This is a genomic window from Arthrobacter humicola (genome assembly GCF_039531445.1).
Lineage (GTDB): Bacteria > Actinomycetota > Actinomycetes > Actinomycetales > Micrococcaceae > Arthrobacter > Arthrobacter humicola.
Map to the genome: position 1 here is coordinate 127,008 of NZ_BAAAQB010000012.1, position 56,072 is coordinate 183,079.

General features: G+C 67.8%; 50 protein-coding genes and 1 pseudogene (1 of these 51 only partly in view). 18 read left to right on the plus strand and 33 right to left on the minus strand.

Translation table 11 applies throughout. The annotated features are described in order from the left end of the window. From ABD243_RS05030 to ABD243_RS05070, 9 genes and pseudogenes are all read right to left on the minus strand, one after another. Window positions 1-183, minus strand: a pseudogene (locus ABD243_RS05030) (sugar phosphate isomerase/epimerase); the annotation flags it as partial. A 1-nt stretch (window position 184) separates the two neighbouring features. Next, window positions 185-1,378: a Gfo/Idh/MocA family protein gene (locus tag ABD243_RS05035; protein WP_344362745.1), complete on the minus strand. Its 1,194-nt coding sequence runs from the start codon at window positions 1,376-1,378 to the stop codon at window positions 185-187. A 9-nt stretch (window positions 1,379-1,387) separates the two neighbouring features. Then, window positions 1,388-2,506 carry a Gfo/Idh/MocA family protein gene (locus tag ABD243_RS05040; protein ID WP_344362748.1) on the minus strand — a complete coding sequence of 373 codons (1,119 nt, stop codon included), beginning with the start codon at window positions 2,504-2,506 and terminating at the stop codon, window positions 1,388-1,390. Beyond that, window positions 2,503-3,258 carry a sugar phosphate isomerase/epimerase family protein gene (locus ABD243_RS05045; protein ID WP_344362750.1) on the minus strand — a complete coding sequence of 252 codons (756 nt, stop codon included), beginning with the start codon at window positions 3,256-3,258 and terminating at the stop codon, window positions 2,503-2,505. The genes ABD243_RS05040 and ABD243_RS05045 overlap by 4 nt, the downstream gene beginning before the upstream one ends. An 87-nt stretch (window positions 3,259-3,345) precedes the next feature. Further along, window positions 3,346-4,239 carry a carbohydrate ABC transporter permease gene (locus ABD243_RS05050; RefSeq protein WP_344362753.1) on the minus strand — a complete coding sequence of 298 codons (894 nt, stop codon included), beginning with the start codon at window positions 4,237-4,239 and terminating at the stop codon, window positions 3,346-3,348. Continuing rightward, window positions 4,239-5,207: a carbohydrate ABC transporter permease gene (locus tag ABD243_RS05055; RefSeq protein WP_344362755.1), complete on the minus strand. Its 969-nt coding sequence runs from the start codon at window positions 5,205-5,207 to the stop codon at window positions 4,239-4,241. The genes ABD243_RS05050 and ABD243_RS05055 overlap by 1 nt, the downstream gene beginning before the upstream one ends. Before the next feature lie 11 nt (window positions 5,208-5,218). After that, window positions 5,219-6,541 (minus strand): ABC transporter substrate-binding protein, encoded by a 1,323-nt coding sequence (locus tag ABD243_RS05060; protein ID WP_344362759.1) that lies wholly within the window; start codon window positions 6,539-6,541, stop codon window positions 5,219-5,221. A 114-nt stretch (window positions 6,542-6,655) separates the two neighbouring features. Continuing rightward, the gene (locus ABD243_RS05065; protein WP_344362762.1) at window positions 6,656-7,474 is read right to left on the minus strand and encodes a hypothetical protein; all 819 of its coding nucleotides are present in this window, start codon (window positions 7,472-7,474) and stop codon (window positions 6,656-6,658) included. Then, on the minus strand, window positions 7,471-8,559 hold the full coding sequence (locus tag ABD243_RS05070) for a Gfo/Idh/MocA family protein (protein WP_344362765.1): 1,089 nt from the start codon (window positions 8,557-8,559) through the stop codon (window positions 7,471-7,473). Before ABD243_RS05070 ends, ABD243_RS05065 begins: the two co-directional genes overlap by 4 nt. A 181-nt stretch (window positions 8,560-8,740) precedes the next feature. Here ABD243_RS05070 and ABD243_RS05075 point away from each other — a divergent pair, with 181 nt between their 5' ends. Together ABD243_RS05075 and ABD243_RS05080 are read left to right on the plus strand one after the other, a co-directional pair. Next, the gene (locus ABD243_RS05075) at window positions 8,741-9,952 is read left to right on the plus strand and encodes an ROK family transcriptional regulator (protein WP_344362768.1); all 1,212 of its coding nucleotides are present in this window, start codon (window positions 8,741-8,743) and stop codon (window positions 9,950-9,952) included. 152 nt (window positions 9,953-10,104) lie between these two features. Beyond that, complete coding sequence (locus tag ABD243_RS05080) at window positions 10,105-11,295, plus strand: MFS transporter (RefSeq protein ID WP_344362772.1); 1,191 nt, start codon at window positions 10,105-10,107, stop codon at window positions 11,293-11,295. Between the two features lie 252 nt (window positions 11,296-11,547). Here the strand turns inward: ABD243_RS05080 and aceB are convergent, their stop codons facing one another. Then, the gene (gene aceB, locus ABD243_RS05085; protein WP_344362774.1) at window positions 11,548-13,209 is read right to left on the minus strand and encodes a malate synthase A; all 1,662 of its coding nucleotides are present in this window, start codon (window positions 13,207-13,209) and stop codon (window positions 11,548-11,550) included. Window positions 13,210-13,458: 249 nt separating this feature from the next. Then, complete coding sequence (gene aceA, locus ABD243_RS05090) at window positions 13,459-14,790, minus strand: isocitrate lyase (protein WP_344362776.1); 1,332 nt, start codon at window positions 14,788-14,790, stop codon at window positions 13,459-13,461. A 170-nt stretch (window positions 14,791-14,960) separates the two neighbouring features. Between aceA and ABD243_RS05095 the strand changes: the two genes are divergently transcribed. The 3 genes from ABD243_RS05095 (at window position 14,961) to ABD243_RS05105 (ending at window position 19,671) form a co-directional block, all read left to right on the plus strand. Then, window positions 14,961-16,442: a helix-turn-helix domain-containing protein gene (locus tag ABD243_RS05095; protein WP_344362778.1), complete on the plus strand. Its 1,482-nt coding sequence runs from the start codon at window positions 14,961-14,963 to the stop codon at window positions 16,440-16,442. Between the two features lie 200 nt (window positions 16,443-16,642). Then, window positions 16,643-18,391 (plus strand): pyruvate dehydrogenase, encoded by a 1,749-nt coding sequence (locus tag ABD243_RS05100; RefSeq protein ID WP_344362781.1) that lies wholly within the window; start codon window positions 16,643-16,645, stop codon window positions 18,389-18,391. 116 nt (window positions 18,392-18,507) lie between these two features. After that, entirely contained in the window at window positions 18,508-19,671 is a 1,164-nt protein-coding gene (locus ABD243_RS05105; RefSeq protein WP_344362784.1) for a serpin family protein, read from the plus strand. 199 nt (window positions 19,672-19,870) lie between these two features. Here ABD243_RS05105 and ABD243_RS05110 read toward each other — a convergent pair whose 3' ends face one another. The 3 genes from ABD243_RS05110 to ABD243_RS05120 form a co-directional block, all read right to left on the minus strand. Then, window positions 19,871-20,743, minus strand: coding sequence for a hydroxymethylpyrimidine/phosphomethylpyrimidine kinase (locus ABD243_RS05110; protein WP_344362786.1), 873 nt, complete (start codon window positions 20,741-20,743; stop codon window positions 19,871-19,873). 142 nt (window positions 20,744-20,885) lie between these two features. Next, on the minus strand, window positions 20,886-21,668 hold the full coding sequence (locus ABD243_RS05115) for an ABC transporter permease (RefSeq protein WP_344362789.1): 783 nt from the start codon (window positions 21,666-21,668) through the stop codon (window positions 20,886-20,888). Continuing rightward, entirely contained in the window at window positions 21,668-22,480 is an 813-nt protein-coding gene (locus ABD243_RS05120) for an ABC transporter ATP-binding protein (RefSeq protein WP_344362791.1), read from the minus strand. The genes ABD243_RS05115 and ABD243_RS05120 overlap by 1 nt, the downstream gene beginning before the upstream one ends. A 282-nt stretch (window positions 22,481-22,762) precedes the next feature. On the opposite strand from ABD243_RS05120, the gene ABD243_RS05125 reads away from it, so the two are divergent. Next, complete coding sequence (locus ABD243_RS05125; protein WP_116767113.1) at window positions 22,763-23,458, plus strand: queuosine precursor transporter; 696 nt, start codon at window positions 22,763-22,765, stop codon at window positions 23,456-23,458. A gap of 122 nt (window positions 23,459-23,580) precedes the next feature. Here ABD243_RS05125 and ABD243_RS05130 read toward each other — a convergent pair whose 3' ends face one another. Together ABD243_RS05130 and ABD243_RS05135 are read right to left on the minus strand one after the other, a co-directional pair. Next, window positions 23,581-24,522, minus strand: a complete 942-nt coding sequence (locus ABD243_RS05130; RefSeq protein WP_344362795.1) for a type IV toxin-antitoxin system AbiEi family antitoxin domain-containing protein — start codon at window positions 24,520-24,522, stop codon at window positions 23,581-23,583. Between the two features lie 112 nt (window positions 24,523-24,634). After that, window positions 24,635-25,648, minus strand: a complete 1,014-nt coding sequence (locus ABD243_RS05135) for a LacI family DNA-binding transcriptional regulator (protein ID WP_116767111.1) — start codon at window positions 25,646-25,648, stop codon at window positions 24,635-24,637. Window positions 25,649-25,800: 152 nt separating this feature from the next. Here ABD243_RS05135 and ABD243_RS05140 point away from each other — a divergent pair, with 152 nt between their 5' ends. From ABD243_RS05140 to ABD243_RS05150, 3 genes are all read left to right on the plus strand, one after another. After that, on the plus strand, window positions 25,801-26,979 hold the full coding sequence (locus ABD243_RS05140) for a Gfo/Idh/MocA family protein (protein ID WP_344362799.1): 1,179 nt from the start codon (window positions 25,801-25,803) through the stop codon (window positions 26,977-26,979). Next, window positions 26,976-27,995 (plus strand): sugar phosphate isomerase/epimerase family protein, encoded by a 1,020-nt coding sequence (locus tag ABD243_RS05145; protein WP_344362802.1) that lies wholly within the window; start codon window positions 26,976-26,978, stop codon window positions 27,993-27,995. The genes ABD243_RS05140 and ABD243_RS05145 overlap by 4 nt, the downstream gene beginning before the upstream one ends. Window positions 27,996-28,120: 125 nt before the next feature. After that, complete coding sequence (locus ABD243_RS05150; protein ID WP_344363123.1) at window positions 28,121-28,315, plus strand: Gfo/Idh/MocA family oxidoreductase; 195 nt, start codon at window positions 28,121-28,123, stop codon at window positions 28,313-28,315. Window positions 28,316-28,454: 139 nt separating this feature from the next. Here ABD243_RS05150 and tgt read toward each other — a convergent pair whose 3' ends face one another. From tgt to ABD243_RS05175, 5 genes are all read right to left on the minus strand, one after another. Next, window positions 28,455-29,753 (minus strand): tRNA guanosine(34) transglycosylase Tgt, encoded by a 1,299-nt coding sequence (gene tgt / locus ABD243_RS05155; RefSeq protein ID WP_344362805.1) that lies wholly within the window; start codon window positions 29,751-29,753, stop codon window positions 28,455-28,457. A 33-nt stretch (window positions 29,754-29,786) separates the two neighbouring features. Next, entirely contained in the window at window positions 29,787-30,512 is a 726-nt protein-coding gene (locus tag ABD243_RS05160) for an SRPBCC family protein (RefSeq protein WP_116767107.1), read from the minus strand. Between the two features lie 110 nt (window positions 30,513-30,622). Beyond that, window positions 30,623-31,726, minus strand: a complete 1,104-nt coding sequence (locus ABD243_RS05165) for a DUF6707 family protein (protein ID WP_344362808.1) — start codon at window positions 31,724-31,726, stop codon at window positions 30,623-30,625. 121 nt (window positions 31,727-31,847) lie between these two features. Further along, the gene (locus ABD243_RS05170) at window positions 31,848-32,387 is read right to left on the minus strand and encodes an NUDIX hydrolase family protein (protein ID WP_091255041.1); all 540 of its coding nucleotides are present in this window, start codon (window positions 32,385-32,387) and stop codon (window positions 31,848-31,850) included. A gap of 121 nt (window positions 32,388-32,508) precedes the next feature. Beyond that, the gene (locus ABD243_RS05175; RefSeq protein WP_344362812.1) at window positions 32,509-33,291 is read right to left on the minus strand and encodes a VOC family protein; all 783 of its coding nucleotides are present in this window, start codon (window positions 33,289-33,291) and stop codon (window positions 32,509-32,511) included. A 94-nt stretch (window positions 33,292-33,385) separates the two neighbouring features. Between ABD243_RS05175 and ABD243_RS05180 the strand changes: the two genes are divergently transcribed. Both ABD243_RS05180 and ABD243_RS05185 read left to right on the plus strand, forming a co-directional pair. Further along, window positions 33,386-33,985, plus strand: coding sequence for a YdeI/OmpD-associated family protein (locus ABD243_RS05180; RefSeq protein ID WP_344362815.1), 600 nt, complete (start codon window positions 33,386-33,388; stop codon window positions 33,983-33,985). A 119-nt stretch (window positions 33,986-34,104) separates the two neighbouring features. After that, complete coding sequence (locus ABD243_RS05185; RefSeq protein WP_344362817.1) at window positions 34,105-34,947, plus strand: phosphatase PAP2 family protein; 843 nt, start codon at window positions 34,105-34,107, stop codon at window positions 34,945-34,947. Here ABD243_RS05185 and ABD243_RS05190 read toward each other — a convergent pair. From ABD243_RS05190 to ABD243_RS05210, 5 genes are all read right to left on the minus strand, one after another. Beyond that, window positions 34,900-36,858, minus strand: a complete 1,959-nt coding sequence (locus ABD243_RS05190; protein WP_344362820.1) for a glycogen debranching N-terminal domain-containing protein — start codon at window positions 36,856-36,858, stop codon at window positions 34,900-34,902. The two genes, ABD243_RS05185 and ABD243_RS05190, sit on opposite strands and share 48 nt — an antisense overlap. A gap of 40 nt (window positions 36,859-36,898) precedes the next feature. Next, window positions 36,899-38,035: an ABC transporter ATP-binding protein gene (locus ABD243_RS05195; protein ID WP_202615851.1), complete on the minus strand. Its 1,137-nt coding sequence runs from the start codon at window positions 38,033-38,035 to the stop codon at window positions 36,899-36,901. A gap of 50 nt (window positions 38,036-38,085) precedes the next feature. Continuing rightward, on the minus strand, window positions 38,086-39,585 hold the full coding sequence (locus ABD243_RS05200) for an ABC transporter permease (protein ID WP_116767101.1): 1,500 nt from the start codon (window positions 39,583-39,585) through the stop codon (window positions 38,086-38,088). Between the two features lie 110 nt (window positions 39,586-39,695). Next, the gene (locus tag ABD243_RS05205) at window positions 39,696-40,751 is read right to left on the minus strand and encodes an iron ABC transporter substrate-binding protein (RefSeq protein ID WP_344362827.1); all 1,056 of its coding nucleotides are present in this window, start codon (window positions 40,749-40,751) and stop codon (window positions 39,696-39,698) included. 192 nt (window positions 40,752-40,943) lie between these two features. Beyond that, on the minus strand, window positions 40,944-42,131 hold the full coding sequence (locus ABD243_RS05210) for a glycoside hydrolase family 76 protein (protein WP_344362830.1): 1,188 nt from the start codon (window positions 42,129-42,131) through the stop codon (window positions 40,944-40,946). A 252-nt stretch (window positions 42,132-42,383) separates the two neighbouring features. On the opposite strand from ABD243_RS05210, the gene ABD243_RS05215 reads away from it, so the two are divergent. Continuing rightward, window positions 42,384-43,208, plus strand: a complete 825-nt coding sequence (locus ABD243_RS05215; protein ID WP_344362833.1) for an SDR family NAD(P)-dependent oxidoreductase — start codon at window positions 42,384-42,386, stop codon at window positions 43,206-43,208. Further along, the gene (locus ABD243_RS05220; protein ID WP_344362838.1) at window positions 43,205-44,440 is read left to right on the plus strand and encodes an acyl-CoA dehydrogenase family protein; all 1,236 of its coding nucleotides are present in this window, start codon (window positions 43,205-43,207) and stop codon (window positions 44,438-44,440) included. The genes ABD243_RS05215 and ABD243_RS05220 overlap by 4 nt, the downstream gene beginning before the upstream one ends. Before the next feature lie 8 nt (window positions 44,441-44,448). On the opposite strand, the gene ABD243_RS05225 is transcribed toward ABD243_RS05220, so the two are convergent. From ABD243_RS05225 to ABD243_RS05240, 4 genes are all read right to left on the minus strand, one after another. Beyond that, complete coding sequence (locus ABD243_RS05225) at window positions 44,449-45,279, minus strand: DUF1684 domain-containing protein (protein ID WP_344362842.1); 831 nt, start codon at window positions 45,277-45,279, stop codon at window positions 44,449-44,451. Window positions 45,280-45,405: 126 nt separating this feature from the next. Next, window positions 45,406-46,026 carry a TetR/AcrR family transcriptional regulator gene (locus ABD243_RS05230; protein WP_116767095.1) on the minus strand — a complete coding sequence of 207 codons (621 nt, stop codon included), beginning with the start codon at window positions 46,024-46,026 and terminating at the stop codon, window positions 45,406-45,408. An 82-nt stretch (window positions 46,027-46,108) separates the two neighbouring features. Continuing rightward, window positions 46,109-46,702, minus strand: a complete 594-nt coding sequence (locus tag ABD243_RS05235; protein ID WP_344362844.1) for a TetR/AcrR family transcriptional regulator — start codon at window positions 46,700-46,702, stop codon at window positions 46,109-46,111. Continuing rightward, the gene (locus tag ABD243_RS05240) at window positions 46,699-47,715 is read right to left on the minus strand and encodes an aldo/keto reductase (RefSeq protein WP_116767093.1); all 1,017 of its coding nucleotides are present in this window, start codon (window positions 47,713-47,715) and stop codon (window positions 46,699-46,701) included. The genes ABD243_RS05235 and ABD243_RS05240 overlap by 4 nt, the downstream gene beginning before the upstream one ends. Window positions 47,716-47,880: 165 nt before the next feature. Between ABD243_RS05240 and ABD243_RS05245 the strand changes: the two genes are divergently transcribed. The 3 genes from ABD243_RS05245 to ABD243_RS05255 all read left to right on the plus strand — a co-directional run bounded on the left by ABD243_RS05245 (window position 47,881) and on the right by ABD243_RS05255 (window position 51,887). Next, on the plus strand, window positions 47,881-48,561 hold the full coding sequence (locus ABD243_RS05245) for an NADPH-dependent F420 reductase (RefSeq protein ID WP_344362849.1): 681 nt from the start codon (window positions 47,881-47,883) through the stop codon (window positions 48,559-48,561). Between the two features lie 141 nt (window positions 48,562-48,702). After that, window positions 48,703-51,516, plus strand: coding sequence for a phosphoenolpyruvate carboxylase (ppc, locus tag ABD243_RS05250; protein ID WP_344362851.1), 2,814 nt, complete (start codon window positions 48,703-48,705; stop codon window positions 51,514-51,516). 65 nt (window positions 51,517-51,581) lie between these two features. Further along, window positions 51,582-51,887, plus strand: a complete 306-nt coding sequence (locus tag ABD243_RS05255) for a hypothetical protein (RefSeq protein WP_116767090.1) — start codon at window positions 51,582-51,584, stop codon at window positions 51,885-51,887. Between the two features lie 13 nt (window positions 51,888-51,900). Here the strand turns inward: ABD243_RS05255 and ABD243_RS05260 are convergent, their stop codons facing one another. Both ABD243_RS05260 and ABD243_RS05265 read right to left on the minus strand, forming a co-directional pair. After that, entirely contained in the window at window positions 51,901-52,536 is a 636-nt protein-coding gene (locus ABD243_RS05260; RefSeq protein WP_344362854.1) for a DedA family protein, read from the minus strand. Between the two features lie 28 nt (window positions 52,537-52,564). Next, the gene (locus tag ABD243_RS05265; RefSeq protein ID WP_344363125.1) at window positions 52,565-53,563 is read right to left on the minus strand and encodes an RluA family pseudouridine synthase; all 999 of its coding nucleotides are present in this window, start codon (window positions 53,561-53,563) and stop codon (window positions 52,565-52,567) included. A gap of 255 nt (window positions 53,564-53,818) precedes the next feature. Between ABD243_RS05265 and ABD243_RS05270 the strand changes: the two genes are divergently transcribed. Further along, window positions 53,819-54,505 (plus strand): helix-turn-helix domain-containing protein, encoded by a 687-nt coding sequence (locus ABD243_RS05270; RefSeq protein ID WP_344362856.1) that lies wholly within the window; start codon window positions 53,819-53,821, stop codon window positions 54,503-54,505. Beyond that, a complete protein-coding gene (locus tag ABD243_RS05275) occupies window positions 54,498-55,190 on the plus strand; it encodes an SRPBCC family protein (RefSeq protein WP_344362859.1) in 693 nt (230 codons plus the stop codon). Before ABD243_RS05270 ends, ABD243_RS05275 begins: the two co-directional genes overlap by 8 nt. Window positions 55,191-55,473: 283 nt before the next feature. On the opposite strand, the gene ABD243_RS05280 is transcribed toward ABD243_RS05275, so the two are convergent. Further along, a protein-coding gene (locus tag ABD243_RS05280) for an aminotransferase-like domain-containing protein (RefSeq protein ID WP_344362861.1) crosses the window boundary here: on the minus strand, window positions 55,474-56,072 show its final stretch. It continues 1,003 nt past the right edge of the window; 599 of the gene's 1,602 nt are visible here — the last part of the coding sequence; the start codon falls outside the window, past its right edge — the gene reads right to left on this strand; the stop codon is at window positions 55,474-55,476.

The following is a 56,072-nucleotide window of genomic DNA, read 5'->3' on the forward strand; positions in this document are numbered from 1 at the left end:
CTTTTCCAGGACGGCGAGTTTGGATTCGACGTAGCCGGGCTCGTCCCAGCGCCAGGCGTCCAGGTGGTCGCCGGAGACGGCGATTTCCAGGCCGTCGTAGCCCCAGCCGGAGGCCAGGCGGGCGACTTCCTCGAAGGGGAGATCGGCCCACTGGCCGGTGAACAGGGTGTACGGGCGGGGCATGTCAGGCTCTTTCGGTAGCGGGCTGGGTGGTCGGTGCGGACGGGGCGAGCTGGATGAGCGAACTCTTGGCCGCGGCGCTTTCTTCCACGGCGGCGAGGATCCGCTGGACGTTCAGGCCGTCCTCGAACGACGGCGACGGCGTGGTTCCGGTGCCCACCGCCACGAGGAAGTCGCGGATTTCGTGCGTGAACGTGTGTTCCCAGCCGAGCACGTGGCCCTGCGGCCACCACGCGTCCGCGTACGGGTGCTCGGGCTCGTTGACCAGGATGCGGCGGAAGCCCTGTTCCCTCACGGGCAGGGTGGCGTCGAGGAAGCCGAGCTCGTTGAGGTCCTCGAGATCGAACAGCAGGGCTCCCTTGTCGCCGTAGATCTCCAGCTTGAGCGAGTTCTTCTGGCCGGTGGCCACCCGGGAGACCTCCACGGAGGCGATGGCCCCGGAGGCGAGGGTCAGCGTGGCCCAGGCGGCGTCGTCGACTGTCACGTCCTCCAGCCCGGTGGCGCCGGGGCGCTGCGGGGTGAAAGTGTGCAGCCGGCCGGAGACCTCGGTGACCTGGCCGCCGAGGAGGAACAGCACCTGGTCGATCGCGTGGCTGGCGATGTCGCCCAGCGCGCCGGACCCTGCGGTGTCCTTGTTCAGCCGCCAGGTCATGGGCGAGTCCGGGTCCACGAGCCAGTCTTGCAGGTACGCGGCACGGACGTGCCGGATGGTGCCGAGCCGGCCCTCCGCGATCAGCTCCTTTGCGAGGGCCAGGGCGGGGACCCGGCGGTAGTTGAATCCGATCATGGACTGCACGCCCCGGGTCCGGGCGGCCCGGGCGGCCTCCGCCATGGCCTCGGCCTCGGCCAGGGTGTTGGCCAGCGGCTTTTCGACCAGGACGTGCTTGCCGGCGGCCAGGGCGGCGATGGCGATTTCCGCGTGCATCCAGCCCGGGGCGCAGATATCGACAATCTGAATGTCATCACGGGCGATCACCTCGCGCCAGTCGGTGGAGGACTCGGCCCAGCCGTATTTCGCGGCGGCCTCCGCCACCCCGGCGGGGTCGCGTCCGACCAGGACGCGACGTTCGAAGGCCGGGACGTCGAAGTAGCTGGCAACATTCCGCCAGGCATTCGAGTGGGCCTTGCCCATGAACGCGTACCCGATCATGGCCACTCCCAAGGGGGACGATCCGGGGGTAGTTTCGTGGGAGTTCATTACTGGTTCCTAGAGTGTGGAAGCGGTGGGGTCCCAGTCCTCGGGGAGGGCTGCGGAGGCGGGGGCGGAGCTTTCCACGTCGACGAACGCGCCGGAATCGATCGACTCGGAGATCGAGACCATGGTGTCCAGGACGTGGTAGGCAAGGTTGCCGGTGGCGCGGTGCGGGACGCCGGCGCGGATGGAGCGTGCCATGTCCAGCACGCCCATGCCGCGGCCCTGGCTGGGGCCGGTCGCCGGGATAACAGTCCACTCCTCGTCGCCGGCGCGCCAGAGCCTGACGTCCCCGTCGAAGTAGTTCGGATCCGGCAGCGAGATGGTGGCCTCGGTCCCGGTGATCTCCACAAAGCCCATCCGCAGCCGGGGTGACTCGAACGAAAAGACGCTGTGGGAGGACGCGCCGGACTCGAACTGGGCCATCGCGGAGACGTGGGTGGGGACCTCGACCGTGAATTCCTCGCCGGCCTTGGGCCCGGAGCCGATCATCCGGACTTCCTTGGCCTTGGACCCGGTGGCGGCCACGCGGCGCACGGACCCGAACGTCTGGACCAGAGCCGTGAGGTAGTACGGGCCCATGTCGAACAGGGGGCCGGCGCCGTACTGGAACAAGAAGGCCGGGTTGGGGTGCCAGGATTCCGGGCCGGGGGTCTGGAACGTGGTCATGGCGGTCAGCGGGGTGCCGATGTCGCCGCGTTCGATCAGCCGCCGCGCGGTCTGCAGCCCGGCCCCCAGGAACGTGTCCGGGGCGCAGCCCAGCCGCAGCCCCGCGGCGTCGGCGGCCTTCAGCAGGCCCAGGCCCGATTCGCGGTCCAGCGAGAACGGCTTTTCCGTCCAGACGTGTTTGCCGGCGTTGACGGCGGCCGTCGCCACCTCCACGTGCGCTGCCGGGATGGTCAGGTTCACGATGATCTCGACGTCGGGGTGGTTCAGGGCCGCATCCACGCCGCCCCACTCCGGGATGCCGTATTCCTTGGCGCGCGCCTCGGCGGCTTCTTCGAAGAGGTCGGCGATCACGTGGACCTTGAGGTCGGGGAAGACGGTCAGGTTGTCCAGGTACTGCTTGCTGATGTTTCCGGCGCCGATGACGGCGACGCCCACCGGGCCGCGTCCGGTTGCTGCGGTGCTCATGCGTTCACGCCCTTGGCGCTGGCGGAACCGCTCTGCAGGTAGCCCAGGGACTGGGCGATGCCGTCGAAGATGTCGCCGGAGTAATCGTCAAACTCCACGACGCCGACCTCAAGGGACTGCGCCGCCTCGATGACATCCCACACGGGAATTTTGCCCTGACCGGCGGGCTGCTGGGCCTTGGTATCGGTGGAGACGGGGCCGTCCTTGATATGGATGAACTTCACCCGGTCGCCGAGGCGCTCAAGGAGGGCAACCGGGTCCTGGCCGCCGACGGCGGCCCAGTAGGTGTCCACCTCTAGGACAAGTTCCGGGTCCAGGAGTCCTTCGAAGTACTCCAGGGCGGTCTGGCCCTCGATGCTGGACTCCAGCTCCCAGGCGTGGTTGTGGTAGCCGACCCGGATGCCGTACCCGGCACCCTTCTTGGCGGCGGCATTGAGTTTCGCGGCGGTGGCCCGGATGTCCTCGGCGGACTGCCAGTGCTCGGCCGGGAGGTAGGGATCGATGACCGTGCTGATGCCCAGTTCCTTGGCCGCGGCGAAGATCTCGTCCTGGTCCTGGCTCAGCAGCGGGGCGTGGCCGGACGGGGCGGTCAGGCCGTTCGCCTTCAGAGCTGCGCCAAGCTCGGCGGCCGTGGCGACGAAGTTGTAGGGCTCCACCTGGGTGAAGCCGAGCTCGGCAACCTTCTTGATGGTGCCGGGCAGGTCTTCCTGCAGGGCGTTGCGGAGGGTGTACAGCTGGATTGAGTAGGACATTGCGTTCCTTTGCGGGGAGTCGGTTGTTCTCAAGTAGGGGAGCGGCCCTGCGGCTAGCCGGCCGACGTCGGGGGTGGAGCCAGGTGTCTAGCGGCCGGCGAGGGATCCGCCGATGCCGCCGACGCTGAAGTATTTGTTCAGGGTGGCGAAGACGATGATGGGCGGGAGCATCATGATTAGGGCCAGGGCCATGACCCCGGACCAGTCGGTGTTGTTCTGCTGGAAGAACGACTGCACGCCCATGGGCAGGGTGAAGATTTCGTTGGAGCGCAGGAACACGATGGCCACGAGGTAGTCGTTCCAGGCAAGCAGGAAGGCGAAGATCGCCGTGGAGAGCACGCCCGGGAGGGAGTTGCGCAGCACCACCTTGCTGAAGCTGCCAAAGACGGAGCAGCCGTCGATCCAGGATGCCTCTTCCAGGCTGATGGGGATGGAGTCGAAGTAGGCGGCCATCATCCAGGTGGCCACGGTCATGGTGGAGCCGACGTAGATGATGGTTATCCCCATCAGGTTGTCGACGAGGCCCATGCCGGCGAAGAGGATGAACAGCGGCACCACGGAGGTGATGATGGGCAGGGACTGCATGACGAACAGGAGCAGGGAGTAACCGGAGACGGCCTTGGACCGGCCGCGGGAGAGGACATAGCCTGCCGGGGCGGCGACGGCCACCGAGACGGTCACCGTGCTGAGCGTGGTGATGAGGCTGTTTTGAAGCCAGGTCGCGGCGAGGGTTTTCGAGAAGACGTCGGTGATGTTCTCGAAGGTCAGGCCGGTGGCGGTGCTGTTCGGTCCGGGCGTGAAAGCGAGGAGGACGGTCACCATGATCGGGATGAGCACTATCGCGGTGATGGCCAGGATGGCGGTGAAGCGCCACCAGCGGCCGCGCAGGCCGGCTTCGGAAAGGGTGCGGCGGGGTTGGCCGGTGTCGGCGACGCCGAGGGCGGGGCCGGATTCGGGGTGGGCGTGGAGGACTGCGCTCATTATTCGACGCTCGACTTTCGGATCTGGCGGTACAGGATGACCGACACCACCACGAGGGTGATGGTCATGAGGAAGGCGATCGCGACGCCCGGTCCGGTCTGGAAGTCCTGGAAGACGGTGCGGTAGGCCAGCACCACGAGGGAGGTGGTGGCGTCCACGGGTCCGCCGCCGGTGAGCAGGTAGATGGTGGGGAAGTCGTTGACGCAGAAGATCGTCATGAGGATCCAGCTGATGTAGGTGGACCGTGCGATCAGCGGCAGGGTGATGCCGGAGAACTGCTGCCAGCGGCTCGCGCCGTCCATGCTGGCGGCCTCGTAGACGGTGGTGTCCACGGAGGCCAGGGCCGCCGAGGTCATCATCATCATGAAGGGGAAGCTGACCCAGACCTTGAAGATGCAAACGGTAATGGCCGCGAGCGTCGGGTCGGCGAGGAAGAGCGGCGTGCCCAGTCCGAGGTTCCGGCAAATGCTCGGGATGAGGCTGTCCGGAGTGCCGACCAGCCAGTTCCAGGCAGTGGAGGACACCACAATCGGCACCACCCACGGCAGCAGGAGCAGGACTTTGAAGGTCCCCCCAGCGGGGATTTTGGTGCGCAGCAGCAGGGCCAGGCCCAGGCCCAGGAGCCAGGACCCGAAGACGCCCACGATCGTGAAGATCAGCGTGAAGCGGGCGGCTTTCCAGAATGCCTCGGACGACAGGACCGTGGCGAAGTTATCCAGGCCGACGAACTCGCCGGTGTCCAGGAGGGAGCCGTTGTGCGTGGCCTGGATGCCGGCGTAGATGAGGGGGTAGCCGTGGATCAGGATCAGCAGGACGACCGAGGGCAGCAGGAGCCAGAAGAACGTCTTGCGGGTCTGCGAACTGAGTTTGCTCTTGCGGTTGACAGATTTGGCGGGCTTGCCCGGCCCGCCGGGGGCAACGCCCCGGCGGGCCCGGCTCAGGCCGGTCTGGGCTGTGGTCAATGCCATTGGAGCGCCGCTTACTTCTTCAGAACCGATTGCAGCCCGGACTGGAACGTCTGCAGCGCGGACTTCGCATCGGTCTTGCCGGTCAGGATGGTCTGGGTGAACTGGTTGAGGGCCTGGCCGCCGTCGAGGACGGCAAGATTGGCATTGAGTGTTGTGCCTTGGGCGGCGAACGTCTTGGCGATCGGCACGTACTCCTTGACGATCTTGACGTTGTTGGGATCGGACGTGAACTCGGGAAGCTCGGTGATGGACTTGAAGACCGGCAGCGCGTTCATGAGCTTCTGCTGCCAGAGCTGCTTGAGCTGGCCCAGGTAGGCGACCAGGAAGGCCTCGGACGACGCCTGTGAGGGGGTGTTGGTGTACATCATGATGTTGTTCGGGAAGACCAGGGCGGCCTTGTCCCCGTGCGGGCCGGCCATGGGGCTGGCGACCACAAGGTCGCCAGATGTGTCACCGACACGCTCGGGAACTCCCAGCGTCAACATGCCGAACGCGGCCTTCTTGTTCTTCCACTGGGCGTTGAGGTTGTCCGAGGTGTAGCTGACCGCGGCGGGGTCGATGATGCCGTTGGAGACCAGCTCCAGCAGGAATTCGACGGCCTCGACGTTGCGGTCGTTCATAACATCGAGCTCACCGGAGGGGGTGAACACGCCGCCGCCGTTGTTGAGCATCATCATGATCATCAGGTGGTTGCCGATGTTGTTGCCGGCGCCGGAGCCCGTGGCAAAGCCGACGGCGCCCATGCTCTTGAACTTCTTGCCAGCCTCAAGCAGGGATGCCCAGTCGGTGGGAACCGCGACGCCGGCCTGGTCGAACAGCGACTTGCGGTACCAGAGCGGACGGATGTCCAGCTGCCACGGAACGGCAACATAGCCCTTGTCCGTCTTGAACGGCTCCAGCACGCCCGGCAGGAAGTCATCGAACTGGCCGTTCTTCTTCAGTTCATCCACCACCTTGTCCGCGTAGGCAATCTGGCCCTGCTGCTCGAACTGGAAGGCCTGGAAGCCGCCGCCGGTGGACACTGCCGGTCCGGTCTTGGAAGCGATGGCCGAGGAGAACGTCTGGTAGAAGTTCGCCCACTGGATGGTCTGGTAGCTGGCCTTGAGGTTGCCCGAGGCCGGCGCATAGCCCTCTGCGATCTTCTTGGCGGCGTCGTTGTACGCGGGGGTGGCCCACGGCATATCCCAGAACTTGATGACGCCGCTGCCGCCTGACTGGGAGGCGGAGCCGCCGCCGCACGCCGCGAGGAGCGGTGCGCTCGCCGCGGCTGCGGCGAAGCCCAGGAATCCCCGGCGGGAGAATGCGGTGGAGGTTACAGAGGACTTGATCGTCACGATGATTTCCTTTCGTGACCGGCATGCTGTGGTGCGGCCGGTCTTCTCGACAGTGAGTTGATGCGGAAGGTATTGCGGGCTGTGCAGTTAGAGCAGCTAGAGCGGTTGGAGCAGTTATTGCGGTGAGTCGTGGAGCTGCCCGACAAGTGCGGTCAGGGCGGCGAACCGTTCCAGATCGGCCTCCGGGGCGCCGGAGTCGATGGCGGCGCGGAGCCGCCTCCAGCTGTGCCGGTGGGCCGATTCGTAGATGGTGGGGAAGGCGGCGGCCCCGGCGGAGGTGACCGAGCGGACCTCCGCGGGCCAGCCTGCGGAGGCATCGGGGAGGGTGATGTCCGCCCGTCCTGAGGAGGTCAGGACGGACACGGTGGCCGTCGCGGGCAGCGAGGACGTGGTGATTCCCTGCAGGGCCGCCGGCGCCCCGCCGGGGAGGCTGCCGATCACGGTGTAGCCGTTGGCGTTGCGCTGGATGACCCGCAGCCCTTCCAGCTCGACGCCGCAGGCCAGGACCGCGCCAAGGTGCCGCGTGAGCAGGGCTGCCGGGTCGGTTCCGGGGGTGCCCCACGCCACGGAGTCCAGCAGCACGGCGTCGGCCACGGCGTCGGCGATGGCGTTCCGGACCGCGGCCTGGGACTCCGCGAGGACCGGGTTTCCGGCCCACGCCTGGTCGAGCACCACCGCGGCGCCCGCCTCCGCAGCTGCCTCGGCCAGCGTGGCGGGGTCTTCCGCCACGGGATCAACGACGACGACGCCGCGGACACCGCTGCGGACCGCCGCGGTGGCGCTGGCGGTCCAACCCGGGACACCGGCGACAGCGACGACGTCGGCCCGGCCGTCCGCCGGGGCGAAGGAAACAGGCAGGGAAGCGACCACGGCGCCGACGGCACCGGCTTGTTCGGCCTCGGGGCCGGCCTGGACGAGAAGCGGGGTTGTCATGCGCTTGCCTCCTCATAGGCGGCGGCGCCGGCATCGACGCAGGCAGCGGCGGCGTCGGCGATCGCGAGGGCGAATTCCAGATCGTGGATCAGAGTCTCCGGGCGGGGGGCCGTTCCGGTGCCTCGGGCGATTTCAGCGAGTTTGCGCCATTCGCCCTCGTAGCCGTTGTGGCCGAAGGGGCCCAGGACGGTGGTGCTGGCAGCGGTGCGGATCCGGGCGGTCGCCGACCCCGCGTGAACGTAGGACGGGGTGAAGTCGATGGACAGCGAGGCGTCGTTGCCGATGGCCTCGAAGGTCCAAGACGGTTCCCAGGTGCCGTTCATCGCGGCGCGGAGTTCGATTGTCACGTCGCCCGCCCGCAGGGAGATGACATAGCCGAACGGCATGACGGTCTGGGCATGCAGGACCTCGACGGCCCGGAAGTCCGGGGCGAACCTGCGGACCAGGGGGAGGTCGTGGATGGCCAGACCCATGACGCCGCCGGTCAGCATGGCTTTCACCGCAGCGGTGTCGGGGGCCGCGTTTGCCGCGGGCGCCGGGGGAGTGCGGCCCACGATCTCGGTGGCAAAGTCCTCGAAGCGGGGGTTGGGCGGCAGGACGATCGACGACCGGACGGTGTGGACCTGTTCCGGCAGGTTACCCCACGCGGCTTCGGCAGCCAGCCAGCCGGGGTCGAAGGTGTGCATGGCGCCGACGACGATCGGCACACCGGTTTCGGCTGACACGGCGGCGATGGCCGCGGCTTCCTCGCCGTTCATGGCGAAGGGCTTTTCGCACAGGACGGCTTTCTTGCCGGCGCGGCAGGCGGCGATCACCTGGACGGCGTGGAACTGGTGCGGGCTGCAGATCGCGACGATCTCGACCGCGGGGTCGGCCAGCAGTTCTTCCATGCTGGTGCTGAAGCGTGCCCCCACCCGTGCGGCCACGGATTCGGCCACCGCCGGATCGACGTCCATGATGTGGCGGACCTCCAGGATGCCGCGCAGCCTGGCGAGGGAGGGAAGGTGGATCGCCTGGGTGACGGGACCCGCCCCCAGAATCCCCACTCCCAGCGGCGCCGGCGCTGCATGTTCTTGGCTCGACAAGTTCGTTCATACCCCTTCGTAGTCCCGGAAGCGTCCAGCGGCAGGCAGGCTGCCGGGCCGGTGATCTGGCTCACACCCAAAGTTAGACATACTTTTGACGAGCGTCAAGCAAAAGTTGAAAACTTCGTTTCAATCTTTGTGAAGAGTGACATACAGAAGAACTTCGTGCTATCACTTACTCATGAGTACGCCCACCGGCACCGAACCCGCAGCCACCGAGGCCGGCGGCAGCCTGTCCCGCGCCGGCGACCTCTTCCAGCTCCTGCGCGACGGCAAGGCCCGGACCCGCGCGGAACTGGCCCTGACCACCGGGCTTGCCCGCTCCACCGTCGCCTCCCGCATCGACGCGCTGATGGTCTCGGGCCTCGTCGGCCCGGCAGGGGAGGCGAGCTCCAGCGGCGGCAGGCCGCCGTCGCGCTTTGCCTTCAACCCGGCCGCCCGCGTAGTCCTGGCTGTAGATGTCGGGGCCACGCACGTGATCATCGCCGTGACGGATCTCAACGGAAAAGTGCTCGCCGAGCGCCGGCTGGCGCAGGACGTCGCCGACGGCCCGGTGGTTGTCCTGGACCGCGTGATCGAGGAAGGGCTGAAGCTGCTCGGCGAGGCGGGGCGGAGTACCTCGGACCTGGCCGGCGCCGGGATCGGGCTCCCCGGGCCCGTGGAACACGCCTCCGGCATGCCGGTAAAGCCGCCGATCATGCCCGGCTGGGACGGGTTCGACGTCGTCCGTCACGTCCAGCGGTCCCTCCCGGTGCCGGTCCTGGTGGACAACGACGTGAACATCATGGCCCTGGGCGAGCGCACGGCGCACTGGCCCCAGGACGAAAACTTCCTCTTCATCAAGGTGGCCACCGGCATCGGCGCGGGCATCATCAGCAACGGTGAACTCCAGCGCGGGGCCAACGGCACAGCCGGAGACCTCGGGCACGTGCGGGTTCCGCGCGGCGACGACGTGCTGTGCCGCTGCGGGAATTACGGCTGCCTCGAAGCCCTGGCGTCCGGCCCCGCCGTCGCCAAGGCGCTCACCCAGCAGGGACTTCCGGCGCACGACGGCGGCGACGTCCTGCGCCTCGTCGCTGAAGGGAACCTCCAAGCAATCCAGGCGCTGCGGCAGGCCGGCAGGGACCTCGGGGATGTCCTCTCCACGGTGGTCAACCTGCTAAACCCCTCGGTGATCGTGATCGGCGGAAGCCTCGGCCAGGCCGGGGAGCACCTCATGGCAGGGGTCCGCGAGGTGGTCTACCGGCGCTCGCTGCCGCTGGCCACGACGCACCTGAGGATTGGCCTGTCCAAAGCCGGCGACCAGGCCGCCATCCTCGGCGCCAGCCAGATGGTCACGCAGCACGTGCTCTCGCCCGCCGTCATTGAGGCGACCCTGCAGGCCACGGGCTAGAAACGGCGTCCCCGGAAGCCGTCGCCCCGGATGCGTGGTCGCCGGTGGCCGTGTCCCGGGTGGCGTCATATTCCGCGGGTGCGGGAGTGGCCCGTGATAGCAATGGGACTGATGAAACCATATTTGTGCCCGCTTGCCGGGCGACCCACCTTATGAGCGACCTCGCCAAGGCACCGCGCGGCTGGCTCCTCATGCTCGCGATCGGGCTCATCGCGCTGAACATGCGCGGCCCCCTGGTGGCCGTGGCCCCGGTGGTCGCGCAGATGCAGCACGATCTCGGGTTCACTCCGGTGGAACTGGGATTCCTCACCGGGATCCCGGTCCTGTGCTTTGCCTTGGCCGCCCCGCTGGCATCGCTGGCCGGGCGTAAGCTGGGTCCCGAGTTCGCCATCACGCTGACCCTGCTGGGCGTGCTCCTGGGCGTCGTGGTCCGCTCGGCGGGAGGCGGCGCCGTCGTGATGCTGGGCACCGTGATCCTGGGCGTTTCCATCACGATCGGCAACATCGTGGTGCCGCTGATCATCCGTCGGGACTTCACTCCGGCCCGGCAGGGCGCGGCGATGGGCACCTACACGGCGGCGCTCAATATCGGCTCGTTCCTTACATCGATGGTGTCCGCGCCGCTGGCCGAGCTGCTGGGCTGGCGTCCCGCGATTGCCGCGAGCGGACTGTTCGCGCTGGCGGCCCTCGCGGTCTGGGTGATCGCCGTCGGCCGGCGGGCGGCCTTCGTTCCTGCTGCCGTTCCCGCGTCCGACCCCGGGCGGCCGGCCGGCAAACTCACATCGCGGTGGATCACGGCAGCCCTGACCGTCGGGTTCGCCGGGCAGGCGTTCTCCTACTACGGTGTGACCGCCTGGCTGCCCAGCCTGCTGGTGGACGAACTTGGCATGACGCCGTCGGCCGCCGGAGCGGCGTCCTCGCTTTTCCAGATCTTTGCCATTGTGGGCGGCCTCGGCGTTCCGCTGGCGGCCCGGTTCGCCAGCACGACGGCGGTGGGCCTCACCCTGGGCCTGCTGTGGCTCACGGTTCCTGTGGGCCTGCTGCTCGCGCCCGAACTGTGGTGGCTGTGGTGTTCCCTCGGCGGTGTCGCCCAGGGCGGCGGCATCACGCTGATCTTCCTCGCCATCATCCGGCTGGCCCGGGACCAGGCGTCGGCGGCCCGGATGTCCGCCGTCGTCCAGGGGACCGGGTATTCCTTCGGCGCCGTGGCGCCGACCCTTCTGGGCTACGTCCACGGTGTCTCCGGCGCCTGGACCGGTCCGCTGCTGCTGATCCTGTGCTCCGTGACCGCGTTCATCCTGGGCACGGCGTTGTCCCTGCGCCGGGTGCCGAAGCCGCACTAGGTTCCTCCCGCCCCCGCTCATTTCGGGCCGCGCTTGTGGACGCCTGTGCGCCGAGAAATGCCCGCCCCGGCCGCCTTCCCGCCCACAAGGTTTGTGCCGGGAACACAGTGAGGGCCCATGTTTTATCGAAAACATGGGCCCTCACTGTCAGTTCGACGCCGTTGTCGGGCTGTGTTCCGTTGCTGGGCTGCCACCCGGATTTCGGGCTGCCTGTTGCGAAGGGCGGGCAGTCCAGCTGACGGAATTCTGGGGTTACGCCGGGATGAGGGCGGCCTTCTCGCTGAGCTCCGCGCCGTCGCGCGCTTCATACAGGAAGCGGTCGTACGCCGGCAGCGTCAGGAAGGCCGGGAACTCGTTGCTGAGCGTGACCTCCTCGAAGATGTCCCGCGCGTCGGCGAACCGGTCCCCTTCGAAGCGTTCCAGCTTGGCGAATTCCTCATCCAGCATGTCCTCCACCCACTCGCGGGTCACGACGTCGCCGTGGTCGGTGATGGCGCGGGAGAAGATCCACTGCCAGAGCTGTGAGCGGGAGATCTCCGCGGTGGCGGCGTCCTCCATCAGGTTGTGGATGGCCACGGCGCCGTTGCCGCGCAGCCAGGACTCGATGTAGCGGATGCCGACTTCGATGTTGTTCCGGATGCCCTGTTCGGTGATGGTTCCGGTGGTCGAGGAGATGTCCAGGAGGGCGCGGTCGTCCGGGGTGACGTCTTCCCGGAGGCGTTCCAGTTGGTTCGGGCGGTCGCCGAGCACGCCGTCGAACACCTCGCGGCAGACCGGAACCAGGTCCGGGTGCGCCACCCAGGAGCCGTCGAAGCCGTCGCCGGCCTCGCGGGTCTTGTCGGCGCGGACCTTTTCGAAGGCGATCGCGTTGGCTGCGGCGTCCTTGCGGTTGGGGACGGCAGCGGCCATGCCGCCGATCGCCATGGCGCCGCGCTTGTGGCAGGCCCGGACGAGCTGTTCGGTGTAGGCGCGCATGAACGGCTGGGTCATGGTGACCTGGCCGCGGTCCGGGAGCACGAAGCGCGGTCCGCGGGTGCGGAAGTTCTTGATCAGGGAGAAGATGTAGTCCCAGCGGCCGGCGTTCAGGCCTGCGGCGTGGTCGCGCAGTTCGTAGAGGATTTCCTCCATCTCGAACGCGGCGGTGATGGTCTCGATCAGCACGGTGGCGCGGATGGTGCCCTGCGGGATGCCCAGCAGGTCCTGGGCCAGGATGAAGATGTCGTTCCACAGCCGGGCCTCGAGGTGGTTCTCGATCTTGGGCAGGTAGAAGTACGGTCCCTTGCCCTGGGCGATCAGGCGGCGGGCGTTGTGGAAGAAGTACAGGCCGAAGTCCACGATTCCGCCGGCGATCGGGGTGCCGTCGATGAGCATGTGCTTTTCCGGCAGGTGCCAGCCGCGGGGGCGGACCACGATCGTGGGCAGTTCCCCGGCCGGGCGCAGCTTGTATTCCTTGCCCTCGGGGGAGGTGAAGTCGATCCGGCGCTCCAGGGCGTCCGTGAGGTTCAGCTGGCCCTGGATCACGTTGCGCCAGGACGGGGTGGAGGAGTCCTCCATGTCCGCGAGCCACACCTTGGCGCCGGAGTTCAGCGCGTTGATGGTCATCTTCTTGTCCACCGGCCCGGTGATTTCCACGCGGCGGTCCTCCAGACCCGGGGCCGGGGGAGCGACGCGCCAGTTAGGGTCGTTGCGCACGGACTCGGTCTCGCGCAGGAACCGCGGGTCGTGGCCCTTGGAGATCTGCTGACGGCGTTCACGCCGTGCCTCCAATAGCTCCTGCCGGCGTCCGGCCGTGGCCTTGTGCAGCTTGGCCACAAACGCCAGCGCATCCGGTGTGAGGACCTCGCTCTGCCGGCAAATTGGCTGCGCGGTCAGCGTGATCCCGTTAATAGTGAAGTTGTCAGTGAAGCTGTTCATTTCAATCTCTCCTCGGAGAAGCAAATGTTCGACGGCGGGGTGCGGTTTGGGGCCGAAAAAGGCAATCCTCCGCGTGCTATTCCCCATCCCCGCCGTGGGCCTCGCAGGGCTCGGCCGGGCGGGGACAGGGCCCCTTATACGCACGCTTCCGGATCACCTTTCCCGGCCCCCGAGGGCTTGGGCACCCTGGGTGCCGGCCGCCGTCGTGCCTTCAGATGAGCGGAATCAACAGCTCACCTTGGGCGGGGATTAGTGGAACTGGCCCTCTTCTGTGGATCCCACGAGAGCCAAGGTGGATGCGTTCGGGTTGAGCGCGGTGGCGATGTCGTCGAAGTAGCCGGTGCCGACTTCGCGCTGGTGCTTGGTTGCGGTGTAGCCGCGGGACTCGGAGGCGAATTCCTTCTCCTGCAGCTCGACGTAGGCGCTCATGCCTTCCCGGGCGTAGCCGTGGGCGAGGTCGAACATCGAGTAGTTCAGGGCGTGGAAGCCGGCCAGGGTGATGAACTGGAAGGTGAAGCCCATGGCGCCGAGTTCACGCTGGAACTTCGCGATCGTGGCGTCGTCGAGGTGCTTGCGCCAGTTGAACGACGGCGAGCAGTTGTAGGAGAGCATCTGGTCCGGGAACTCGGCCTTGACGGACTCGGCGAACTTGCGGGCCAGCTCCAGGTCCGGGGTGCCCGTTTCCATCCAGATGAGGTCGGAGTACGGGGCGTATGCCTTGGCGCGGGCGATGCAGGGTTCGATCCCGTTGCGGACCTTGTAGAAGCCCTCCGGGGTGCGGACCGGCTGTCCGCCTTCGCGGAGGATGAATTCCTGGTCGCGCTCGTCGACGTCGGAGGTGATCAGGGTGGCTGCCTCCGCGTCGGTCCGGGCGATGATGACCGACGGCGTGCCGGCGACGTCGGCGGCGAGGCGGGCGGCGTTCAGCGTGCGGACGTGCTGCTGGGTGGGGATCAGGACCTTGCCGCCGAGGTGGCCGCACTTCTTTTCCGAGGCGAGCTGATCTTCCCAGTGCACGCCCGCGGCGCCGGCCTGGATCATGGACTTCATGAGCTCGTAGGCGTTCAGCGGGCCGCCGAAGCCGGCCTCGGCGTCGGCCACGATCGGGACCATCCAGTCCTCGACGGTCTGGATGCCCTCGGAGAACTCGATCTGGTCTGCGCGGAGCAGGGCGTTGTTGATGCGGCGGACCACGGTGGGGACCGAGTTGGCGGGGTAGAGCGACTGGTCCGGGTAGGTGTGGCCGGAGTTGTTGGCGTCGGCGGCGACCTGCCAGCCGGAGAGGTAGATGGCGCGGAGCCCGGCCTTGACCTGCTGCACGGCCTGGTTGCCGGTCAGGGCGCCCAGGGCGTTGGTGTACTTGCCGGTGCTGTGCTCCTCGGTGAGCTGCTTCCACAGTTTCTCGGAACCGCGGCGGGCCAGCGTGTGTTCTTCGGAGACGCGGCCGCGGAGGCGGACGACGTCGGAAGCCTTGAAGTCACGGGTCACACCTTCCCAACGCGGGTTGGCGGCCCACTCGAGCTCCAGTGCGGCGGCCTGCTGCTCGGGCGTCTGCTGGGTGGGCTCAAATGTTGCAGTCATCTTTGTCTCCTTGATGGGGTCCGGGACCGGCCAGTCTGCGACTCTGCAGATCCTGGCCGGTTGTTTCCGGATAGTGAATCTTTCCGTGAGATCTACTTTTCTTCACTTTCCAAGGGGTTTCTAGACCAAAGCTATGGAAAGAAATGCACTTCTTCGCATATCCTCAATAAATGCACCCCGCCAGCTGGAACCGCCCCGCCTCCGCCGTCTCGCCTGCCGTCCCGGAAGTGGACGTCATCAGCATGGGCCGCCGTGTCCGTCATCTGCGCAAGGCTGCCGGACTCACGCTCGATGACCTGAGCGCCGCCGTCGGGACCGCCCCCAGCCAGCTGAGCCTGATCGAAAACGGCAAGCGCGAGCCCAAGCTTGGCCTGCTTCAGCAGCTCGCGGGGGCCCTCGGGGTCAGCATCGATGAACTGCTCGGGGCCGAGCCGCCGAACCGCCGCGCGGCGCTGGAGATCGAGCTGGAACGCTACCAGCGCAGCCCCATCTACGAGTCCCTCAACCTGCCGAAAATCCGTATCAGCTCGCGGCTTCCGATGGACGTGCTGGAGTCCATGGTGGGCCTGCAGCACGAGCTCGAGCGGCGGCTCAACGAGCAGGTGGCGACACCGGAGGAGGCTCGCCGCGCCAACGGTGAACTGCGGGCCATGATGCGGGAACGGAACAACTACTTCCCGGAGTATGAGGCCGAGGCGCAGAAGGTCCTGGCCTCGGTGGGCCACACGAGCGGACCCCTCTCCCACCACGTCATTGCGGACATCGCCGGGCACCTCGGTTTCAGCCTCCACCACGTGGGCGATTTGCCGCATTCCACCCGCTCGGTGACGGATCTTAAGAACCGCAGAATTTACCTCACGCAGAACGCACGGAGCGACCACGACCCCCGGTCGGTGCTGTTGCAGGCCCTGGGCCACTACGTCCTGGGCCACCAGACGCCGTCGAACTACGGGGACTTCCTCATGCAGCGCGTGGCCACGAACTACTTCGCCGCCGCGCTCCTGCTCCCGGAACAGGCCACGGTGGACTTCCTGCAGCGGGCCAAGCAGGCCAAGGAAATCGCCGTCGAGGACATCCGGGATGCTTTCGCCGTGTCCTATGAGACGGCCGCGCACCGGTTCACCAACCTCGCCACGCAGCATCTGGACCTCCGCACGCACTTCCAGAAGACCCACAAGAGCGGCATCATCTACAAGGCCTACGAGAACGACGGCGTGACGTTCCCGCAGGACCACACCGGCGCCATCGAGGGCCAGCCGTCCTGCAAGAACTGGACCTCCCGGGTGGTGTTCGACGTCCCGGACAAGTTCAGCGCGTACAACCAATACACCGACACCCCGGCCGGGACCTTCTGGTGCACGGCCCGGACCGAACGCTCCGCCAACGGGGAGTTCTCGCTCTCCGTGGGTGTCCCGTATGCGCATGTGAAGTGGTTCCGCGGCCGCGACACCACGGAGCGGTCCAAATCCACCTGCCCGGACGAAGGCTGCTGCCGCCGCCCGCCGGCATCGCTGACCGCCGAATGGGCCGGCAACGCCTGGCCCTCGGCCCGGGCCCACTCCCACCTGCTGGCCGCCATGCCGCCGGGCGCCTTTCCCGGCGTGGACGAGACCGAGGTCTACTCCTTCCTGCAGGCGCACTCCGGAAGCTGATCCTCCCCTCACGTCCTGCGGGTTTCTCCGGGACCCTGCCGTCCCGCCCGTTTACTGCCGTCGCTCCCGCATTTTCTGCGGTTCAGTGCGTCGCTCCCGCACATCAGGCGAGGGCGCGTCGCCTTGGGCGTGGCTGACGGCAGGGCGGACTATATTGGCCTGTGACAGCTCATCGACCCACCTCGCGGGAGCGTGCACCCATGGCCAAGGAACTTGCCACCCAGCTCATCGAACAACTCCAGGCTGCCGGCGTGCAGCGGATCTACGGGATCGTGGGGGACAGCCTCAACCCGCTCGTCGACGCCGTCCGCAAGACCGGCGGCTCGCAGCAGGGCGGCATCGACTGGATCCATGTCCGGCATGAGGAAGCAGCCGCCTTCGCCGCGGCGGCGGAGGCCCAGCTGACCGGCCGGCTCGCGGTCTGCGCCGGCTCCTGCGGGCCCGGCAACCTGCACCTGATCAACGGGCTGTACGACGCCAACCGTTCCGGGGCGCCGGTGTTGGCCATTGCCTCGCACATCCCGAGCAAGCAGATCGGCAGCAGTTTCTTCCAGGAAACCCACCCGGACCGGCTCTTCAACGAATGCTCGGTCTATTCCGAACTGATCAGCACCGCGGAGCAGGCGCCCCGGGTCATGCACGGCGCCATCCAGCACGCCGTCGGGCTCCGGGGCGTCGCCGTCGTGACCCTTCCCGGCGACATCGCCGGCCTCGAAGCAACCGCTCCGACCCCGGCCCCGGCCGCATTCCGGCCGGCGACGCTGACCCCGGACGCCGCCAGCGTTCAAGAGCTGGCAGACGCCATCAACGCGGCGGATAAGATAGCCATCTTTGCCGGGGCCGGCGTCGAGGGCGCGCACGATGAGGTGGTGGCGCTCGCCGGACTGATCGCGGCGCCGATCGGCCATTCGCTCCGCGGCAAGGACTTCATGCAGTACGACAACGCGTATGACATCGGCATGACGGGGCTGCTGGGCTACGGCGCTGCGGCCGAAGGCATCGAGGACGCGGATCTGCTGATCCTGCTGGGCACCGACTTCCCGTATGACCAGTTCCTGCCGGCAACCCGGACGGCGCAGGTGGACCGGGCCGCCCACAAACTGGGCCGGCGGACCGACGTCGACGTCGCCGTGCATGGCGACGTCCTCCCCACGCTCGCGGCTTTGATGCCTTTGATCAAGGCCAAGAAGAGCCGGCGCTTCCTCGATGCGATGCTCAAGAAGCACGACCGTCTCATGAACAAGGCCGTGGGCGCATACACCCGGAACGTGGGCAAGAAACAGCCTATCCACCCGGAATATGCGGCCTCGCTGCTGGACCAGGTGGCGGCAGAGGACGCGATCTTCACGGCGGATACGGGCATGTGCAATGTTTGGACCGCGCGGTACATCAACCCGCTGGGCACCCGCCGGCTGATCGGCTCGTACCTGCACGGCTCCATGGCCAACGCGCTGCCGCACGCGATCGGCGCTCAGCTGGCCTACCCCGGCCGGCAGGTGGTCTCGGTCTCGGGGGACGGCGGCCTGTCCATGCTGCTGGGTGAGCTCATCACGGTCGCCGCGCACCGGCTTCCGGTCAACGTCGTGGTCTTCAACAATTCCACCCTCGGCATGGTGAAACTCGAAATGCTGGTGGACGGGCTCCCTGACTTCGGCGTGGACGTCCCCGACGCCAACTACGCCGACGTCGCCCGGGCCCTGGGGTTCCATGCCGTGCGTGTCACGGACCCGTCCCGCATCGAGGCCGCGTACCGGGAAGCGTTTGCCCATCCCGGCCCGTCGCTCGTGGAGCTCATCACGGACCCCAAGGCGCTGTCCCTCCCGCCGAAGATCAAGGGCGCGCAGGTCCTGGGTTTCGCCACGGCCATGTCCAAGGTGGTCCTCAACCGGGGCGCCGGCGAGGCCGTCAGCATGGCCCGGAGCAACCTGCGCAACATCCCGCGGCGCTGAGACCCTCCGGGTTCGCCGGAAACTCTCCAGCTCGCGGGAAGTTTCCGGCGATCTGGAGAGATTCAGGCGAACCGGGCACTAACGATACGACGGGAGTGGCAATGAAAAATCACCGCATGGCTGGAATCGGGCCAGCGCGGAGCGCCGGGGCGCTCGCCGCATACTCGCCCCCGCCACCGGCGCTGTTGACGGCCGACGGCGTTGAGCGGGTTGCGGTGGACCGCGCCGCGTACGCTGCCGAATTTCGGGCATTCCGGGCATCCGCCCTGACATTGGGAGCGGCTCTCCTGGCCGACGGTGGTGAAGGGGCCGAAGGAAACGTGGTGTCGTCCCCGGGCAGCCTGCTGATAGCGCTCGCGATGCTGCGGGCAGGGGCCTCCGGGGAGACCGCCGTCGAAATGGACAAGGTCCTGGGACTCCCGGCCGGCACCCGGGATGAGGCAATGAACGCCCTGCTCGGGTTCCTGGCGGCGTACGACGGCGATCCTGGCTCGGTGGACGAAAAGGACCCGCCACGGAAGCCGGTCATGCACGCGGCCAATGGCCTGTTTGCGGACACGGGCGTGCCAACCGGAAAGAACTACTTGGCAACCCTTGCCAAGCACTATGGCACCGGCGTGTACCCGGTGGACTTCCAAGATGAGGCCGCCACCAAGCCTGCAATCGATGCCTGGGTGAACAAGAACACCGGCGGCCGGATCAAGAAAGCGCCTGCGGAGTACGATCGCGACTGCACTTTCAGCCTCCTCAACGCCTTGTACTTCGCCGCGGCGTGGCGGTCGCCTTTCGACCCTAACGACACCCAGGACAGCCCCTTCACCAAGTCCGGTGGCGAGGAAATCAGCGTCCCGACGATGCACAACATGCTGGAGTTGGCCTATGCAGAGGGTGCCCGCTGGCGAGTCGTGGACCTGCCGTACGCAAAAGGTTTTGTCATGCGGCTGGTGCTGCCTGGTCCCGGCGAAGGGCCGGAGACCCTCACGGCCGCCACCCTAGCGGAGATTGCGGCGGCACTGGACACGGCCCCCGAGGTCCTCGTGCTGATCTCCCTGCCCAGGTGGGACCACAAGAGCAGCTTCGACCTTCGGAAAGTGCTGGGTTCCTTGGGGCTGGACACAACCCTCACCACCACCAAAGACTTCGACTCCATCCAGAGCAGACTCACTATCACCAAGGCCGCGCAGGCTGCCAGCATCACTGCCGCGGAGAAGGGGACGGTGGCCGCGGCGGTGACCCGAATTGACGGCATGGTGACCGGATTGCCGCCGGAGCCGGAATAAACCATCGACTTCGACCGGCCGTTCCACTACCAGATCGTGCACGTCGAATCCGGCCTGCCCCTGTTCATGGGAACTGTGGCCGACCCCCGCTGACGGGCGGCTGGCCGGGCTCCACGTCGCCGGAAGCTCTCGAGTTCGCCGCCAACTTCCGGCGAACTGGAGAGTCTCCGGCGAACTCGGCACACGGGCCGGAAAGGCTCTAGCGCGGGCCGCACTGCCAGAGGGCGTCGAACGGGGCGCCCGAGGCCACCCGGTTCCGGATCCCCGCGGTCACAAACGCCTTGGCCGTCCGGGCGGCCTCCAGCGGGGTCGCGCCTTTCGCGAGTTCGGCCGTCACCGCGGCGGCCAGCGAGCATCCGGCACCGGACACGGCCACGTCGCCCACCTTCGGGGTGGACAGGACTTCCAGGGTTTCGCCGTCGTAGTAGACGTCGACGGCGTCGGGGCCTTCCAGCCGCACGCCGCCCTTGGCGAGAACCGCGGCGCCGCTGAGCTCGTGGATGCGGACGGCGGCGGCCGTGAGGGATTCGACGTCGGTGATCTCCAGCCCGGAGAGCGACTCGGCCTCGAAGTGGTTCGGCGTGACGAAGGTGGCCAGCGGCAGGACCTGTGCCTTGAGGGCCTGATCGGTGTCGAGGGCGTGCCCCGGCTCCTGGCCCTTGCAGATCAGCACCGGATCCAGCACCACGTTGGCGAACTGCCCGTCGGACAGTGCCGCAGCCACGGTCGCAATTGTCGCGGGGCTGCCCAGCATGCCGATTTTCACGGTATCCAATACGGTCGGTGCGCCGGACGCGGCACCGTAGGCCGCCGTCGTCGCCTCCAATTGGTCCGCAATGACCTGCTGGTCTACCGGGACGAAGCGGTGGTTCCAGTTGTCCTTAGGGTCGAAGGACACGATGCAGGTCAGGTTCGCGATGCCGAAGACGCCGAGTTCCTGGAACGTCTTCAGATCAGCCTGCGCGCCGGCGCCGCCGGTCGCTTCGGAGCCTGCGATGGTCAGCGCGAGGGCGGGGGAGACTGTGGTTTCGGTAGCAGCCAGGGAAGCGGAGTCGAATGCGGTAGAAGTCATGGTCCAATCCTGCCATTGGGCTAAATCCGACCGCATTGTGCTCTTGAACAAGTATTCCGTGAACAGTATGAACAAAACCTGAGTGTCCCGGATCACGCGGACCACGGTGGCGGACGGTGCGCTGAGCCCCGCCGTCGTCAGGTTACTGCGCGTTGTCTGCGAACCGCAGCTGCAGGATCGTGGCGGCGACGCCTGCCACGAATGTCGCGGCAAGCACCGCGTAGCTGCCTGCCGGGAGCGAGTCGATAGGGTCGGCCACCATGCCGATCAGCAGTGGGACTATCGAGTAGGGGAACCACTCCGCCCAGCCGGTCTTGCCGAACAAATTGCCGAGGGCCAGCATCACGAGCGAGAAGGCGATGGGCGCCACCTCGCCACGGCTCAACACCGCGATCCAGGCGACCACTGGTGCGAGCAGGAACGAAATCGCCGGGGCGAGCAGCACGTGTGCGATTCCGGTCGCGGCCAGCTCCGCCGAGAACCCCGGCAGGCCCATCGCCAGTCCGATCGCCAACGCCTCGACGAGGACGACGGCGACGATTGCCATCCACCACGCCGCCGCGACCAGCAGCTTGGCGACGACGAACCAGTGACGGCCCACCGGCAGCGCGAGCATGTTCTTGGCGGTGGCGTCGCTGTACTCGCGGCCAAACAGGTAAGCGACGATGAACGCCAGCAGCAGCATCCCGCCGACGCCGAAGATCAGCGTGAGCATGTAGAGGTATGCGGGCCATGTCGCCTCGATCCCGGCAAGGCTCGCTTTGGTGCCCAGAAGCCCCAGCTCGGCCGCACGCCCCGGTTCGCGGACGATCCACATGAAAAGCGCTACGCTCGGCGGCATCATCGCGAGCACCGCCAGGGTGGCCCACGTTGCCTTGGAACGATGGAGCTTGACGAATTCGGTGGCGAGAACCTGACCGAACATCAGGCATCCCCGCTCTTCGGGTTCTCGTCCGTGCGCGCCAGGAAGTAGCGCTCCAGATCCAGTGTGAGCAGTGCCTGCTCGCGTTCTTCGGACGTGTAGGCGTCGGTCGCGAAGGCGCGTGCCTTCGCGGCGAATTCGTCGCGTGATGACTCCTCGATGAGGCGGCCCTCGTGGACGATGCCGATGCGGTCCGCCAGGTGGGCGACCTCGGCGAGGATGTGGCTCGACATGAAGACAGTGACGCCGCGCTCGTCGGCGAGTGAGCGAAGCAGCTCGCGGATCTCGACGATGCCGGCTGGATCGAGCCCGTTGGCGGGTTCGTCGAGCACGAGAAGTTCGGGGGCGTGCAGCAGTGCGCGGGCGAGCGCGAGGCGCTGCTTGTTGCCGAGCGAGAGCTGCCCGGCGCGCCGGTCGGCGTACGGCCCCAGGCGCAGCAGAGCGATCGAGTCGGCGACCGTCCGGGTTGGCGAGCCGGTGAGCCGCCGCTGGATGTCGAGGTTCTCGCGCACCGTGAGGTTGGGGTAGGCGGTAGCGGTCTCGACGAGGAAGCCGACGCGCGAAAACACGTTGGTCTCGCCGGGCAGGATGCGCCGCCCGAGGACCGTCACCTCCCCGCTGCTCGGGCGGATGAGGCCGAGCAGCATGCGGATGGTGGTCGTCTTACCCGCCCCGTTCCTGCCGAGGAACCCGTAAATCTCGCCCCGGCGGACGTCGAGGTCGAGCGAGTCGACGGCGGTGACTCCGCGGTATCGCTTGACGAGGGCACGCGTGGAAACCGCGGTGTCAGGCACGGGGCTCCTCCATGCCCCCATCCTGCCACCATGCCCGGAACGTTCACAGTGCGGGGCCCGGCAGCATCGAAATAGCCGGAAAGGTGCGAGATCGCCGTAAGTTTCCGGCGAAGCGGCAGGTCTCCGGCGAACTCGCGGCTCCGGGCCGGATTCGCACCGTCGTGCCCGCACGGCCGGGTGCGAGAATGGAGGGCGGTTCGGGTGGTTCTTTTGCCCGAGCCGTCCAGTGCTAATACAGCCGGCGGACCAGCGTATTCCCTTGCGGGCGCGGGCCGCCGAGCGAACCACTACGAATGGAATGCCATGACGTCCGCCAAGACTTTCCCGGTGTCCGCGCCGCCGAAGTTCGCCTCGATCGGTTCCCCGTACTTCGGCATCATGCTGGCCGTTATGGCCGTGGTGCTGATCCTGTCCAACATCGGGGCATCCAAGGGCGTGGCGATCGGCCCGATCATCACGGACGGCGGCTTCTTCCTCTTCCCGCTGGCATATATCCTGGGCGACGTCATCAGCGAGGTCTACGGCTTCAAAGTGGCACGCAAGGCCATCGTCACCACCTTTGCGCTCTCCGTCTTCGCGTCACTCTGCTACTGGGTCATCATCGCCCTGCCGGGCTTCGGCGACGAGTACGGTGCCTCCAAGCAGGCGGCCCTGGAAGGCGCCCTTGGCCCGGTCCCGCAGATCGTGCTGGCTTCGCTACTGGCCTTCTTTGCCGGCCAGACCATCAACTCCTGGATCCTGGTAAAGATGAAGGCGCGCACTGGGGAGAGATCCCTGTGGGCGCGCATCATGGGCTCCTCCGTGGCCGGCGAGTTCGTGGACACGCTGATCTTCTGCAGCATCGCCGCGTCCGTGATCGGAATTACCGACGTCGGGATGTTCGTGAACTATGTCCTTGTGGGCTTCCTCTACAAGACCCTCGTGGAGTTCGCCTTCGTGCCGCTGACCACGCTCGCCATCGGCTGGGTGAAGAAGCGCGAACCGAGCTACGGCGCTTAGGCAGCCGCCGTCGTGCCCGACGTCGTTCCGTTCCGTGGCCCAGTTCGCCGGAAACCTGCGGGGTCGCCGTAGGTTTCCGGCGACGTCGCGGGCGTCCGGCGAATTCGCGACTCACGGGCGTGTCAGGCGTGCGGGCGGCCGGCTAAAGCACGAAGCAGCCGGTTCCTGAATTCCTGCTCGCGGAAGAGGTGTTCCCACTCAACGCGGATGAACAGCCAGCCCTCTTCAGCCAGGGCTTTCTCCCGGCGCCGTTCCTCGAAGAGCACCTCGGCTGTGGGCCTGTAGTCGAAGTACTTGGTCTTGCCGTCGAACTCGAGGGCTACCTTCTCCTCTTTCCACGCAAAGTCCAGACGGTGGCGCCCGGCGCGGCTTGATACTTCCACTTGCAGCTCAGGAGGCTTGATCCGAAGCCGGTGAATCAGCTCGCGGGTCAGGGTTTCGCCGGCAGATTCGGACCGTGGATCGGCCGTGATGAGGACGCGGCGGAACGTCCGGATCCCCCGGCGGCCATCCAGTGCGTCCGCCATGGTCTGCAGGGCTACTCGATCCGCACCCAGGCGAAGCGCGTGGTCGGTGAGGATCAAGGCCTGCCTGTAGCGCAGCATCATGGCGCAGTCGGCAACCGTCCGTTCCAGAGACGTCGTCCGCAGGCCGCGGACAACGTCGGCGTCGTGTTCGGCAAAGGGACGTGTATGGCACCGGACATCCCTGCCATGGCGCTCGTTCGACGGGCGCACTTTCTGCAGGACGTGGATGGCGTCATCCACGTTCCAGAGGAACATGCTGCGGAGGCGCGCTGCGGACGTGTGACTGTACAGGAAGGTGCCCGTCGACGTCGTACGCGTTCCGTGGGCGTGCGCGAAGATGCGCTGCCTGCTCCGGACGACCGGGGACTGGGCGTTCCAGAGGCTGGCGCGGATGTAGCAGCCGTGCCGGAGCCGGACGAGGGCGCCCGAATCCAGGAGGGATCGGATGGTCCGCGAGCCGTAGCCGAGGTCGAGCAGTTCTTCTGTGCGCCAGAGATTGCCCGTCGGGGGCAGTTGCAGCGAGGGGTTTTGCGACATGGCTCCAGCGTCCGGTACCGCCGACGCGCCCGGGAGGCTCCGCCGTCGCTATGTGGATAACGGCGGTGTGGATAACGAGCTCGACGGCGGCCCGGAACGGGACGCGCCGGTATCAGCCGGAAACGCGCGCCGTCGTGCCCCGGACGATCAGGGCCGGCTCGATCAGCTTGCGCTCGGGCTCGAGGGCCGGGTCCTGGATCCGGGCCAGCAGGGTGTTGGCGACATCGACGCCGACGACGTCGCTGCGGTTGTCGACGGACGTGATGTCCAGGTACCGCGACTTGGCCAGTTGGGAATTGTCGTAGCCGATCACGGAGAGGTCTGCCGGAACGGACAGGCCGCGCGCCTTGGCCGCGGCGAGGGCGCCCAGGGCCATGGTGTCGTTGGCTGCGAACAGGGCAGTCGTGTCCGGGTGGTGGTCAAGAATCCAGCAGGCGGCCGCGTAGCCGTCCTCTTCCGAGGTCCCCTGCGATTCGCCGGCGATCCGATGCTCGACGCCGGCCTTCGTGATGCCGCTGCGGAAGCCCTCGCGCCGGTGGGCGGCAGCCCCGCCGGAGCCCGAGAGGTGTCCGATCCGCGTGTGGCCGAGCCCCAGTAGGTGATCCGCCGCCATGCGGCCGCCGCCGTCGTCGTCATTGGTAATGAGGCTGGCGCCGGCAGGAACACCGTTGCGCCAGCCGGCGACGACGGCCGGAACCCAGGTCCCCGCCATCATCGACTCGCTCGGCTCGGCCGCGATGACAAGGCCCTCGACGTGCATCGACAGCAGACCGTCCGCGGCTTCGGTGATGCGGTTCTCGCCCGGGCGGGAATCCGCGAGGGTGACCTGGTAGCCGTGGGGGGAGAGAGCGGATTCCATGCCGCGCAGGAGGTCCACGAACCAGAGGTTCCGGAAGTCGTCAATGACCAGTCCGATGCTTTTCGTCTGGCTGCTGGCAAGCGTGGTCGCTGCCCGGCTCGGGCGGTATCCTAGCTCTGACATGGCCGCCCGGACAGCCTCCCGGCGCTTCTCGCTGACTTTCGACGGGTTTTGAAGCACGAGGGACACCAGCGACGGGGAGACGCCGGCGCTCTTGGCGACGTCGTAGATCGTCGGGCGGCGGGTTCGCGAGGTGTTCAGCGTCATCTGCAGAGCCTTTCATGTGTCATTCGAGGATAGCCGTCCAACCATTGACAGGACATATTCACATAGCTACGCTTCTTATCAGCGCTAATTTTTGTAGCGCTCCAATTTTCTAGAGTCGGGCCGTCGGCCTGGCAATTTCAAAGGAGAAATCGATGGCTGACAGTTTAGGAGTTGCCGTAATCGGCGCCGGAATGGCAGGAAAGGCGCATGCGGCCGCCTACCGGACGGCGTCCACGCTGTACAGCCCGGTTCTTCCTCCCATCCGGCTGGTCTCCATCGGCGATGTCAACGCCGAGTTCGGCTCTCTAGCGGCGAAGCGTTTTGGCTACGAACGCAATGACACCTCCTGGCAGGCGATCGCCGAGGCCGATGACATCGACGTCGTGAGCGTCGTGATCGCGAACTCCCTCCACCGCGAAGTCGTGGAGGGCCTGCTGGCCGCCGGGAAGCACGTGCTGTGCGAAAAGCCGCTGAGCGACTCGATCGAGGACGCCCGGGCCATGGCCGAGGCTGCCCGCAACGCCAGCTCGATCGCGCGCATCGGGTTCACCTTCCGCCGCACGCCGGGCATCGCCTACATCCGCGACCTCATCCGCAACGGCGTCCTGGGCAACGTCCTGCACTTCAGCGGGCGCTACTGGACCGACTATGGGTTCAGCCCTTCGGCCCCCATGAGCTGGCGCTACAAGGGCGGCCAGGGCTCCGGCGCGCTGGCCGACGTCGGAAGCCACCTCACGTACGTCTCCGAATTCCTCTGCGGTGACATCAAGTCCGTCAGCGGCGGGCACCTCAGCACCGTGATCGACAAGCGCCCGCTCCCGCTCGCCGCGGTCATGGGCCACGACCACGTCGCTGTCAGCGACACCTTCGAGCCGGTCGAAAACGACGACTACGCGGCGTTCTCCGCAGAGTTCGAAAACGGTGCCGGCAGCTTTGAAGTCTCCCGCGTTGCCGCCGGACACGCCAACAGCCTCCAGTTTGAAGTGTTCTGCGAGAACGGTGCCGCCAAGTTCGACCAGCGCCGCCCCGCCGAAGTCCAGCTGTTCCTCAACGATGGCTCCGGCAACGAGAACGGCTACCGCCAGGTCATCCTCGGCCCGGGCCACCCCTACATCGCCGGCGGCCTGGCCATGGACGCCCCTGAAGTCGGCTTCGGACAGAACGACGCCTTCGGCTACCAGGCCCGGGCGTTCCTGGAGGAAGTTGCCGGTCTCGGCGAGGCGGAGTCGCTGCCCCGCTGCGCCACCTTCGACGAGGGCGTGCGGAACATGGAACTGCTCGGCGCGGTCACCGAATCGGCGCTCAACAACGGAAAGAAAATCACGCTGTGAAACTCGGCGTCTACAACGCAATCCTGCACGACCGTCCGCTGCCCGAGGCACTCAAGGTCATCGCCGACCTCGGACTGACCGGCATCGAAATCAACACCGGCGGATTCCTGCCGGCCGTCCATGTTCCCACCATGGACCAGATCCTCGAAAGCGATGCGGCCCGTGATGACTACCTCGCGATTTTCGAGGGGACCGGCGTTTCGATTGCGGGCCTGAACTGCAACGGCAACCCGCTGCACCCCAAGCGGGAGATCGGCGAGAAGCATGCCGAGGACATCCGCCGCTCCATCCGGCTGGCGCACAGGCTGGGACAGGACCGGGTGGTGACCATGTCCGGCCTTCCCGGCGGCGAACCCGGGGCCACCACCGTCAATTGGGTGGTCAACGCCTGGAACTCGGCCGCCCTGGACGTGCTGGACTATCAGTGGAGCATCGCGGCCGACTTCTGGAAAGAAACCGACCGCCTCGCCGCCGACCACGGCGTCAAGGTTGCCCTTGAACTGCACCCGCAGAACATCGTGTTCAATACCGCGGATGTGTACAAGCTCATCGAGCTCACCGGCGCGACCCACGTCGGCGTCGAGCTCGACGCCTCGCACCTGTTCTGGCAGCAGATGGATCCGGTCGCGGTGGTGCGCGAACTCGGTCCGCTGGTCTTCCAGGCAGCCGCGAAGGACGTCCGAGTGAACACTGAGAACGCCGCGCTCTACGGTGTCCTCGACAACAGCTTCCGCAGGCTTTCCCCGGAGGAAAACCGCACCAACCTCGGCGGCGACGAGTGGGCCAACGAGTGGCCCAAAAACTCCGCCTGGGACTTCGTGGCCCTGGGCCGCGGGCACGACACCGCCTACTGGACGGAGTTCCTGCGCGCGCTGTACGAGGTGGACCCGAACATGCTCGTCAACATCGAGCACGAGGACACCTCCCTGGGCCGGATCGAGGGCCTCCAGGTGGCGGCCAAGGTCCTGCGGGACGCCGACGCGGCGCTCTCGGCGTCGCTGCACCTCACGAACTGACCGTCGTTCGATCAATACCCCGAGGTCGCCGGAAAGCGCCGGGTTCGCCGTAAAAGTCCGGCGAACGGGCAGCTTTCCGGCGAATTCGACGGCGGTGCGGACAGCGCCCGAACAGAAAGGGCCCCATACGGTGCGCATCGCCCTCGGAGCAGGGCAACTATGCCGGGTTCTACACCGAGTTCGCCCGCGCGGTTCGGGACGGCGGGCCGGGACCGGTGCCGGCCGTCGAGGGGGTACGGACCCTTAAGGTGCTCGACGCCGCCCGGCGCAGCGCACTGGAGAACAGGGGTGTGGGGCTGGACGGACAGCACCCGGAGTAGGGGCCGCCGTCGTGCGGTGAATCGCGAGGTCGCCGGAAAGCTGCGGAATCGCCGGAACGTTGTGGCGACCTCAAGAGGTTCCGGCGAATTCGACGCCGGGTCCGGAACGTTTCGGCGACCTGGACGGCGGCAGCGGAACCTAGGAGTAGTACCGGCCCAGGGTCTCGGCCTTGAAGTCGAAGAAGTTGCCCGACTCAATGGCCAGGCGCGCATCGTCCACCATCTTCACCACGAAGCGCTCGTTGTGGATCGAGATCAGCGTCGCCGAGACCATCTCCTTGGCCTTGAACAAGTGGTGGATGTAGGCCCGCGAATAGTTCAGGCAGGCGTAGCAGTCGCAGTCTTCCTGGAGCGGGCCGAAATCGCGCTTGTACTTGGCGCCGGAGAGGTTGAACCGGCCGGTCGGGTGATAGAACGCCGAGTTCCGGGCCACCCGGGTGGGGGAGACACAGTCGAACGTGTCCGCGCCGTTCTCAATTGCGGTGAAGATATCGTCGGGTTCGGAAATGCCCAGGAGGTGCCGCGGCTTGTTCTCCGGCAGCTCCTCATTGCACCAGCGCACGATCGTGCCGAGGTTCTCTTTCTCGAGTGCGCCGCCGATGCCGAAGCCGTCGAAATTCATGGCGCCGAGGTCGCGGCAGGCCTTGCGGCGCAGGTCCTCGTACTGGGCGCCCTGGATCACCCCGAACAGCGCCTGGTAGGGCTTCCCGACGCGCTCGGATGTGAGCCGGAAGTGCTCGGTGATGCACCGCTCGGCCCAGCGCCGGGTGCGTTCCAGGGATTCCTCCTGGTAGCCGCGCGAGTTCTGCAGCGTGGTCAGCTCATCGAACGCGAACATGATGTCCGCGCCGATCTGGTGCTGGACGTTCATGGAGATCTCGGGGCTGAACCGGTGCCGGTCGCCGTTGAGGTGGCTCTTGAACCACACGCCTTCCTCATCGACGTGGGCCAGGCGTTCCTTGCCGGGGGCGACGGCGTCGTCCGGCCCTGAATGGTCCACCGATTTCATGTCGATGACCTTCTTGAACCCCGAGCCCAGGCTCATCACCTGGAAGCCGCCGGAATCGGTGAACGTGGGCCCGCGCCAGTTCATGAAGGCGCCCAGCCCGCCGGCCTCGTCCAGGACGTCCGCGCCCGGCTGCAGGTACAGGTGGTACGCATTGGCCAGCACGGCCTGCGCGCCGAGCTCGGCGATGGATTCCGGCAGCACGGACTTGACCGTGGCTTTGGTGCCGACGGCGATGAACGCCGGAGTCTGGATCTCGCCGTGCGGGGTGGCGATGGTGCCGGTCCGGCCCAGGAACTCCCCGCCGTTGGCGGCGATCTGACCGGCCGACGGCGGGCACGCCTCACTCAGGCGCTTGCCCACACGGAAGGAGAACTCGGACTGCCGGGCAGGCGCGGGCGGCAAAGAAGCAGAGACAGGATTGGCTGGCACGGTTCAAGTGTGCCAGCTAACGCGGCCTAAGCCTTAGTGGACGGGATCCGATGTGGGGTAGTTCTCAGCCCGCCATTTGTCCCAGTAATTGCGGATCGCGTCCAGCTGGTGGGCCCCGAGGTCATAGGTGGAGACGATCGCCAGGGATCCGCCGTCGGGCCGGACGTCCGCGATGGCGGGCTGGTCCGCCACGATCAGCAGGCCCTCGCCGTGCTCGGCGTAGTTGTGGACCGTCAGGCCCACCTGGTGATTGCTGCGGAACCAGACCTTGCCGGAGATCTCCTCGCCCGTGGGCAGGGTGAGCGAATACGGGTCCCCGGGCGCCGGGACGTCGCTGAGCCCGAGGTTTTCTATCGCCGAGCCGCCGGTGCCGGGCACGGAGAAGAAGAAGGTCCGGCGTTTGCCGTGCGGGTGCCGTTCCAAGGCGAAGCGCAACTGATGGAGGAAGGTCAGCCAGCCTTGGGTGATGTCCTCGTCCCACGCGGCCCATTCGGAATTGTGGTCGATCGCCGCCCGGGTGACGCTGACTTCCGTGCCCGTGGGGACAGGTTTCAAGGTGAAGACGTCTCCGCCGTCGACCACCAGGGAGGTGTGGTCCGCGCCTTCGACCACATTGGGACCGAAGTAGATTTCGTTGATTTCGGCCTCTTGGTCATCGGCGTTCCAGCCGTGCCATTGGGCGATTCTGGCGGGTTCGCGCAGCATGGTCCAAACTTGCTGCGCGTCCGAATTGATCACAACGCTCAGATTGTTCGTCATGGGGTGAATCTACAACGCCAGGCCCCGAACGGGTAGGGGCGAACGGGTGGGCAGGACCGGCTGGGACCGGAGAAGATTGGCTGGGCCGGATCGGAACGATCGCAAGGCCCTTAGGGGCGGACGGATTCCAGCTCGTTGCCGATCCGGCGTTCCAGCTCGGCGGCGCCGATGGTTTCAGAGCCGCCGTGCGCGCGCAGGAACAGGAGCGCCTCGAGCCGGAGCAGCCGCCATTCGCGTTCCGCATCAGGGTTTGAGTTGTCGATCGAGCGGAAAATTTCCTTGTCGTACAGATTGGGCTCGTTGAGCGAGCGCTGACGCACCTTGGCGTTGATCCTGGCCTTGAACGGGTCTGCTTCCATGGCCTCCGGCGCGCGAAGGAATTTCTCGTAGATTCCGGCGCGCTCGTCCTGCCCCAGCTGGCGGCATATGTAGCTGGAGAGCGCCAAGGACGCCTCCACCGAGGCCCAGCGGCCAGGGTTGCCGTCGAACGGCAGGACGTTGAGCAGGTCCGCGACCGCCAGGGCGTTTTCGGCGTCCTTGAGCATGACGAAGAGCTCGTGGGCGAGGTCGCTGAGGTCCTTCAGGCAGCTCCCTGACTTGGTGTTGATGCCCTTGGCAAGCCGTTCGCTGAGCAGGAGCACGCCGACGGCGCCCGGATGGGCCTCTGCCACCGCCTCCACCACGGATTCCGGTGTGCCGTCCGGTGCCGGGATGAGCGCCAGGTCCGTCTCGCTGGGTCCGCTCACCGCGGGCGGCACCAGGGGCAGCGGAGGAACGACGACGCCGGGCGTCGCCGCCTCGGAGCCCTCCTGGCCCGGGGCGGGGGCCGTGCCGGCGTCGGATGCATCGGCGTCGGATGCGCTGGCATCGGAAGTAGCGGAACCTGTATTCGGGGGTGCTGTATCGGCGGTGCCGGCGGCCGCGAAATCGGTGAACTCCGCGGCTTCCGTCGTGTCCTCCGTGTCAATCTCAGCCGTCTCCGCGTCGTCCGCGTTCTCGGTGATCCTCACCGTTGATCCTGCCGCGATCCGCAGCACACCGCCGCCGCTGAGGGTCGCCAGAACCATGGCGGGCGTGCCGAAATCGTCGGTTTCGACGTCCACCTGATGGACCTCGGCGGAGCGGTTTCCATCGGGCAGAATCAGGTGATCGCCGGCCCGTAGAGATCCAGCCTGAAGTTCACTGTGGTTCCGGGAGGCTGGGGGGTGGGTCATCGGGAGTCCTTAAAGTTCTCTTGCAGTCCGCCCAACAGTCTACAAAATCAGGTGCCCGAAGTCGGGGACGCTGCTGTTGCCCCGAGCGTCCCCGGGGCGGCGCCGGACCCAGGGGAACCGGCTAGTTGCCGACTCCCGCGAAAGCCAGCGCCTGCCGGATCAGGGCACCGCGGCCGCCGCTGAATTCAAGCTGCACGTCCGAGCTCATGACCTCCTGCGGGGTCATCCAGGTCAGCTCCAGGGCGTCCTGCCGCGGGGAGCATTCTCCCGTGACGGGAATGATGTACGCCAGGGCGACGGCGTGCTGGCGGTCATCGGTGAAGCCTGTGTGCGACGGCGACGGGAAGTACTCGGCCACGGTGAACGGCACGGGGCTGACCGGCAGTTGCGGGAAGGCGAGCGGGCCCAGGTCCTTCTCCATGTGGCGGAGGAGCGCGGCGCGGATGGTCTCGCGATAGAGCACGCGGCCCGAAACCAGGGAGCGGACCATGGTGCCGTCCGCGTCGGCCTGCAGGAGGGTGCCGACCTCGTTAACAAACCCCAGCGGATCCAGCCGGACCGGAACGGCCTCGACGTAGACCATCGGCAGCCTTCCCCGCGCTTCGAACAAGTCGTCGTCGGAGAGCCAGCCGGGATTCGGGTCAGGGGTGCGCACATTCATGGTTAAGTTCTACCCCATCCCTGACCCGTTCCCCGCGCCGCGCCTCAGATCGGGGATATTGTTTGTGCCCCAGGTAGGTGCACCGCGCGGACGGGATCCGGCACATAGAGTCCTGCCGCGCTCAGCCCTCCGCGGGTGCCGCGGAAATCCAGAGCGGCGGGTGGGCGGCCACTCCGTCCGCATCGGGGTTGACCACGTGCAGGGTCGGGATGGCAGCTTCCTCAATGACCGCCGCCTCGTGACCCGCCTCGTTCAGCCGCTCATGCAGGGCGTCAAAGTCGCCGGCGTATTCGAAGCCGAAGCCGGCACGCGCGGTCCCGGCGCCTGCACCGACCATCAAGATCCCGCCGTTCTTCGCCGTGAACGCTTCGGACTCCGCTGTGTCAGCGCCGCTGCCGGCGCCGCTGCCCGGGACCGGCCGGGGCCGGGCACCGATATCGCGCAGCGTTTGCGCCGCCGCAACGGCGTTTTCGGAGAACCAGACGCCGACGACGGCGAGGCCCGGGTCCGCTTCCGCCGACCCGCCCCAGCTGCCGTCGGCATCGCGCGTGGCCGGGTCCGCGAGGAAAGTGAAACCGTCGACAGCGGTGATACGGCAGGAAGACCCGTGGTCCGCTTCGATGAGTTCCGCGGTGGTGCCGCCGGCCGGGCCGGGACCGCCCTGCGCCCCCGCCTCCGTGGTCCGCCGGGCGAATTCCTTCAGATCGCCCACTTCGACGCCGAAGGATGTGGTGCCGTCCTCTGCGGAGCCCTGCTCGACGAAGTGAAGGGCAAGGCGGCCGGAACCGGCGTCGAACACCCGCCAGGTGGGCTCGTCTACGGTCTTGACTAGGCCCAGATCGGTGAGCAGCCGCTCCCATTCATCAAGGCGGGAAGTGAAGTGGATCGGGCGGACGCGCAGCATCGTTGCTCCTCGGGTGGTCACGGGTTTCGGTTCGCAGGGATATCGTCCCACCAAAGCGGTACTTGTGGTCAGGTCCGAAGGGCACAATAGGGCCATGGCTGTTGAACTGGAGGAATTGCTGGTCAAGGATGCCGCCGAGTGGCGTGCCTGGCTGGAGCGGCATCACGCGCAGAGCCCCGGCGTATGGCTGGTGCTGCACAAGAAAGGCGGCTCGGTGACCGAGCTGGATTACGAGGCTGCGCTGCAGGAGGCGCTGTGTTTTGGCTGGATCGACGGGCAGGGCCGACGGCGGGACGAGGAGAGCTCCTACCAGCGGATGACACGGCGCGGACCCAAGAGCGTGTGGTCCGCGCGGAACGTGGAGCGGGTTGAACGTCTCGAGTCGGCGGGGCGGATGGCCCCGGCCGGACAGGCCGCCGTCCTCAGCGCCAAGGCGGACGGGCGCTGGGAAGCCGCCTATTCGGGCGCGGCCACGGCAGAGGTCCCGGAAGACCTCGCCGCGGCCATCGCGGCGGACCCCCGGGCGCAGGCAATGTTCGAGGTCCTGACCTCGGTGAACCGGTATGCCCTGATCTATCGCACGAACGGGGTTAAACAGGCCGCTACGCGAGAGAGGAAGATCGCCGGGTTCGTGGAGATGCTCGCCCGGTTCGAAACGCCGTACCCGCAGACCAAGCGGCCCCGGGAAGAGTAACGGCGGCCCCTGTGGCCCCGGCGGCCCCGGGAAGAGTAACGGCGGCCCCCGCCGCGGATCCCAGAGAACTCCCAGAAACCGTCCGGGTTACGGGTAGTTGCCGCTGGCAGGATGGAGCGATGCTCCCTGCCCAACGTGCTCCGCGACCCTCCGCCCGCCCGCCGCTGCCGTCCCAGCGGCGGCTCTTCTTCGTGGCCGCGGGCTTGCTGGTCGCGGGGGAGACGATCTTCTGGACCATGCTTGCCGCGGTGCAGTCGAACAGCGGTGCCGCTGCCTTGGACGGGCCCGTGCACGACGGGCTCGTGGCGTCCCGGGACCCGCTGGCCACCTCCATCCTGACGGCCGTGACCACGGTGACGTCGCCACTGTGGATGACCGTGATCGGCTGCATGCTGGCCCTGGCATGGGCGGCGTGGAAACGGGAAATCTGGCGTCCGGCCCTCTTGGTCGGTGCCATGGCGGCAGCCCTTGCAGTGTCCACTCTGATCAAGCACGACGTCGCCCGCCCCCGGCCTGCCGCCAGCGATTTCATGCTGGGCCCGGACGACGCCCTGTCATTCCCCTCGGGCCATACGTTCGGCGCAGGCGTCTTCCTGTGCGTTCTGAGTTACCTGCTGGTGACGGGCCGCGGCACGCGGACTAGCAAACGAACGACGTCGGCCCTCAGCTTCGCGGCCGCGGCCGCGGGGACGCTGGTGGTCGCCTTCAGCCGGCTTTACCTGGGCTATCACTGGCTGACGGACGTGCTCGCCTCCATCGGCCTGGCGCTCGCCGTCACCGGGACCGTCATCCTGGCCGACGGGCTGCGCACCGCCAGGGCCGCCCGGCTGCCGGCGCCGGCCGTCCCGGCCGCGCAGGCGGCAATGCCGGCTCCGGCGTACGCGGCGCAGGAGTACCCGTCAGAAGACGGGCTGTTAGAGCCCGACGCCCATCGCCTGGGCGATCACCACCGCCGAGGCTGAGGACCACGCCTGCGGGTGGCACGACGCCGGGTAGGGCACCGCGACCCCCGAGTCCTCGGCCCGCACCCCGGCGAACACCTCCGGCAGCCGGTGCCCGAACGAGGCTGCCGCGCCGAGCAGGCCATCGGCCAGGGTCCGTGCCTCGGGGATGAACCCGTCGGCCAGGAGGCCGCGGATTGCGATGGCGGTGTCGTGGCTCCACACGGATCCGCAGTGGTAGCTGAAGGGCCAGAACCCCGCAGCACGCCGGGAGATCGTGTGCACGCCGTAGCCGGAGAACAGCTCCGGGCTCACCAGCCGGTCAGCCACGATCCGGGCTTCGGCCGCATCCAGGATGCCAGTGCCCAGCAGGTGTCCCATATTCGAGCCCGGGATGTCCAAGGGAACCCCGTGCCCGTCCAGGGCCATGGCCGGAAAGGGCCCGGCGTCGTCGTCAACCCAGAAGCGCTCCCGGAACCTGAGCCGGAGGCCGGTAGCGAAGTCCCGTAGCGCCGGGCCGCCGGGTTCCCCGTAGGCGTCGAACAGCTCGGCCGTCTGCAGGGCCGCCTGGTACGCGTAGCCCTGCACCTCGGAAAGTGCGATCGGCCCCTCCGCCTGCCGGCCGTCGCGGAACTGCATGGCATCCCGGGAATCCTTCCAGCCCTGATTGCTCAGGCCGTGCCCGGTCGCGTCCCGGTAGCTAAGGAACCCGGCGTTGTTGCCCGCTCCCGCGCCGGCGGCGAGCAGCCAGTCCGCGGCGCGTGCCGCATTCGGCAGCAGGGACCGGATAACGGCGTCGTCCGGCCCGGCGCGCCAGAGTTCACCGAGCAGGCAAAGCCACAGCGGGGTGGAATCCACGGCGCCGTAGTACACCGGAGGCAGTCGCAGGCCCTGGCTCTCGAGCAAAAGTTCCTTGGAGCGCAGCTCGTGCAGGATCTTGCCGGGTTCCTCGGCAGCCGCAGGGTCAGTCCGGGTGCCCTGGAAGGCCGCCAGGGCCCGCAGCGTGCCCGCGGCAAGCCCGGTCTCCATCCCGGTGTCCAGCGGCAGCAGCAGCCGCGCCGCCCACAGCGAGTCGCGCCCGAACAGTGTGAAGTACCAGGGCGCCCCGGCGGCGATGAAAGGAGCGTGCGGAAGCTGGCGGGTGGCCAGCCGGAGCCCGGCCACTTCATCCAGGGAGTTGTCCAGGAGCAGGCCCAGGGCCCCGGCCGGTCCGGTCCGCGGCGGCCGCGGGGCGGGCGGCCGCGCCGCCACCACGGCGTCGTCATCGTCGGTCAGGACGGCTTGCCATTCGGCCTCGAACGGCCGGCCCCGGCCCAGGCTCCCGCGCCAGGCGAGCCGGCCCTCCGAGGTCACAGCACCGGGCGCCGCCACCGCGAGGCTCTTCCCGCCCTCCCGCCAGCGCAACGCCGACTGGTCGGCCGAGACCGGCGCGGACGCGTCGCGAAAGCGGCTGAGCCGGATCTGGGCCATGTCGGTGAAGTCGGCGGCCAGCTCAACGTCGATCTCGACGTCGAGGGAATCCAGTGACGTGCGCAGCTGCAGGGCATGGCGCACCGCTCCGGGCGTCACGGTCCAGGTCTGGACAAGCTCGACGGCGGGATCTTCTGTGGGCCCCGGGATGCCCCGGACGAGTCCCCGCACGCGCAGCACGCCGCCGGGCTGGGACTCGACGGTGGCCGGTTCTGGCTCCAGGCCGTTGACACGTACGAGGGCGCGGCAGAGCATCCGGGTGTCGCCGTGAAGGAGCCCGGTGAACCCGGCTGGATCGGTGGACCCGCCGGCCGGATCGGTGGACCGCCCGGCTGACTGACCGGACTGCCTGGCGTCTGGCGGGTTGGACTCGCCGGCCAGACGGCCGTCGGGATCGAGCCACAGCTGCGTCGGGGCGGCAACGGAGCAGTGCTGGCGGTGCAGGCCTGGCTGAACAGTCATTCGCCCACCCTATGCCGGGGCCCACGGAGGGCTCAATGTCCTATTGGACCGGCGCGTCGTCCATCGGGAACGCCACGGCCTCGCCCACCACGCGCAGCCTCAGCTCGGTGCCGGGGCGTGCGATGGAGGCGTTCCAGTGCCGGATGGTGATGATTTCCCCGCCGCCGGGGTAGCGGTGGTCCGGGACGGCGCCGGCGGCAAGGACCGGCGGGACGGGGAGCTGGAGCCGGACGGTGGTCTCGGGGCCGAAGTAGTCGGTGTCCACCACGGTGCCGCGGATGGGGCCGTCCTCGGAAATGCGGATCTGCTCCGGCCGCAGCATCAGCTGGACCCGGCCCTGCGCCGGCGGGCGTCGCACGGGGATCCCGCCGAGCGAACACGTGGCCAGGGAACCTTCCATCCAGGCATCCAGGATGACGGCGTCACCGAGGAACTCCGCGGTGGCGCGGTCCGCCGGGCGTGTGTAGACGACGAACGGGTTGCCGATCTGGGCCAGCTTGCCGCCGCGCATCACGGCCACCTGGTCGGCGAAGGACAACGCCTCGGCCTGGTCGTGCGTGACGAGGATCGTAGTGACCCCGGCGTCCTTCAGGACCTGGCCCACCGCGCGGCGGGTCGCCACCCGCAGGCCGGCGTCCAGGGCGGAAAACGGCTCGTCCAGCAGCATGAGCTCGGGCTCGCGGGCGAGCGCCCGGGCCAGCGCGACGCGCTGCTGCTGGCCGCCGGAGAGCTGGTGTGGGCGGCGCTTGGCCATGGACGGGTCCAGCGAGACCATTTCCAATAGTTCGCTCACCCGCGCCTTGACGCCGCTGCGTCCGCCGGGGAGTTTGCCGCTGTCCAGGCCAAAGGAGATGTTCTGGCCCACGGTCAAGTGCGGGAACAGGGCGCCGTCCTGGGCCACGTAGCCGACGTGGCGCTTGTGGGCCGGGACCCAGGCGTCCTCTCCCGCCACCTTGCTGCCGTTGAGTGAGATGGTGCCGGTATCGGGGTGTTCGAAGCCGGCGATCAGCCGCAGGAGGGTGGTCTTGCCGGAACCGGACGGTCCCACGATCGCCGTCGTTCCGCCCTTGGCGACGGAGAGGTTGACGCCTTTGAGTACCGCCTGGGGCCCGAAGTTCTTGGTGACCGCGTCGATTTCCAGGTGGCTGTTGGTGCTGGGCGCCACGGACGCCGCGATCCGCGGCTCGGGGAGACGGGAGGGTGCCTCGTGCGGAGGGTAAAAATCGGTCACTGTCCGGCCACTTTCTTGGACTGCTGGAAAAGGAGGTAGGTCATGGGCGCCGAGATCAGGATCATCAGGAGCGCATACGGAGCGGCGCCGGCGTAGTCAATCTCGCTGCTCTTGCTCCAGAACTCGGTGGCGAGCGTGCGGGTCCCGTTGGGGGAGAGCAGGAGGGTGGCCGTGAGCTCGTTGACGATCCCTAGGAACACCAGTGCCGCGCCGCCGGCCGCGGCGGGGGCCGTGAGGCGCAGCGTCACACGGAGGAACGCCAGCAGGGGCGGCTTGCCGAGCGCCTGCGCGGCCTCGTCGAGTTCCTTCGGCGCCTGGGCCAGCCCGGAGCGGAGGTTCACCAGGGCCCGGGGCAGGAACAGCAGCACATAGGCCGCGATCAGGAGTCCCGAGGTCTGGTACATGTTGGGGAGCATCCGGATGCTTACGGTCACGAACGCCAGGCCCACCACAATCCCCGGCATGGAGCTGGTGATGTAGTTGGAGAGCTCCAGGGACTTGCTGAACCACCCCGGACGCCGCACGGCAAGGTAGGCCATGGGGAACGCGACCAAGGTGGTGACCACGGCCGCGGCGATGCCGTAGGCGAGGGTCTGCAGCAGGGCCGGCATGAACTCCTCCGCGGCCCAGACATCCGGCCCGCCGGCGATGACCCAGCGCAGCACGAACGTCAGCGGCAGGCCGAACGCCAGCGCAGTGAGGGCGATCAGGGACAGCTGGGCGGGGACCTGATACGCGTGCAGGGGCAGCCGCAAGGCGCGCGCCTGGGCACCCGAGCCGATCCTGGCGTACCGGGCGCTGCCGCGGCTGCGGACCTCCACGAGCAGCAGGATCAGGCACAGGAAGACCAGGACGCTGGCGAGCATGTTCCCGGCGGTGCCGTTGAAGGTGGACTGGTACTGCACCATGATCGCGGTGGTGAAGGTGTCAAAGCGGATCATCGCGAAGGCCCCGTATTCGGCCAGCAGGTGCAGCGCGACCAGCAGCCCTCCGCCGGTCATGGCGATGCGCAGCTGCGGCAGCACCACGCGGAAGAAGGCGCGCCAGGCGCCGAGGCCGAGGGACGCGGCGGACTGTTCGATGGCCGGGTCCAGGCGGCTGAGGGTCGCGGCGGCCGGGATGTAGACGAGGGGGAAATAGGACAGGGTGGCGATCAGGACCCCGGACCACAGCCCGCCGAGGGAGGGGACCGCGGAAACCCAGGCGTAGCTGTTGACGAAGGCGGGGATGGCCAGCGGGGCCGCGAGCAGCACAGCCCACCACTTCCGGCCCACCAGGCTGGTGCGTTCCACGAGCCAGGCGCCGCCCACGCCCAGAATCAGGCACAAGGGCACCGTCACCACGGTCAGGAGCACAGTGTTCAGCAGCAGTTCGCCCACCCGAGGGCGGAAGATCAGGGAGACGGCGGTGTCCCACCCGGTGGCGGCCGTCATGACGATCACGTAGGCCAACGGCACCAGGGAGAACAAGGCGATCAGCACCGCCACGATGGACACAACAGAGACGCCGAAAGGCGGGCGGGGTCGCTTGACCCTGCCCGCCGTCGTCGTGCCAGTCGTCAAATCACCGGATGGACCTGGGACCGCCAGCTTGTTAGCCACTGCCGTTACAGCAGCCCTGCCTGGGTCATCAGTTCGGTGACCTTGGCGGAATTGAGCTTGGCCGGATCCACGGTGGGTGCCTGCAGATCCTTGAGCGGTACGAGCTTTTCGTTGGACGGGACGCCCGAGCCGACGGCGTACTCGAAGGACGTGCCCTTCTGGAGTACTTCCTGGCCCTTCTTGCCGGTGATGAACTTCAGGAAGGCCTGGGCGGCCGCCGCGTTCTTCGAGGACTTCAGCACGCCGCCGCCGGAGACGGAGACGAAGGCGCCCGGGTCCTGGTTCTTGAAGTAGTACGGCGTGACGTTGTTGGAGTTCTCGCCGGTCTTGGCCTGGTCCCCGTAGTAGTAGTAGTGGTAAATCAGGGCGGCGTCCACTTCGCCGGCGTTGACGGCCTTCATGGCCGTGCTGTTGCCCTTGTAGGCCTTGGAGTTTTCCTTCATGCCCTTGAGCCATTGCTGGGTGGTGGCTTCGCCCTTGAGCTCCAGCAGGGCCGAGACGATCGCCTGGAAGTCGGCGCCCGACGGCGAGGCGGCCCAGCGGCCCTTCCACTCGGGATTGGCCAGGTCCAGCATCGACTTGGGCAGCTTGTCTGCGCTGATCTTGTTCTTGTCATAGACCAGCACGGTGGAGCGGGCCGCGATGCCGGTCCACTTGTTGGTGGAGGGGCGGAATTCGGCGGGTACCTGGTCCACGGTGGCTTTGTCCACGTCCGCGAAGAGGCCGGCGTTTTCCACCTGGGCCATGGCGGGCGAGTTCTCAGTAAGGAAGACATCCGCCGGCGACGCCTGGCCTTCCTGGACGATCTGGTTGGACATCTCGGTGTCGTCGCCCTGGCGCAGGGTGACCTTGATGCCGGTTTCCGCGGTGAAGGCGTCCACCCACTCCTTGGTCAGGGACTCGTGCTGGGCGTTATAGACCGTGATCTCACCCGACGGGGTGCCGCCGGCGGCTGCGCTGCTGCCGGCCGGGGAGGATGAACCGGAGCCGCAGGCGGCCAGGCCCAGGGCGGCAGTGGCGGCCAGGGCGATGCCCGCCAGTGCGTTGGTGCGGATCTTCATGGGGCTACTTTCTGCAAGGAAGTCGTCGTAGGTGCCCTGACCCCCGTGAGCGGGGAAGTTAGGGCATGCTCACTAAGAAAGACTGTAGGTTAGCCAAACCTAAGCAACCAACCTGAGAACGCGTTAAGTGATCAGGATCACATGAATTACGAAACTATTGCGTGACGTAATTAGCGCCGACGTCGGGGCGACCTACGGGGCGTGTGCCGGGGCAATCGATGCGGCTGCCTCCAGAATCATCCAGGCCTGCAGTTGGGTGGAGAGCTCGACGGCGGCGCCCTCCGGATAGCTGCGGCGCGCCGGCAGTTCGGTGCGGTTGGAAAAGACCAGATGGCTGCCCCCGCGGGCGAGGCGGTCGTGGGCCGGGAGAATCCGCCGGCCCTCCCAGAGGGCCTGGGCGGTGTCATTTACGAGGGTCGCCGCCGTGGCCCGGGTTTCGGCCGGAAGGCCCTCGTTTAGGGCTGCAAGGGCCAGATATCGGACCAGGATCCCGGTGAAGAGTCCGCCGTCGCCCGTTCCCTCGCAGCGCAACACCGCCGCGCTGCGGCCCAGCAGCGGCGCCGGCTGCGTGAGGCTGCGCGCCACGGCCTCCACCAGCGCGGCCGCCCGCTCGAGGTTCGCCGCGCCCCCGAGTTCCAGCAGGGCGCCGAGGACGGGCCCCTGGTTATAGGTGTAGATGGTCTCTTCCAGTACCGCTTCGCCCGTGCCGGAAATCCGCAATCCGTCCCGGTACAGGCCCTGTTCAGGCGCGTAGAGCCGGGCGTCGAGCCAGTCCAGCAGCGCCTGGGCCTTGGCCCGGTTGCCCGTCCGCGCGTAGTAGAGGGCCACCGGTGCGGTGGCGGGCGTGTTCTTGAAGTCCCGTTTCTTGCTCCAGAAGGTGCCGCCGCCCAGATTGTCCGTGGAAGCGGCGTCGAACTGGAGCGTCAGGCTCTTCAGGACCTTGGCGTTGCGCTCCCGGCCGGTGCGTTTGCGGGAGTCCTCGGCGAGCCTGTCCAGCCGGAGCGTGGCGAGGGCCAGCCAGGCCATGTCGTCGTAGTAGTCATTGACCACCGTGAGGAAATTGCGGAGCCGGATCCCGGTGACGAGCCGGGAGGCGAGCCTGCCGGCGCTGGGCCGGTTCTCGCCGTCGAACTTGGCGCCCGGATGCCCCGACGAGCCCAGCTCCCGGCGGCCGGCGTCCACGAGGCAGTCCAGGTAGTGCGCCTGCCACCAGTAGTGCCAGGGCCGGGACAGGTTCTTGAGCCGGCCCGAGGGCCGGAGTATTGCTCCGATGTGGGTCCCCGGCAGGAAAAAGAGCCGCTGTCCGAAGAGCCTGGTCACCGAGCGGGCGGCCTCGTCCGCGCGGAAGGACCAGTTGGGGGCGGCGTCGGCTCGGGTCATGGTTCAAGCCTAATCGCGGGACCTGCCCGGACACCGTTCGTGACGGCGGCCTCCAGGGGTGCAGTCGAGGTCGCAGTGCAATCGTGCCGGCAGGCGTGCGGTGGAATCGTTCCGTGGGGCGCGGGCAAAGGTGCGGAATGCCGGCGTTCCAGTTAACATTCACTAACTAATGTTCCCGGCGGGCCGCTGCTGCAGGCGGCGCCCGCGTCGAGGCTTCGCGGCCGGGGTTCGGTTCCACATCAAGGAGGATGCATGGACATCAAGGGTACTGTCGCGCTGATTACGGGCGGGGCCTCCGGTCTCGGAGCTGCCACGGCCCGGCGCCTGTTCGACGCCGGCGCATCGGTGGTGCTCGTGGATCTGCCGGGCTCCGCCGGGGCCGCGTTTGCCGCCGAACTCACCGCTTCCGCTCACCGTGGCACGTCCACTGGCGGCGCTGAGGCACGCGGCCGCACGGCCGTCTTTGTCCCCGCCGACGTCACCGACGAAACGCAGGTGCAGGCCGCCGTCGACGCCGCCGTCGCCCTCGGCCCGCTGCGCATCACGGTGAACTGCGCGGGAATCGCCACCCCGGGCAAGGTCCTGGGCCGCGAGGGCGTGCTGCCCCTGGAGACCTTCAACCGCGTCATCCAGATCAACCTCGTGGGCACCTTCAACGTGATCCGCCTGGCCGCGGCCGCGATGGCCGCCACCGAGCCTGTCAGCACGGAACTGGGCGGTCCCGAACGCGGCGTCATCATCAACACCGCATCCGTCGCCGCGTTCGACGGCCAGATCGGCCAGCCCGCCTACGCCGCCTCCAAGGGCGCCGTGGCCGCCATGACGCTGCCGATCGCCCGCGAACTCGCGCGCTCGCTCATCCGGGTGGTCACCATCGCGCCGGGGATCTTCGAGACCCCCATGATGGCCGGACTGCCGCAGGAGGCGCAGGACTCCCTGGGCCAGCAGGTGCCGCACCCCTCGCGGCTGGGCCGTCCAGCCGAATACGCCAACCTCGCAGCGCACATTGTGGACAACGCCATGCTCAACGGTGAGACCATCCGCCTCGACGGCGCCATCCGCATGGGCCCGAAATGACCCGGACCGGGCCGGCCGCCGGGGCAGCACCAGTTGCGGCAGTGGCATCTGTGGCGGGGTTGCCCGCGGCGGACTTCTTCGACTACGAATCCCTGCTCAGCACCGCGGAGCAGGCCAAACTGGCGCAGTTGCGCGAGTTCCTGGCGGCCGAGGTCGCCCCGTTCGCCACGGACTGGTGGAACAAGGCCGAGTTCCCGGCCCATATCCTGCCCAAGCTGGCGGCCCTGGAGCTCAGCGCCCCCGCCCAGCGCGGCTACAGCAACCTGTTCGCCGGGATCGTCATCGCCGAGATGACCCGCGTGGACACCTCGCTCGCGACCTTCTTCCTGGTCCACCATGACCTCTTCGTGGAGTCGCTCTTCGGCTTCGGCTCGGACGAACAGAAGGCGCGCCTGCTCGACGACGCGGCGAACCTGCGCACGACGGGTGCCTTTGCGCTCACCGAACCGGACCACGGTTCGGACGTCGCTGGCGGCATGGAGACCCGGGCCCGGCGGATTCCCGGCGTCGAGGCCGGCGGCGGCGACGTCTGGGTGCTCAACGGCGCCAAGCGCTGGATCGGCAACGGGACGTTCTGCGACTACATGCTGGTCTGGGCCCGGGACGAGGCCGACGGCGGCATCCGGGGCTTCATCGTCGACGCCACCCTGCCCGGCGTGAGCCGGAGCCGGATCGAGAACAAGATCGCCCTGCGCACCGTGCAGAACGCGGATATCGTCTTCACCGACGTCCGCGTGGCCGAGGCGGACCGCTTCGCCGGCATCAGCAGCTTCGAGGACACCAACGAGCTCCTGCGCGGTTCCCGGATCATGGTGGCCTGGCAGGCGGTAGGGCAGCAGCTTGCGGCGTTCGACGTCGCCCGGCAGTACGCCGTCGAACGCCAGCAGTTCGGCCGGCCGCTTGCGAAGTTCCAGCTGGTCCAGCAGCAGCTGGTGACCATGCTCGGCAATGCCGTGGCCAGTATGGGCATGATGGTCCGGATCGCGCAGCTGCAGGACCAGGGTGCCGCGGACATGCCGCAGGTGGCGCTCGCGAAGTCCTACGTCAGCGCCCGGATGCGCGAGACCGTGGCGATGGGCCGGTCCCTGCTGGGCGGCAACGGGATCGTCACGGACTACCGGATGGCAAAGATCTTCTCCGACGCCGAGGCGATCTACACCTACGAGGGCACGTTCGAGATCAACACCCTGATTACGGGGCGGGCCATCACCGGGGTGTCCGCGATCGTCTAAAAGACCGTTTAGAAGAGCCCGGGCTCCTTCTCGCCGGCCTCGATCCGGTAGTCCAGGCTGTTGTTCTTCACCGGCATGGGGCACGTGCCGTACGGGGTGAAGGCGCTGGGGTAGTTGATGGCCCGGTTGAAATCCAGGATCACCGTTCCATCTGGCCGGGGTTTTGCGGTGGAGACCTTGCGCCACTCGTCCGTTGATTCCCCGTTGGTTTCGTCGTGGAACGTCACGGTCAGGGCGCCGAGCTTCTCCTCCTCCGCCTGCAGGCGGAACTCGTGCTCCGAGCCCGGAAGGCGGAAGACGAGCTCGCCGACCGAGCGGTGAATCCCGTCCACCAGCGGGTTGGCGGTGCCGATCGGCACGTCCACGGGCTCCGGATAGGGCACGAACCGGGCCTCGATCACCAGGTCCGGACGGAAGTCGAAGGTGGGCACGCCGTCGAACCCGGTGAACACCGGTGACTGGGAGTCTCTCGTGCGCATGGCGTACTTGCCGGCCCGCATGGCGAGTTCCACTACCACCTGACGGCCGTCGTCGCCGCCGTACTGCACCCACATCAACGATTCCTCGTCGGCGAGTTCGGCACTGACGGTCCCGTCCACGGGTTCGCCGGTCTCCACGAGGGTCAGGCCCTCGGGCGCGGCGGCGGTGAGGCGGGCCGCCCTGCCGTCCGTGGACCAGAGCCCCGGGGCGAGCTCGACGGCGGACGGACGGTCCTCCAGCCACTGAAAGGACGTCAGCGTCAGCCAGCCGTGCTCACTCACGAGGGCCGCGTTGCGGCTGTTCCGGAAGCGCTGCCAGCGGGCGAGCTGGGGATCCTTCGCTGAATCAGTTCCGGGCATGGAATCAGGTGTGGGCTTCGAACGAGTCCCTGGTTCAGGAGTGATCATGGGCACTTCCAGAGGTATCGGCCCAACTAGCTCGCAGCAGGGGTCGCTTTGACGCCTCAAAACGGCCCCTGCTGCGAGTCAGTTGGGGGTGGGTGGAGTTTCGAGGCTGGCTGCCACGAGCTGGGCTGCGGCGGCGCCGGCCGCGGCGGCCGCATCAGGGTCGCCGTCGAGCACCCCGCTGGCCAGCCCGCCGTCGAGCAGCAGGGTCAGGCCGCGGGCCAGCTGGTCCGGGTCGTGCGCGCCGGCGCGCACGGCCAGATCCCTGATCCAGGCGCGGATCTGCTGTTTGTGGGCCACGGTCCGGTCGTGGACCCTGGTGCCGGAGGCCGACTCGGCGGCCGCATTGATGAAGGCGCAGCCGCGGTAGCCGTCGCGCCGGCAGGCCGTGGTCAGGGCATCGAACAGGCCCACGAGCTGCGCGGCGGGGTCTTCCCCGGCGGCTTCGGCTGCGGCGTGAAGCTGCCCGGTCCAGACGCCGTCGACCCTCTCCAGATACGCCAGGATGAGGTCGTCCTTGGCCGGAAAGTACTTGTAGAACGTGGCTTTGGCGACGCCGGACTCGGCGATGATCGTATCGATGCCGGCGGCCCGGAGTCCCTGCGCATAAAAGAGGCGGAAGGCCGTGGCCAGGATCTTCTCCCGGGCCTGCCCGGCGGGGGTCCGGGCAGCCGGCGGGGCGGTGGCTGCTGGCGACGTCATGTCACAATCGTACACAGACAAGTCTGTCTATGCCCGGCTCGTCCTTTATGTAGCGTCCAGCCTGCCCCGTGTTGTCGCCAGCCTATGGGCGTGCGGCCAGGCCCTGCACGAGCAGCTGCCAGACCTCGTGCAGCTCCGAGCCGACGGCCGGATCCGCCCATTCCGCCGCGTGCAGCGGGTGGTGGAACCGTGCGGTCGCGTGCAGGACGGCACGGCCGGCCGTGACCGGATCCGTCACCACAAACTCGCCGCTTCTGACGCCGTCGGCAATGATCTCAGTGATCATGGCGGCCAGATGGTCAACGTGGGCCGCCACCACTTCCCGTGCCTCCGCGGTCAGCTGGCTGAAGGTGGCAAACAGTTCGGGATCATTCAGTGCCAAGCCCTGTTTGATGGCCGCGAGGCGTTCCAGCCAGCGGAGCAGGCGTTCCGCGGCCGGGCCGTTCGTATCCCGGGCAGGATCCAGCGGCTCCACGAGACGGTCCAGCCAGCGCCGGGCCACCGCGTCCCGCAGCGCCACCTTCGTGGGGAAGTGCCGGTACACGCTGCCGTGGCTGACGCCGAGGGCCTTCGCAACGTCCACCACTGTGGCCTTGGTCGGCCCGAAGCGCCGCAGCACATCTTCGGCGGCGTCGAGGATGCGCTCCTCCGTCAGGACGGCGACGGCAGGCGTCACCGGCGTTCGCTGTCGAGCCAGGCCATCTGGCCGGCGTCGTAGCGGGTGCCCGCGGCGGCGCCGGCCGGGACGGCGGCCTCGATCGCTGCCAGGTCTTCGCCGGAGAGGACCAGGTCGGCCGCTCCCAGCGATTCGGTGAGCCGATCGCGACGGCGGGCGCCGACGAGGGGGACGATGTCCTCGCCGCGGGACAGGACCCAAGCAATGGCGAGCTGGGCGACGGTCGCGCCCTTGCGGTCCGCGATGCCGCGCAGCCGTTCGACGAGTTCGAGATTTCGCTGCAGGTTCTCGCCGGAGAATCGGGGGAGGTGGGCCCGGAAATCGCGCCGGTTTCCGGTGCCGGCCGCGGGCCAGTGACCCGATACCAAGCCGCGGGACAGTACGCCGTAGGCGGTGATGCCGATACCGAGTTCGCGGGCCGTCGGCAGGATGTCCTGTTCGATGCCGCGGGAAATCAGGGAGTATTCGATCTGGAGATCGGAGACCGGGTGGACGGCGTTGGCGCGGCGCAGGGTTTCGGCGCCCACTTCGGACAGGCCGATATGGCGGATGAGGCCCTGCTTCACGAGTCCGGCCAGGGCCCCCATGGTCTCTTCCACCGGGACGGTCGGATCGAGGCGGGTGGGCCGGTAAATGTCAACGTAGTCTGTACCCAATCGCCGCAGGCTGTAGGCCAGGAAGTTCTTGATCGCGGCGGGGCGGGTGTCCACGCCGTTCCATCCGCCCCGGGCGTCTCGCAGCGCGCCGAATTTCACGCTAATCAGGGCGTCCTCGCGCCGGCGGCCGCGGAGCGCATCACGCAGCAGCATTTCGTTGTGTCCCATGCCGTAGAAGTCCCCGGTGTCCAGCAGCGTCACGCCGGCGTCGAGGGCGGCATGGATCGTGGCGACGCTCTCAGCGTCGTCTGCCGGTCCATAAAGATCGGACATGCCCATCAGTCCGAGGCCGATGGGAGCCGTGGCGGGGCCCCTGGAGCCCAGGGTGCGGGTGGGGCCGAGGGGAGAAGTAGTCATGGAGAGAGACTACCGCGGACAGCTGACATATTTCAATATTTGTCAGTCGATCGATTCCCAGCGCCCAAGGTGCCCTTTTTTATTGCCGTAGACAGGTCTGTCTGATAGCGTCTTGCCCACACGTAGACGAACCTGTCTACTCCACTGATTCAGAATGAGGATGCCATGAAGATTGCAGTACTGGGAACCGGCATGGTGGGGCGCACGATTGCCGGCGCACTCGCAGGCCTGGGGCACGACGTCGTGATCGGCACCCGCGACCCGCAGGCGACACTTGCCCGGACCGAGCCGGACATGATGGGCACACCGCCGTTCGCCCAATGGCACGCCGCGAACTCCGGAGTCGGCGTCGCCGCGTTTGCCGACGCCGCGGCCGGGGCCGAACTGGTCGTCAACGCCACGAACGGAGGCGGTTCCCTGGCAGCCCTGACCGCTGCGGGCTCCGGGAACCTCGCCGGCAAGGTCATCATGGACATCGCCAACCCGCTGGACTTTTCGCAGGGCATGCCGCCGTCCTTGAACCCGGTGAACACGGACAGCCTGGGCGAGCAGATCCAGCGGACCTTCCCCGAGGCCAAGGTGGTCAAGACGCTGAACACCATGACGGCCTCGGTGATGGTGGATCCGTCGCGGGTGGCCGGCGGCGAGCACTCGGTGTTCGTCTCCGGCAACGACGCCGATGCCAAGGCGGCAGTGACCGGGATCCTCAAGAGTTTCGGCCACCGCGACGTGATCGACCTCGGCGACATCACCAGTGCCCGCGGGGCGGAAATGATCCTGCCGATCTGGTTGCGGATCTGGGGCGCGCTGGGCACGGGCGAGTTCAACTTCAAGATCGCGCGGTAGGTCCCGGAGGGGACTGACACTATCTGAGACGGAATTCCGGACGGGAGTGCCTCCGGGTAACATCCCATGGGAAGAAGTAATCCGGCTCACAGTATCCAGCGCAGTGTACGAGCCACGTCGAACCCTCGAAAGATAGTTTCCATGGCTGACACTGCAATGCATTCCGACACCGATCTTGCGGCCGAACTCCGGGCCGACGTCCGCCGCGTTTCCACCCTTCTCGGCGAATCCCTGGTCCGCCAGCACGGGCCGGAACTCCTGGACCTCGTCGAGCAGGTGCGCCTGCTGACCAAGGAATCCAAGGAGGCCGCCAGGGGCGGGGCCGACGCCACCGGGCCGTGGAGCTCGTACGACGTCGTCGCCCAGGTCCGCGAACTGCTCGGCTCCCTGCCGCTCGAGCAGGCCACCGACCTGGTCCGCGCCTTCGCGTTCTACTTCCACCTGGCGAACGCCGCCGAGCAGGTCCACCGGGTCCGCGGGCTGCGCAGCCGGCAGGAAAAGGACGGCTGGCTCGCCAAAGCCGTCGTTGAGATCGCGGACCAGGCCGGCAGTTCCGTGCTGCAGGAAGTCGTCAACGAACTCGACGTCCGCCCCATCTTCACAGCGCACCCCACCGAGGCCTCCCGCCGCTCGGTGCTGGACAAGATCCGCCGGCTCTCGGACATCCTTGCCGAATCGACGGCGGAGGGCACGTCCGCGCGCCGACGCCAGGACCGTCACCTGTCCGAAGTGATCGACCAGATGTGGCAGACCGACGAACTCCGCCAGGTCCGGCCGACCCCCGTCGATGAAGCCCGGAACGCCATCTACTACCTCACCGGCATCCTCAGCGACGCCATGCCGGAAATGCTCTCGGACCTGTCCGAGCTGCTCGCCGAGCACGGCGTCACGCTGCCGACGCAGAAGGCGCCGATCCGCTTCGGCTCCTGGATCGGCGGCGACCGCGACGGCAACCCCAACGTCACCGCCGCGGTCACCCGCGAGATCCTCCAGATCCAGAACCAGCACGCCGTGCGGATCAGCATCGGCCTGATCGACGGGCTGATCTCCATCCTGTCCAACTCGACCGCGCTGGCCGGGGCGGACCAGGAACTCCTGGACTCGATCGACGTCGACCTCAAGAACCTGCCCGGCCTGGACCGCCGTGTCCTCGAGCTCAACGCGCAGGAGCCGTACCGGCTGAAGCTGACCTGCATCAAAGCCAAGCTCATCAACACCGGCCGTCGGGTCGCCGCCGGATCCGCGCACGAGCCCGGCCGCGACTACGTCGCCACCGCCGAGCTCCTCGCCGAACTCGGCCTGCTGGAACGCTCGCTGCGGAACCACCACGCCGCGCTTGCCGCCGACGGCGCCCTGTCCCGGGTCCGCCGCGCCATCGCCTCCTTCGGCCTGCACCTGGCCACCCTCGACATCCGCGAACACGCCGACCACCACCATGACGCCGTCGGGCAGCTGATGGACCGCCTCGGCGGCCCGGGCGTCCGGTACGCGGAGCTCAGCCGCGCCGAGCGGCTTGAGGTCCTGGGCTCCGAACTCGCGTCCCGGCGCCCGCTCTCGGGCCACCCGATCAAGCTCGACGGCGTCGCCGACGGCACGTACGACGTCTTCCGGGAGATCCGGCGCGCCCTGCGCACCTACGGCCCCGACGTGATCGAGACCTACATCATCTCCATGACCCGCGGCGCGGACGACGTCCTGGCCGCGGCCGTTCTGGCCCGCGAGGCCGGCCTGGTCAGCCTCTTCGGCGAGGCGCCGTACGCCAAGATCGGCTTCGCCCCGCTGCTGGAGACCGTGGAGGAGCTGCGCGCCTCGGCCGAGATCGTGGACCGGCTGCTCTCGGATTCGTCCTACCGCGAGCTGGTCCGGCTGCGCGGCGATGTGCAGGAAATCATGCTCGGCTATTCGGACTCAAACAAGGAATCCGGCGTCATGACGAGCCAGTGGGAAATCTACAAGACCCAGCGCAAGCTCCGGGACGTGGCGGCGAAGCACGGCGTCCGGGTGCGCCTCTTCCACGGCCGCGGCGGCTCCGTGGGCCGCGGCGGCGGACCGACCTACGACGCCATCATGGCCCAGCCCAACGGCGTGCTCGAAGGGGAGATCAAGTTCACCGAGCAGGGCGAGGTCATCTCGGACAAGTACTCCCTGCCGGAACTGGCCCGCGAAAACCTGGAACTCTCCCTCGCCGCGGTGATGCAGGGCTCGGCGCTGCACCGTGCGCCGCGGACCTCCGAGGACCAGCGCGTGCGCTACGGCCACGTCATGGAAACCGTCTCCGACGCCGCGTTTGCCCGCTACCGCACGCTGATTGACGACCCCGACCTGCCCGCGTACTTCATGGCCTCCACCCCGGTGGAGCAGCTGGGGTCGCTGAACATCGGATCCCGCCCGTCCAAGCGGCCCGATTCCGGCGCCGGCCTTGAGGGCCTGCGGGCCATTCCGTGGGTCTTCGGCTGGACGCAGTCACGGCAGATCGTGCCGGGCTGGTTCGGCGTCGGCTCCGGCCTCAAAGCCGCGCGGGAGGCCGGAAACTCGGCCCAGCTCAAGGAGATGATCGAGGGCTGGCACTTCTTCCGCTCCGTGCTTTCCAATGTTGAGATGACCCTTGCCAAGACGGACATGGACATTGCCGGCTACTACGTCTCCACCCTGGTGCCGGAGGAACTGCACCACCTGTTCCACACCATCCGGGCAGAGTATGAGCTGACCGTGGCGGAAATTCAGAACCTCACCGGCGAGCACGTGATCCTCGACGCCCAGCCCACCCTCAAGCGCTCACTGGAGATCCGGGACCAGTACCTCGATCCGATCAGCTACCTGCAGGTGGAACTCCTGCGCCGCGTCCGGGCCGAGGCCGGGGCGAGCATCTCCGGCGCCGAGATCGACGAGCGACTCCAGCGCGCCATGCTGATCACCGTCAACGGCGTCGCCGCCGGGCTACGCAACACGGGCTAACCGGCCCCCGTTTCGATCCTCCCTCAGGATCTGCGGGAGGATCGGAGGGCCGATAGGGTTGTTTCATGCCGTCGTTCCAGACCAGACTGAAGATCACCGGACTCAAGCCGGGCAACCACCCGGAAGCGGTCATGGCCGCGGCTGTCGAGGCGCTCGGGACGCGGCACCACGTCGAATCCCACCAGCTTGACCTCGCCGGCGGCGTGCCGCAGCTGAATCTGCGCTTCCTGGTCGACGCCACCGCGTACAGCACCGAGAACAGCCAGGCGCTCGAATCGGCCGCCATGATGCGCGACGCCGTCGAACGCGTTGCGCTTACCGGTGCGCTGACGGTGCTGCGGCGCAGCCGAGGCCGCTGGGCGCCAGTCTAGAAAGTTCGGGCGTCTAGAAGTCGAGTTCCTCGTCCGGGTCGCCGGGGGCGGGCGCGACGGGGGACCGGCTGCCCCGCCGCCGCGTCACGATCACGCCCACGATCGCGCCGATCAGCAGCCCGACGCCCACACCGATCAGGGAGCTTGCCCAGAAGGGGAGCCGGGTGGCCGAACCTGTGAAATAGCCCAGCGCCACGGACCAGCTGGCCCAGAGCAGGCCGCCGAGGGCCGCGCAGAGGCTGAACCCGCGCGTCGAAACGTTCGCGATGCCTGCCGCAGCCGTCGTGGCGAGCCGTCCGCCGGGGATGAAACGGAGGCCGATGATCGCGCCATACGTGGAGGACCGGCCTGCCTTCGCAATCGCCGAGTGCACAGCCGCGTGGAACTGCAGGCCCCATTTCCAGCGGTCAAGCACGTGGCTGAGCCGCCGCTTGAACAGTTGGAACACCAGCAGATCCCCCAGCCAGGAGGACACGGCGGCGAGGAGCACTACGAGGAAGCCGTTGACGTGGCCCTCCGCGGAGAGCGCGCCGCCGGTGATGACGAGCATTTCTGAGGGGATGGGCGGAAAGATGGCATCGCCGATCACGAAGGGGAAGATCCAGAAATAGATCGCGGCGCCCCAGCTGTCCGCATTTCCGAAGTCCATGGGCACAAGGTACCGCACTTCCAGCCTGCTATCGGGCTTCGCTCAGGTTCAGGCCGCTGCGGTATTCCACCGGGATCCCCGAGATGGGGTCGATGAAACGGATTCCGCGGGCCAGGAGCTGTAGCGGCTTGGTGTAATCGTCCGGGGCTTTGTCCAGCAGTTCCGGGTAGAACGCATCGTTGACGATCCCCAGCCCGAGGGAGGCCATGTGCACGCGGAGCTGATGGGTTTTCCCCGAGTGCGGCTCCAGCCGGTACAGCGCCCGGCGTCCGGGGCCGCCGTCGTTACTGCCTAGTGGGCCGCCGTCGGTCTCGCGTGAAACATGCGCGTTGGCGTCCGTTGCGCCGGTGGCGTCAAATGTCCGCAGCCGCTCGATCCGGGTTTCCGCGTTGGGTTCGCCGTCAATGACCTCGGCGAGCAGGTAGCTGCGGGACTTGGTCATCCGGTTGCGCACCACCACGGGGAAGTCGACCGCGGGGTGGCCCGGGGCCGGTTCGGCGGCGGACACGCACTCGTATTCCTTCTGGACTTGGCGCTTTTCGAACAACACTTGGTACTTGCCCCGGGTCTCGGGGTTCGTGGAGAGCAGCAGGATGCCGGCCGTCATACGGTCCAGGCGGTGCATCGGGATGAGGTCCGGCAGGCCGAGCTGGTTCCGGAGCCGGACCAGGGCTGACTCCTGGATGTACGTCCCGCCGGGGGTGGTGGGCAGGAAGTGCGGCTTGTCCACGACCAGCAGGTGATCGTCCTGGTGCAGGATGGTCAGCTCCACGGGGATCCGCGTCTCCGGCGGCAGGGTGCGGTAGTACCAGATGAAGGTGTGGTCCTGCAGCGGCGTGGCGCGGTCCAAGGCCACCCCGGCCTCGCCAACGATCTCGCCGGCGTCGAACCGGTCCTCGATACCCTGCGGATCGATGTGCCCCCAGCGGTGCATCATGTAATCCAGCGCCGTCTCCCAGGGCCCCTCGGCCGGCAGGCGCAGGCGCGTTGCATTGACGCCGTCGCGCACGGGGAGGGGGGATTGCATCACGGGTCTATTCTACGTGTGCGCCTCTTGCCCACCGTCCCGCGCGCGGCCCGCCCACCCCGCGCCCCCTGCCCCGCCTCTGCGCCTGCCCCGCCTCTGCGCCCAGTTCGCCGGACGGGTGCGAATTCGCCGGAAGCTTACGGCGAACTGGTACGTCTCCGGCGAACTCGCGAAACCGGGCCTGCGGTCCGCCGGTACCCGCCGACCAGAAAAAAGTTCTTGACAAATAAAATTGTCGGCGAGCAGACTTGAAGCATGTTGGATATCGAAGTGATCGAGGATCCGGCCGCTGCGGAGGCCTCCCTGGACCCGATCCGGACCCGGATCCTGCGCGAGCTGGCCGAGCCCGGCTCGGCAACGCAGCTCGCCGCGAAGGTGGGCCTGCCTCGGCAGAAGGTGAACTACCACCTCAAAGCCCTCGAACGGCACGGGCTCGTCGAGCTCGTCGAGGAGCGGCGGCGAGGCAACGTCACCGAACGCATCCTGCAGGCGACGGCGGCGTCGTACCTGATTTCGCCGGCGGCGCTGGCTTCCGTGGCGCCGGACCCGCACCGGTTCTCGGACCGCTTCTCGGCCTTCTGGCTGCTGGCGCTTGCCGCACGCATGGTCCAGGAGATGGGCCAGCTGATCGCCGGTGCGGCCGCGGCCAAACAGAAACTTGCCACCTTCGCGATCGACGGCGAGATCACTTTCCGCTCGGCGGCCGACCGGGCGGCCTTTGCCGAGGAGCTCGGCGTCGCCGTGACCCGACTCGTGGACAAATACCACGACGCCGGAAGGGGACCCGCAGCGGGTTCCCCGGCGGCGGGACGCAGGCACCGGCTCGTCGTCGCGCTCCACCCGGCCCTCAAAGCGCCGGCAGCCAAACCGGCGCCCGCCGATTCACACGCCACAGACGGACAAACTACAGACCCGCAAGCTAAGGAGCAGGACAATGACTGACAAGCGTGAATTTGAGATCGTCTACGACACCGAACTCCCCGGCACCCCGGAGCGGGTGTGGGAGGCCGTCACCAAGGACACCCCGGCCTGGATGTTCCCCACGGACCAGTGGCCGGCGGTCCGGACCGTGGATGAGTACCCGGCACACCTCGTGTCCCGGATGGACGGTCCGGATGGCTGGTTCAACCAGCTCGAGCACGTCCTGGAACCGCTCGACGGCGGCCGCGCCCGGCTGCACTACGTGCACAGTGGCATTTTCGCGGACAACTGGGATGAGCAGTACGACGGCGCCAGCAAGCACACCGCGTTTTATCTGCACACTTTGGGTCAGTACCTGAAGTACTTCGACGGCAAGCCCGTGGTCTTCACTGACATCCAGGCGCCGGACGCATCGCAGACCCCGGACGGCTTCGACCGGCTCAAGAAGGTCCTTGGCGTTGGCGCTGCGGCCCAGGGGGACACGGTCCGGCTGGAGCTCGACGGCGTCGGCCCGCTCACCGGCGAAGTGGACTTCGCCAACGAGAACTTCCTTGGGCTGCGGACCGCGGATACGATGTACCGCTTCTTCGGGCGCAACGCCTTCGGGGCACCGGTGGGCATGACCGTGCACGACTTCAGCGGCGCCGGGGACTCCGCGGCGACGGAGAAGGCCTGGGCCGGGTTCCTGGCGAAGGTGTACGCGTAGGGCCGCGACACGCATCCCGCGTGGCGAGGCGCATTCCACCTGGTGACGCGCATCCCGGCCGGCGACGCGCAAATGCCTTGTCGACACCCGGATTCGGGCGTCGACAAGGCATTTGCGCGGCGTAGGAAAGCGTAGGCCGCGCCGGTTCGTTTGCGCGGCGCAGGAAAGTGTGGGCGTCGCAGGGTCGTTTGCGCAGCGTAGGAAAAGGTGGGCCGCGCGGGGTCGTTTGCGCAGCGCAGGATAGTGTGGTGTCGCCGGGTGTCGTTCCCCGCCACGGCTGCGCTCAGGCGATGGCGACAGCTGGCGGTCCCGTCAGGTCCCGGCGGCCGGCGAGCTCTCTTCGCAGTTGCGGCGATGCCTCGAGCCGGTCCTGCGCGGCCCGTAAGGCCAGGACCGCCGTCTTCAGTTGGTCCGGGGGCAGGGTGAACGGCAGCCGCAGGTATTGCTCGAACGCGCCGCCGACGCCGAAACGGGGTCCGGCGGCGAGCCGGATTCCGACGTCGGGAGCCACCACCGCGAGGGCGGTGCTGATCGGCGCCGGGAGACGGCACCAGAGGGACAGTCCGCCGTCGGGCCGTTCCGGCTCCCAGCCCGGCAGGTGCTCGCGCACCAGTTCCAGCAGGGTGTCCCGGTTCTCGCGCAGCGCGGCGAGCCGGGCCGGGAGCGGCTCGGCGATGGCGTTGACCAGATGCGCCGCGGCAAGCTGTTCCACCACGGGGCCGCCGAGGTCCAGGGTGGTGCGGGCGGCGGCGAAGCGCTGGATGAGGGGTTCGCTGGCCCGGATCCAGCCGGTCCGCAGCCCCGCCCAGTGCGACTTGCTGAGGGAGCCGAGGGAGACCACCGCCGGGCTGAACGCGGCCATGGGAGCGGAGTCGGCGCCGT

Coding starts and splice junctions, on each gene's coding strand:
- ABD243_RS05035 (WP_344362745.1), bottom strand. CDS start 1,378: ATGAACTCCCACGAAACTACCCCCGGATCGTCCCCCTTGGGAGTGGCC.
- ABD243_RS05040 (WP_344362748.1), bottom strand. CDS start 2,506: ATGAGCACCGCAGCAACCGGACGCGGCCCGGTGGGCGTCGCCGTCATC.
- ABD243_RS05045 (WP_344362750.1), bottom strand. CDS start 3,258: ATGTCCTACTCAATCCAGCTGTACACCCTCCGCAACGCCCTGCAGGAA.
- ABD243_RS05050 (WP_344362753.1), bottom strand. CDS start 4,239: ATGAGCGCAGTCCTCCACGCCCACCCCGAATCCGGCCCCGCCCTCGGC.
- ABD243_RS05055 (WP_344362755.1), bottom strand. CDS start 5,207: ATGGCATTGACCACAGCCCAGACCGGCCTGAGCCGGGCCCGCCGGGGC.
- ABD243_RS05065 (WP_344362762.1), bottom strand. CDS start 7,474: ATGACAACCCCGCTTCTCGTCCAGGCCGGCCCCGAGGCCGAACAAGCC.
- ABD243_RS05075 (WP_344362768.1), top strand. CDS start 8,741: ATGAGTACGCCCACCGGCACCGAACCCGCAGCCACCGAGGCCGGCGGC.
- ABD243_RS05080 (WP_344362772.1), top strand. CDS start 10,105: ATGAGCGACCTCGCCAAGGCACCGCGCGGCTGGCTCCTCATGCTCGCG.
- aceB (WP_344362774.1), bottom strand. CDS start 13,209: ATGAACAGCTTCACTGACAACTTCACTATTAACGGGATCACGCTGACC.
- aceA (WP_344362776.1), bottom strand. CDS start 14,790: ATGACTGCAACATTTGAGCCCACCCAGCAGACGCCCGAGCAGCAGGCC.
- ABD243_RS05095 (WP_344362778.1), top strand. CDS start 14,961: ATGCACCCCGCCAGCTGGAACCGCCCCGCCTCCGCCGTCTCGCCTGCC.
- ABD243_RS05100 (WP_344362781.1), top strand. CDS start 16,643: ATGGCCAAGGAACTTGCCACCCAGCTCATCGAACAACTCCAGGCTGCC.
- ABD243_RS05105 (WP_344362784.1), top strand. CDS start 18,508: ATGGCTGGAATCGGGCCAGCGCGGAGCGCCGGGGCGCTCGCCGCATAC.
- ABD243_RS05110 (WP_344362786.1), bottom strand. CDS start 20,743: ATGACTTCTACCGCATTCGACTCCGCTTCCCTGGCTGCTACCGAAACC.
- ABD243_RS05115 (WP_344362789.1), bottom strand. CDS start 21,668: ATGTTCGGTCAGGTTCTCGCCACCGAATTCGTCAAGCTCCATCGTTCC.
- ABD243_RS05120 (WP_344362791.1), bottom strand. CDS start 22,480: ATGGGGGCATGGAGGAGCCCCGTGCCTGACACCGCGGTTTCCACGCGT.
- ABD243_RS05125 (WP_116767113.1), top strand. CDS start 22,763: ATGACGTCCGCCAAGACTTTCCCGGTGTCCGCGCCGCCGAAGTTCGCC.
- ABD243_RS05130 (WP_344362795.1), bottom strand. CDS start 24,522: ATGTCGCAAAACCCCTCGCTGCAACTGCCCCCGACGGGCAATCTCTGG.
- ABD243_RS05135 (WP_116767111.1), bottom strand. CDS start 25,648: ATGACGCTGAACACCTCGCGAACCCGCCGCCCGACGATCTACGACGTC.
- ABD243_RS05140 (WP_344362799.1), top strand. CDS start 25,801: ATGGCTGACAGTTTAGGAGTTGCCGTAATCGGCGCCGGAATGGCAGGA.
- ABD243_RS05160 (WP_116767107.1), bottom strand. CDS start 30,512: ATGACGAACAATCTGAGCGTTGTGATCAATTCGGACGCGCAGCAAGTT.
- ABD243_RS05165 (WP_344362808.1), bottom strand. CDS start 31,726: ATGACCCACCCCCCAGCCTCCCGGAACCACAGTGAACTTCAGGCTGGA.
- ABD243_RS05170 (WP_091255041.1), bottom strand. CDS start 32,387: ATGAATGTGCGCACCCCTGACCCGAATCCCGGCTGGCTCTCCGACGAC.
- ABD243_RS05175 (WP_344362812.1), bottom strand. CDS start 33,291: ATGCTGCGCGTCCGCCCGATCCACTTCACTTCCCGCCTTGATGAATGG.
- ABD243_RS05180 (WP_344362815.1), top strand. CDS start 33,386: ATGGCTGTTGAACTGGAGGAATTGCTGGTCAAGGATGCCGCCGAGTGG.
- ABD243_RS05185 (WP_344362817.1), top strand. CDS start 34,105: ATGCTCCCTGCCCAACGTGCTCCGCGACCCTCCGCCCGCCCGCCGCTG.
- ABD243_RS05190 (WP_344362820.1), bottom strand. CDS start 36,858: ATGACTGTTCAGCCAGGCCTGCACCGCCAGCACTGCTCCGTTGCCGCC.
- ABD243_RS05205 (WP_344362827.1), bottom strand. CDS start 40,751: ATGAAGATCCGCACCAACGCACTGGCGGGCATCGCCCTGGCCGCCACT.
- ABD243_RS05210 (WP_344362830.1), bottom strand. CDS start 42,131: ATGACCCGAGCCGACGCCGCCCCCAACTGGTCCTTCCGCGCGGACGAG.
- ABD243_RS05215 (WP_344362833.1), top strand. CDS start 42,384: ATGGACATCAAGGGTACTGTCGCGCTGATTACGGGCGGGGCCTCCGGT.
- ABD243_RS05220 (WP_344362838.1), top strand. CDS start 43,205: ATGACCCGGACCGGGCCGGCCGCCGGGGCAGCACCAGTTGCGGCAGTG.
- ABD243_RS05225 (WP_344362842.1), bottom strand. CDS start 45,279: ATGCCCGGAACTGATTCAGCGAAGGATCCCCAGCTCGCCCGCTGGCAG.
- ABD243_RS05230 (WP_116767095.1), bottom strand. CDS start 46,026: ATGACGTCGCCAGCAGCCACCGCCCCGCCGGCTGCCCGGACCCCCGCC.
- ABD243_RS05240 (WP_116767093.1), bottom strand. CDS start 47,715: ATGACTACTTCTCCCCTCGGCCCCACCCGCACCCTGGGCTCCAGGGGC.
- ABD243_RS05245 (WP_344362849.1), top strand. CDS start 47,881: ATGAAGATTGCAGTACTGGGAACCGGCATGGTGGGGCGCACGATTGCC.
- ppc (WP_344362851.1), top strand. CDS start 48,703: ATGGCTGACACTGCAATGCATTCCGACACCGATCTTGCGGCCGAACTC.
- ABD243_RS05255 (WP_116767090.1), top strand. CDS start 51,582: ATGCCGTCGTTCCAGACCAGACTGAAGATCACCGGACTCAAGCCGGGC.
- ABD243_RS05260 (WP_344362854.1), bottom strand. CDS start 52,536: ATGGACTTCGGAAATGCGGACAGCTGGGGCGCCGCGATCTATTTCTGG.
- ABD243_RS05265 (WP_344363125.1), bottom strand. CDS start 53,563: ATGCAATCCCCCCTCCCCGTGCGCGACGGCGTCAATGCAACGCGCCTG.
- ABD243_RS05270 (WP_344362856.1), top strand. CDS start 53,819: ATGTTGGATATCGAAGTGATCGAGGATCCGGCCGCTGCGGAGGCCTCC.
- ABD243_RS05275 (WP_344362859.1), top strand. CDS start 54,498: ATGACTGACAAGCGTGAATTTGAGATCGTCTACGACACCGAACTCCCC.